The following is a 57,671-nucleotide window of genomic DNA, read 5'->3' as shown; positions in this document are numbered from 1 at the left end:
TCTTTTGCAGCAACGCCTCTATCTAATAGCTCGTTGATTGGCAAGGAAACATGGATCTGGTGACCTGCCCAGCCCAATGATCCCAAACCAAACAAACCTGCTAGGTGATGGTTAAGCATTGACTCGACGTTTTGGAACCACTCCAGCTTGGGTGCAGCCTTGTGGTAGTGAAACCACCCTGCAAACAGCATCAAGCCTGCCATTACTAGACCACCGATCGCGGTGCAGTAAAGCTGGAAGCTATTGGTGAAGCCAGAAGCTCGCCACAGATAAAACAGTCCAGAAGTAATCTGGATTCCGTGGAAGCCACCGCCAACATCAGCATTCAAAATTTCTTGACCCACGATTGGCCACACAACTTGAGCGCTAGGTTTAATAACGGTCGGGTTGGTCAACCAAGCTTCATAGTTTGAAAATTTTGCGCCATGAAAATACATGCCACTCAGCCAGATGAAAACAACGGCTAAATGACCAAAGTGAGCGCTAAAGATCTTACGGGATACGTCTTCTAAATCGGAAGTATGGCTATCAAAGTCGTGAGCGAGAGCGTGAAGATTCCAAATCCAGGTGGTGGTTTTGGGTCCTCTGGCAAGGGTGCGGTCAAAGTGTCCTGGTTGTGACCACTTCTCGAAAGAAGTAGGAACCGGATTTCTATCGACAACAACTCTTACTTTTGCTTCTCGCTGTGGGGTAATTGTCATTGAGACTCTCCTCTCTCTAGACAAGGCAACGAGGAATCCCCCCTTCATTAGGTTTGCTCTGATGGCTAAGTTGATTTATCTACTTAATTTCACCAAACATTGAGAACGTCAGCAACACAGATCTAATAAAGACAGGATTGAGGAAGTTCAGATGCATGGCTTTTGGGATAGAACAACTCGGCATCACTTCGAGAGATTCGAGGGAATCAGAGCGACTTTTGCTAGTTGAACTTTAGAGAAGTCCAAAAAGCAGAGTGGAAGCCTAAATCGGGGTTCTCATCGTGACATTATAGGATCGCTGAGCAGTCTGATTGGTAGAGGTTAACAATAATTAAAAACCGCTCAATCGCGGATACAGCCTAGGTTACGCATCCAGGAATAACCACGAAAGTCAAGCCCTGTCGTAACAATATCAAGCAGGCGAAACACTCTGAAACACTGTAAAACGCATTGCCGCAAGGGTTTAAGCGATTCTAAATTACAAAAATATTTGCAACATCAAGTTTGGTCTATACCTAGAGTAAGAACTTTATATCCAGCCTTGAGTCGTATGATGGGAAGGGCTTTGAGGAGAGTGTGAAAGTTTTAAGGTAGATAGTCAATCTGCTTAAACTCACTCTTTAGCGTTACTAAAGTTTGCTTAGATTTACAGAGCGCGCCAAACTTACAGGTTAGCGATCGTAAACTTCAACCATTAAAACTTTTTATTAAGCAACAAACAGCGATCGCTTTTCCTCCTCGTCCTGTGATACCAATCTGTAGTGGGTCGATTAATTGAATCGTAAGATATCTACAATTAGATAGTCTGTCTTAGATTCCGCTATAGTTCCCTAGGAAAAGCCGCAAGGAGTAGAGTGCTGGTGTTTGGAATTAACTGGGGCAGATTTGACTGGGTTGGTGCGAACTGGGGCAGAGTTGCTAACGCTTTAGCGGCTTTGCTGTTGGTGGTGCTGATTGCGCTAAATGCGATCGCCCCGCCTAGTGCATTAGCAGCCCGAACCAAAAAAGCTGCCCCTAACACAGCCAAAACAGCAAAAGCAGCAGGCAAACTTATGGAAGTTGCTCCTCCTGGCGCAATTCAAAATCTAAGACCTGCCTTAGATGGCTATCAACCGCAAGTTTTCATCCTGAGTCCTAAACCAAACCAAGTCCTAAGCGATGACAAAGTTTCGGTACAGTTTCAGGTCAAAGATTTGCCCATCTTCAAAAATGCTGCCTTAGGATTAGGCACTCATCTACATGTATTGCTCGATAACCAGACCTATCAAGCGGTTTACGATACGAGCAAGCCGCTTATCTTTGACAATCTTGCCCCCGGAACCCATACCATTCGAGCCTTTGCCTCTCGTCCTTGGCATGAAAGCTTTAAAAACGAGGGTGCTTTCGCTCAGACCACGTTTCACGTTTTCACCAAAACTCAAGACAATAGCCCAAGCTCTACCTTGCCCTTGCTAACTTACAGCCGACCGCAGGGCACCTATGGCGCAGAGCCGATTATGGTGGATTTTTATCTCACCAATGCGCCTTTACACTTGATTGCCCGCGAGACCCCCAAAGATGACATTACCGATTGGCGAATTCGCTGCACTGTCAACGGCGATAGCTTCATTTTGGATCAATGGCAGCCTATTTATCTCAAAGGGTTTAAACCCGGCAAAAATTGGGTGCAGCTAGAATTGTTAGATGAAAATGGCGATCCAGTGAAAAACACGTTTAACAATACGGCGCGGGTGATTACTTATGAACCCGGCGGCAAGGATACCTTATCTAAGCTAGTGCGAGGGGAGATTCTGGCGGCAGATGCCCAGGGAATTGTAGATCCAAACTACAAAACTCCTACACCCATGCGATCGCCCATGGCAGAACCCATTGCCCCGATCGCCAAACCAACGCCCACACCGATCAAAACTCCCGCACCTCAAACCAAAGCTGCAAAAGAGTTAGTCAAACCGTCTCCAACCACGCCGTTAGTCACGCCTTCCACAGTGCCCACGGTCAAGGCAACGCCCATACCTGAGCAGGAGCCAATCCTCAAAGACTCTACCCAATCGAAGTCAGGCAATCCTGCCCAATCGATCAGTCCTGCTGAACCCGGTAAAGCGGTTGCACCTCGTTTAATTGCGCCTGAGCCATCCGTAAAATTGACAGAAGAACCTACTTCCTCAAACGAGTCTGAGAAAGCGCGATCGCCGCTTTTACCGAAGGATGTTGCGGAGCAAAAAGATATGCGATCGCAGGTGGCTGAAAAAACTGCTCAATTGAAATCAGAATTTATGTTTCAGTTGAATCAATTGCGGCAACGATTGCGTCGGGATAGTTCTACACCAAACAGTCCTACACCAGCACAACCCCAAATCCCTTTATCTCCAGAGGTTCCTGTGATGGAAACACCCTCGATGAAAATGGAGCAGCAAGCAGAACCCCTGGAAGTTCCAGAATAATAAACCTGGATCAGGCTGCCCATATTGGTTCTTTTAGGATGGCGTTGATCTCCAAGCGTGATGCTTCCAATCAACTTGGATGTTGACTGAAGCGGTTTTGTAAGAACCCAACTAGCAAACGAACTTTAGTCGAGAGATGGCGATTAACGGGATAGATCACCGAAAGAGTGAGTTCAGGCGGGTGATAATCGGGCAAAACAACCTCTAACGTTCCTTGTTGAAGTTCGGCTTCAATCATAAAGCGAGGCAGGAGCGCAATTCCTAAGCCACGAACAGCAGCATCTCTGAGAACCTCTCCATTATTTGAGCAAAGCACTCCAGACACCGAAAGGGTATGTGCGCCATCCGCTCCATGCAGAGTCCATTGATTTTCAGCGGCAAGTTGACCGTAATGCAGACAGGAATGCTGATGCAGTTCATTGGGGTGAGCCGGAATTCCATGCTCTGCCAAGTAGCTTGATGCGGCACACAACACCCGTGGAGCCGGAGCGAGTGGATGCACAATTAAGCTGGCAACCGTTTGAGGGACTGCAATCCGAATAGTGAGATCAAAGCCTTCCTCAATGGGATCGATAAAGCGATCGCTGAGGGTCAGTTGCACCTGCAAATCAGGGTATTGCATCAGAAAGTCAGCTAAAGCCGGAGCCAAATGCAGCGTGCCGAAAGACATGGGCGCATTCACTCGCAGTCTGCCGCGTGGCTCCTCTTGCAATTGGGTCAGCGATCGCTCAGCTTCCTCAAGACTTGCCAAAATTTCCACACACCGCGCACAAAACGCCAGCCCCGTCTCCGTAGGAGTCACCACCCGTGTACTGCGATGCAAAAGCTGCACGCCTAAATCATTTTCCAGCGCAATCACCAGTTTATTGACTGCCGATCGCGACAGCCCCATTTCCCGCGCCGCCGCCGCAAACCCTGAGAAAGCAACGACTTGCGTGAAGGCACGAATTTGTTCAAACTTGTCCATAGTTCAACATTGTCATCTTTATAGATACAATATGTCAATTAAATAGCATATTGTCTTTTTAATAGATTCAATTCATAATAAAAGGGTTGATATTAGTTGTGCCATCCGTTAGGAGGTCTACAAAATGATTACAATTCGTCCGGCTCAAGCACGAGGTGCGGTGAACATTGGCTGGCTGGATAGTCGGCACACGTTTTCCTTTGGAGAGTATTACGACCCGAACCACATGGGTTTTGCAACCCTGCGAGTGATTAATGAAGATAAAGTTACCCCTGGAAAAGGGTTTCCTACCCACGGACATCGGGATATGGAAATTATTACCTATGTGCTAGAAGGCGCATTGGAACACAAAGACAGCATTGGTACGGGATCAATCATCCGACCTGGCGATGTGCAGCGGATGTCTGCTGGAACGGGCATTCGTCACAGTGAGTTTAATGCGTCCAACACCGAGCCAGTTCACCTTTTGCAAATTTGGATGTTACCAGAGCAAGCAGGGATTGAACCCAGCTATGAGCAAAAGACGTTTGCTGAATCTGAAAAGCGTGGCAAGCTCCGGCTGGTTGGCTCTCGCGATGGACGGGATGGCTCGATTACGATTCACCAAAATGTGAACCTGTATGCCACGGCGTTAGGAGAAGGCGAAACGGTCAGCCATACTTTGGCAGAGGGACGGGTTGCCTGGTTGCAAGTGGCACGGGGTACGGTGCAATTAAACGATCGCACCCTTGCAGCGGGTGATGGAGCAGCGATCGCCCAAGAATCGGTGCTCAGTCTCCAGGCGATCGCCCCGGCTGAAGTGTTGCTGTTTGATATGGCAGCGTAGGTTAATCACTTGACGAAGGCTTGCCTAAAACTCACGACGGGAAAACACTAGAGTGGCGATCGCCAATAGCAAAATGATGTAAAGCACCCCGTAGCCTGCATTAAGCAGCAGGGTATTCAACGGCGGCAATACTCCATAAACTGCCTGATTTTTCAAGTCGAGTCGCGATAAGTCGGGCAGGATTAGATATAAATTTCGGGTGACAGCCGTAATGGTGGCATCCTTACCCTGCGCGCCTAGGGTGACCAAATTAGCGCTAAAGCTGCCCATGAGAAAAACCATAAAGGTGAGTAGCGTGGCAAGCAGAGAGCCTGTGAATACCCCAAAGACAATCGCGATCGCGGTAATCAGAGACAACTGCAACCACAAGAACACAGAAGAAACCAAAAGACTCGCTAGGGGGTAAGCGACTTGGTTAAACGCAAGCAGCGCCATGAAAATAGCTGTCATTGCCGCTACCAGCACCGCTATCACTGCCGTTAAACCTAAATGCTTACCCACAATAAACTCGGTACGGCTAATTGGCTTTGCCATCAGCACTAACACGGTGCGCTTTTCAATCTCTTTGTTCACCAAGCCTGTGCCCACAAAAATAGCCACTACTAACCCCAGCAGGTGCATGGCTGCTAAACCCACATCTAAAATAATTTTGTTTTCTGTCGCGGCGGCAACTTCGGGCAGTAATCGAAAACAGGCAACTAAAAATAGAGCAAATAGCCCAATGAGATATAAAACGCGATCGCGAATGACTTCTCGAAACACATTCGATGCCATCACAAATAGTCTGCCAATGTTCATCTGAATTAACCCCTCACAACCCTTTCAGTTTTTCAATTTACTGTGCCATACCCGGCTGTCCTTTAATGGGTTTTGTTACTGAACCACAAGACACGGTTGCGGCATCACCCTGAGTATTTGGAGCAACACGCCCCCCAATTGCTGGTGTTTGCCAGGGTGCTGTGATATCGGCTGGCACCCCTTGAGAAATCTGACAGGTTTTTGCCAGGTGATACCCCAAGTTATCGGAAGACGGACCTTTCCATACTGCAAACAGTTGCACATTATACTCACCCGATAAAACCCGTCCTTCCACTTGCCAATAGGCATTCTCTGCTTTGGGCGGGAGTCGGTCAATAATTTGCTCATTCAAATCGTTGATGCGATCGTCAAAATTCAATAGCCATCGTTCAACCTGCGACCAAGATTGTCCTTGCAATGATTCTTTCAGGGATGCTTCAGCTTGCCTCAAAATATCAATGCCTTGAGAATCAGCATCCTCATTGGATTGTGTCTTAACGACGAAAGAACTGTTCGTTAAATTATCTGCCTGAAAGCTGGGATATTGTGCCAACCAGACCTGAGTTGAATAACAGAGCTGAATCCAGCAGCTTAGCAACAGGTTAAACAACACCATAATAATTAAATCTTGCCGAACGGGAGGATCGGGCACTTTATAAGCGGGACCTGATTTAATAAATTTTGGCAGTGCTGCGATAATGGCAGAAACAATAGGCCAACTGACCACCATAATGCCAGGTAAATTTTCTGGAGTTGCAAATAAGAAGAAGCAGATTAATGCACCCGTAATCCAAGGAGCAATAAAGATTTTTTCGATAGTGAGAAACTCTTTAATTTTCTTTTCTTCGTGCATTAACCAATGAATACCTGGAATGAGCAAAAGCCATCCGCAAAACGCGATAAATGATTGAATAGATGACCGGGTTGGGAGAGACATCGCCCAAGAGAAAACGCTTAGCCAGATTAGTGTTTTTGCAGAATCCCACTTTTTAGGAATAATCAGCTTGAAAATATCTTGAAAGATTTTACCAAGCTCTTCAAAAAGTGTTTTAATTGCCAGAAAATTAAAGGCAAACAATCCCAAAGGCGCAACGAGTAGTAGAGCGATCGCCAGTAGCACCAAGGGCACTAAGGCTGGTGGAATTAAGGAGATAAACGGTCTCAAAAAATCAAGCATTTTGATCTAAACGCTAGCGGGTTTTTTCAACCGAACGAATAATTAGCAAAAACAATATCGCACTGAAGCTATAAGCATTGGCAACTAGAACGGCATACGCTCGACTATTCGACTTGAACAGGATACTTTGCTGGCGTAAACGCGATGTGCGGGAGTCCTCTCTATTAATCAGAATGTCTTCCGCCTTAATTTTTCCTAATAAAAGGTCTAAAAGTTCTAAACTTTTAAGCTCTAAAAGAAAGACACTCATAAAAACAATTAATCCTGAAAGCGCTAGCAAAGGCGCAATACTGGGTGTCCAAGGATTGATAAAAAACCGTTCAAAAAAAAAGTAGCTAATAAGTTGCTCTTTCAATGGCTGTGGTAAAAGTGTTTGCAAATTGAAAAAGATTAACCAGCCGATAAAGGTAGAAAACAGATTGACCGATGCCGCATAGCGAACACTTGTTTTATAGTCAAACCCAAGCCGCCTAAAGTAAACGATCGCTTCTAGGGCGATCGCAATCAATAAAAACAACCCTTGAAACGCGATCGCCCGCAGCGGCAAAACTCCAAAATTCATACAACAGCCCCCACTTTGGAAAAGATTCCCCCTGCTCTGCATCCTATTCTATGCAGTTAGTGGAAGAGGGGAACTCTGAGTTTTATAGCCAACGGCAAAAATGGCAAGTGGCAGATAGAGTTGATCCGTCAGTTCCTAAAGAAAAAGCGCCGAAGCCGTTAGCGTATTCGGAAGATGCCCTATGGGTACTGAAATCTATTTTGAGCAGCATGGGGAATGAGAGTGGTTGACAAAATCGGAAAATTTCTATTTCTCAACCGATGCTCAACAGCTTTTAGGCATTGACCCAACCCAGGTATCCATATCCTTTCATTGCTTAGGCTGCTTGAATAAATGTCGTCTCAATTATTGCCGGGTTAATCATTCAAGTTTCGCTTCCTGTCATTTTAAGTTCATCTCTCAAACACGATACCGACATATGGCTTTGCGAGTATGAATCCACAGGTGAATGAACTGCGGTAGACATCAGCCACCATTTCAAAATCAAGAGATTGGTTGTGTTGGCTAAGGTTAATCCTTTTTAGAAAGGTGCCTTGGGTTTGATGTCTACCTTTTTATTTGGAAAAATTTGTTTGGGAGGCGTGCATGATAAAACGCCTAAACAAAGCGGTGAGTGAATTCGCAGGTTAAATCAATCCGTCCTTTACGCAGCATGGCAGGGTCGAGGCGATCGGTGGTGTTGCAGGTCATGAGAATCACAAGTTTTTGATCCGATTGCAGTCCAATTTCGTCGATTACGCTGCGGTAAAGCGTGCCGTCGAGCAAGCTCAGGATATGTTCGGTTTTGTTGCTATATTGCGCGACTTCCATAGAGCGATCTTGAGCAAGGTTATCAGCTTCGTTGATAATCAAGCAGATCCGTTCTAGGTAGGGAGGTGGGGCAAAATTTTGAACGGCATCGTGATCCAAAATAAAGGTAACGTAGCCAAGGGACACCAAAATTTCTTTGGCGATCGCCTGCGTCCACACCGTTTTGCCTGTGCCCGGTTCCCCACTCACCAGCACGGCCAATTGATCTTGATCCAAAATCGCTTGCTGCACTACATCTGTAAAGGCTTGAATATCTGGGGGAAAGCTGCGAATCGAAAACTGCGACTGAATCTGTCCTACGCGGCTTTGATATCCACTGAGCATGACTGCTAACCCATGGGTTACTTTGCGAACTAAGGGTTTGAGATCTCTTGCTAGCAGGGTCAGGCGGCGTTCTTTCCCCACATTGTCGATTTGTAGCCACATTTCCGGGTCTTCCCAGTAGCCAAAGGCAGTGTTGATGACATCTAACCGTTCCCAGTTTGTAAATTGCTCAATCGGAAAGTAAAAAAAGCGATCGAGGTAGTGTTGAGTGATGAGGGTAGGTCGTCCTAAAAACTTGAGAATCTTGAGGATAATAATTTCTCGCAGCCGGCTAAAAACATGATCGATCGCGATCGCATCCCGACTAATCATTGGTTTGATCGGCGTTTCCACGCTTAACACATCGGTAAAACGATGGTCGGGGTAAGGCGGATCAGGGGTGATGTAGTTCCAAAAGTCATCCAGGTGATACCGCGCCTCAGTGGAAAACAAATTCATCACATTTGCCCACCAAGCAAACTCATTGCGTCCGGCAATATTTGCCAAGTTGCTGTTGAGACTAAACCATTTGTGGGCAAGCTCAGGCGTGTCTCGTAGCACCAAATCTGCCAAAAATTTAGGATCGATCTGTCGATAGTAAGGTCGCCATCCTGCGCTTAAAAGTCCCTGCGCTTGCGGCTGTCTGGAGTTATAAGGATCAAATTGATCGAAATAGGTCATAGCGATGAGGGTCGAAGCATGGGGAAATGCAGCAGAAGAAATGACTGGAGGATTACACACGCAATCACTGTGGAGCAACGGTTACACAAATCCAAAATAGGCTGGCTGAGAATTGAAGCGATCGCAAAAACACAACCGTTCACCCATGATAACCAGTGAATCTGGAAATCGCTCGGTTTTATATTACATTTGTAGTACGATAGAGCGCTTGAACTGGCAAGCCAAACAAAAGCAAAGATTCGACTTTCGACTTTATCCTTTTTTTAACAGAGGTGCTGCTTGCAACAAGGTTTGGGTATAAAGATGCTGAGGGTTGGAGAAGATGTCATGGGTTTGCCCAATTTCAACGATTTTTCCAGCTTGCATCACGGCAATGCGATCGCAAAAATAGCGTGCCACCCAGAGATCGTGCGTAATAAAGAGATAGGTCAGGTCAAAGTCTTGCTTGAGTTCTTGCATCAAGTCCAACACTTGCGCCTGCACGGTAGCATCCAGCATACTCACGGGTTCATCGCAAATCACAAGTTGGGGACGAGTGATGAGGGCGCGGGCGATCGCCACGCGCTGCTGTTGCCCCCCGGAAAGCTCCGATGGATAGCAGGAGTAGTAGGCAGTTGCAGGAGTTAATTGCACCCGCTCTAGCATCTCTAGCACCGCTTTTTTGGCGGCGATCGGGGTGGCTAACTGATGAATCAATAGCGGGTCGGCAATGCTTTGTCCCACCGTCATCTTCGGATTGAGGCAAGCACGCGGATCTTGAAAGACCATTTGCATCTGTCGCCGCTGCTGCTGCATATTTGTACGATTCAAGTCAGGCAAATTGCGTCCTAAAAACTCAACTCGTCCAGAGCTAGGGCGCACAAGCTGCAAAATTGTCCGAGATAGGGTGCTTTTGCCACAGCCCGATTCGCCTACTAATCCTAAGGTTTCGCCGGGATAAATCTCCAGGGTAATGTCATCTACGGCTTTCAAGGTTTGCTCTTGACCAGACAATCGGGCAAACAAATTGGATTCTAGACTGTAGTGTTTCTTGAGATTTTGAAGACGAAGAAGTGGGGGAGAGGAGTGAAGGGGAGAATGGGAAACAGGGTTGATCGCTTGCACATGCAGGGCTGCTTGCAACAGCGATCGCGTGTAGTCATGTTGAGGATGGGTGAGGATGGATTGGGTGTCGCCTGTTTCAACAAATTTGCCCCTGTGCATGACGGCAATGCGATCGCAGTATTCCCCAACTAGGGCTAAATCGTGGGAAATCAGCAGCAGCGCCATATCTCGCTCACGGCACAGGCGCGTTAGCTCCTGCAATATTTGAGCCGATACCGTCACATCCAAGCTTGTAGTGGGTTCATCTGCCACAATTAGTTTGGGATTCAGCAGCAGTGCCAAGGCGATCGCTACTCGCTGCCGCATTCCGCCGCTGAATTCATGGGGATATTGCGCCCAGCGATTGGCAGGAATTTTCACTGCTTCGAGCACGGCGATCGCTCGATCTTTTGCCTGCGATCGCGATAAGTTTGGCTGGTGAGCTTGCAGGGTTTCTACACAGTGATCGCCAATCGTCATCAGCGCATCTAGCCGCGTCATTGGGTCTTGAAACACCAGCGCCACAGACTCACCTCGAAAGCGCCGTAATGCTGCGGGCGCAAGATCTAACACCGATTGTCCGGCAAACTGAATACTGCCTTGGGTCACGCTTCCCGCTGGCAGCAACCGCAGCAATGCGCGTCCTAAAGTGGATTTGCCGCAGCCCGATTCGCCCACCAACCCCAAGCGATCGCCTGCTCGCAACGCAAAGGAGACTTCATCGACTGACCAAATCGGCTGTTTTTTCCCATCGCCCAATTGCCCTTGCCGAGTGGGATAGGCAATGCTCAATTGGTCAACCTGAAGTAATGCGTCAGTCATATCGATAATTTAAATTTAGTGGGTGAGTGGGAGGTATGGCGTTGGTATTAGCCCTTGACATTGGGTGCTGCTATCAGCATACGAGCATTCAGTTTTTAAAACTGAGCCACTTTATTCGTTGCCTGATGTTCTCATCGCCCTTTTCTCGTTGACCCTTGCTCTTAATAGCGAATTCTGGGGTCGATATAGGCGTTGATGATGTCGGTGAGGATGCTGGACAGGGCGACGATCGCGGCGAAGAACACTACGATTCCTTGAACCGTGGGGTAATCTCGCTGGGCGATCGCACGATACAGCCGATTGGCTAGCCCAGGCCACGAGAACGTGACTTCTGTGAGAATTGCGCCGCCTAACAAGGCTGAAATGGTGAGTCCCAAAATGGTAATCACGGGAATCAGCGCATTTTTAAACGCGTGGGAGACTAAAATGCGAGATTCCGAAATGCCTCTCGCTCTGGCGGCTTCAATATAGTCAGCCTTGAGGGTTTGCTGCAAATTCACCCGCACAATCCGTTCAAAAATGCCGCTAATCAAAATCCCCAGGGTGAAACAGGGCAAAGCCAGATAATAGAGCGCCGTGAAAAACTGACTGAGATTCGCGTGAAGCAAGCTATCCAAAAGGTACAAGCCCGTAGGGCCATCGGGTGCGGCAATCGTTACCGGAAAGCGAGTGCCCAAGGGAAACCAGTTAAGCTGCACGGCAAAGATCAATTGCAGCAGCATTCCTAGCCAAAACATGGGAACAGAATAGGTGAGAATGCCAAACAGTCTGCCCCCCAAGTCTAGGGAGGTATTGGGGCGGGACGCGGTAATTATGCCAACGGAAACGCCCACCATAAGGGCGATCGCTAAGCTACACAGCGCTAATTCTACGGTTGCCGGGAAAAACTTTTGGATAATTTCCCACACAGATTGCCCTTGAGTGGTGAGGGAGTTGCCTAAATCTAGGCGCAGCAAAGATCCCATGTAACCCAAATATTGCATCCATAAAGGCTGTCCTAAACCTAGCTGCTGCCGCAGTTCATCTTTAGCGGTTTGGGGTGCCCGTGGTCCCAATAACGCGTCTACTGGATCGCCTGGGGTGGCTCTCATCAGCAAAAATACCAAAGTCGCAATCAGCCACAGCATCAATGGAGCCAGCAGCAAGCGAGTCAAAATGTAGTAGCGCAGGGAGCTAGAGCGAGACATAGATTAGAGTTTGGGTTGGGAAGCTAAGGGGATACTTTACCGCACTCCGTACTAACTAGATTTGAGCGTCAAGAACTTTTCCATAGCGGCAATCATTTGGGGAGGCCAGCGGCGGGTTTTGGTCAGCCATTCGATATTTTTGTAGCGCGAATCGACTCCCACAGCGGCGACCCATTCGCTTTCGGCTTCTCCCTGTCTGCCCTGTGCCCACAATGCGGCGGTTAAGGCAGCGCGCATATCGGCAAATTTGGGATATTTACGAACTAGGTTTCGCATGGTGCGAATGGCTTCATCGGTTTGCTCGGTTTGGTAGAGCGCCAGTGCATAGTTGGCACGGGCAAAAGCATAGTCTGGAGCTAAATCGCACGCTTGTTTAAAGTCAGCGATCGCGGTTTCCCACTGTCCTAATCCTGCTTCGGCATTGCCGCGATTGTTAAACGCCAGCGGATCTTTTGGGTCTAGTTCCAGCACATGATTATAGTCGGCGATCGCTTGCTCCCACTTGCCCAACCCTTCCAGCGCTGCCCCCCGATTTAGGTACGGATCGGGTGAATCGGGTGCCAGTTCAATCGATTTATTGTAGTCCGAGATCGCGCCTTCCAGCTTGTTTTGGCTCACTCGTGCATTGCCTCGATTGCTCCAAACGGCGGGATTTTGGGGAAAGCGATCCAGCATTTGCGTCCAGTAGGTTTCTGCCGTAGCAAAATCGCCCTGATTGGTGGCATCCAGCGCCTTTTGGTACAAAGCATCCAAATCTTGCAGCAAATCTAATGCAGAAGGCTCCACAATTTTGGAGGGTGCGGGAGATGTCAGAGAATCCTGGGGCGCAGCGATCGCAGAGGGGACTAACCCAACCGTCATCACAACAATCAGTAGGCTAAAAAAAGCGGCAAGAAGGCGAATCATAGGGTTTCAGGTTTCAGGTTTCGGGTTTCGGGTTTTGGGTTTCGGGTTTCAGGCAATGTTCTTTCTGACCCCTGATACCTGCCTCCTAGTTTAAAGGATTGAAAGCTGGGCATCGGGAGGAGTATAGCCAAGGTGTTTCCAGGCGGCGGCGGTGGCGATGCGTCCGCGAGGGGTGCGGTTGAGGTAACCAATTTGCAGTAGATAGGGTTCATAGACTTCTTCGATCGTTTGGGCATCTTCACCCGTGGCAGCGGCGATCGTTTCTAAGCCAACGGGACCACCGTTGAAGTTTTCAATCATCACGGTTAGCAGGCGGCGATCGGTCCAATCTAAGCCGAGGGGATCGATGTTGTAGCGTTCTAGGGCTTCAGCAGCGATCGCTTCGGTTAGGTCGCCCAACTCTTTTACCTGCACATAGTCCCGCACCCGTTTGAGTAAGCGATTGGCAATGCGAGGGGTGCCGCGCGATCGCCGAGCAATTTCGGTTGCGCCCTCATCAGTCACCGACATCTTCAAAATACCTGCTGTTCGCAGCACGATTTGCAGCAGTTCATCCAGTTCGTAAAAGCGCAGTCGTTGAATTAACCCAAAGCGATCGCGCAGGGGTGAAGTGAGTGCGCCAACGCGGGTAGTAGCCCCAACCAGGGTGAAGTGTTTTAGTGGAATGGAGCGTGTCCGGGCGCTAGACCCCTTGCCCAAAGTTACATCCAGCCGAAAATCTTCCATTGCCGCATAGAGAATTTCCTCCGTTACTTTGGGCAACCGATGAATTTCGTCAATAAACAGCACATCTCCTGGCTGCAAGCCCAAGAGCAATCCCGCAATATCTCGCGGACGCTCTAAGGCAGGAGCCGTCGTCATCTTGCAGCCCACGCCCATCTCTTCTGCCAAAATTAGGGAGAGCGTTGTTTTTCCTAAACCAGGCGGTCCGTACAACAGCAGATGATCCAGGGTTTCCTTGCGGGCTTTGGCAGCCTGGATGGCAATATCCAACACCTCCTTCAAATCTTTTTGCCCAATGTATTCCGACAAACGGCGAGGACGCAGACGTTCTTCCTGCTGACTACGCTCCTCTAGTTTCGCCTCCGGTTCCAAAAGCGGCTCTTTAGCAGTACTGGAATGCGCCGCTAAAGATGCCTTGGGCAATGAAGTGGTAGTAACCGATTTTCTAGCAAGCCATAATCCGGGTGATCATGTGTTGGCTCAAGGGCTTAAAGGTGACCCAACCTATGTGATTGTGCAAGAAGACAAATCGATCGCGAGCTTTGGTTTGAATGCCATTTGCACTCACTTGGGTTGCGTGGTTCCTTGGAACCCCAACGAAAACAAGTTTATGTGTCCCTGTCACGGGTCTCAATACAACAGTGAAGGAAAAGTAGTGCGTGGTCCAGCCCCCCTCTCTTTGGCACTCGTTCACGCTGCTGTTGACGAAGATAAGATTGCGTTCACCCCTTGGACTGAAACCGATTTTCGGACGGATGAAGATCCCTGGTGGGCATAAAACGGTGAGTGGGCTTAGATAGTCTGAGCCACAACTTTGAGCCGTAACCGTTGCTTTTTAACTACAACCCGCTAAACCTTTTGGTGAAGCCGCCATTCTGCCGATTCCCCTGCTAACGCTGATAAATATGAGAACTCGTTTTTTTACTAACACTCGTCTGCTTGGAACTAATTTGCTAAGACGATCTTCCTTGGTGGCGATCGCGGCGATTACCATCTTCTTAACAAGCAGTCTGGCTCTTCCTCAAACTGCCGCCGCCTACCCTGTGTATGCCCAACAAGGGTACGAAAATCCTCGTGAAGCGACCGGGCGCATTGTGTGTGCCAACTGCCACTTAGCCCAAAAGCCAACTGAAGTAGAGATTCCCCAATCGGTTAAACCTGACACGGTGTTTAAGGCGATCGTCAAAATTCCCTACGACACCACCGTTCAACAAGTCGTTGCAGGTGGAGAAAAAGGTCCGCTTAACGTCGGTGCCGTGCTGATGTTGCCGGAAGGGTTTACCCTGGCACCGGAAGATCGCATTCCTGAAGATCTTAAAGAAGAAGTGCAGGATGTTTACTTCCAGCCTTATAGCGACACTCGGCAAAATATGATTGTGGTGGGTCCTCTACCCGGTGAGCAATATCAGGAAATTGTGTTTCCTATCCTGTCACCCAATCCTAACCAAGATAAATCAATCCACTTTGGCAAGTATTCTGTGCATGTGGGCGGCAATCGCGGTCGTGGACAGATTTACCCTACAGGTGAAAAGAGCAACAATGCAGTTTACAACGCTTCTTTGGCTGGCAAAATTACTCAAGTTGCCAAGGCAGAAGATGGTGGCTATGCCGTGACGATTAAGGCTGCTGATGGCAAGTCTGCTGTAGATATGATTCCTGCGGGACCTGAATTGCTGATTGCTGAAGGGCAAGAGGTTGCTTCGGGCGATGCCTTGACTGGTAACCCCAACGTCGGCGGTTTTGGTCAAGTGGATGCCGAGATTGTTCTACAAGATCCAAATCGCATTCTTGGATTACTGGCATTCTTTGCGATTGTTACTGTCACTCAAATCATGCTGGTCTTGAAGAAGAAGCAAGTGGAACGAGTGCAAGAGGCTGAAATGGAATTCTGATTTTCCAGTCTCTTTGAATAGCTATAAAACAGGGGATCTGATATCAGATCCCCTGTTTTATAGTTTCCCTTTTAAATGAAAATGATGGCGCGATCGCTGGATACAATCAATCCGCGATCGCCCTTGTAGTTCAAGCTCTTAGAAGAGCATAGGCTTTACCCACTTTGGAACTTCAGCAGGCAGAGCCGTAAGCAAAAAAGGCCATAAAACCTGAAACCCGTTCAATCAGTGCAAAAAGTGGCGAGTTCCGGTGAGCATCATGACGATGCCCAGTTCATTGGCAGCGGCGATCGAATCTTGATCGCGCAGGCTGCCGCCCGGTTGGACGATCGCCTGAATCCCTGCCGCCGCCGCCGTGCGGACGGAATCATCAAATGGGAAAAACCCATCGCTGGCAAGTATGGCGGCTTGCGTCTTTTCGCCTGCTTGCTCTAAGGCAATTTTAACCGAGCCGACCCGGTTCATTTGTCCCGCGCCGACTCCCACTGTGGCGCGATCGCGCGTGACCACGATCGCGTTTGATTTTACATGTTTGCAAATCTTCCAGGCAAACAGCAGTTCTTCTAACTGGGCAGCAGTGGGCTGTTTTTCCGTTGCAACCGTCCAGGTTTCAGGATCAACTGTCTGGTTGTCACTGGATTGAGCCAAAAAACCACCTGCGATCGCTTTCACTACATAGTCTGCACCCTGCGCCAAATCGGGCAACACCAACACCCGCACCTTAGACTTCGCCGCCAAAATCTCCTGTGCCTCCGGTTCACAGCCAGGAGCCACTACACATTCCAAAAAGGTTTTGGTCAACAACAGCGCCGTCGCGCCATCAATCGGACGGTTCAATGCAACAATACCGCCAAACGCGGAAACCGAATCCGCATTAAATGCCTTTTCGTAAGCTTCCGCGATCGTATGCCCCAAAGCCGCCCCACAGGGATTTGTATGTTTCAAAATAGCGGCAGCAGGAAGACTTTGCGACTCTATAAACTCAGCAATCAATCGCCGTGCCGCTTCCAAATCAACTAGGTTGTTATAGCTCAGTTCTTTGCCTTGTAGTTTGGTCGCCGCTGCCCAACCGCTGGCGATCGCCCCAGTTTGATACCAGGCAGCCGATTGATGAGGATTTTCACCGTAGCGGAGGGACTGAAGCGCCTGTCCAGTAAGGGTGAAATTGGAGGAAAGATCGGGTGCTGGCAGTTGCTCACCAAGATCGACGGGGGTCTGGGCTGCAAGGTAAGTGGAAATTGCCTGGTCATAGTCGCCTGTATGCTGAAATGCCTGTAGCGCAGCCTTTTGACGAAACTCTAATGACACTTCACCCTTATTTTGGCGAATTTCTTGTAAATAGAGATCATATTGGCTGGGGTTACAAAGAACGGTCAGATGGGCGTAGTTTTTTGCCGAAGCTCTGAGCATTGCTGGACCGCCAATATCAATTTGCTCGATCGCCTCTGCCAATGACACATCAGGACGGGCGATCGTCGCGGCAAACGGATATAAATTCACCACCACCAGATCAATCGGTCGAATCCCTTGGGCTTCCAGGTCTGATAGATCGGCTGGCACATCCCGCCGCGCTAGAATGCCGCCATGAATGCGAGGATGCAAGGTTTTGACCCGTCCGCCCAAAATTTCAGGGGAACCCGTGTAATCCGACACTTTCGTCACGGGTAACCCTGCTGCTTGCAAAGTTTTTGCCGTGCCGCCACTGCTGATCAGATCAAACCTAAATTCTTCCACCAGAGAACGGGCAAACTCTACCAACCCCGTTTTATCTGATACGCTCAGCAGCGCTAGACGTGTCATGCTCAAAACTCCCACTCAATCTTTCCCTTGAGTGTAGCTGAGAGCGTGTCTGGGTTTAAAGACAGGTTTCGGGTTTCAGGTTTTAGGAGTTATTTCTGTTCCATTTGGCGTTTCATTTGGTCGCGGGCGGTCTGCAAAATAGTGAGGAGTTCTGCTTTCTGTTGATTATCGAGCCGCAGAAAGGTAGAAAATTGCTGGCGTAAGGTTTCAGCACGGGCGGCATCAGGGCGTTTCAGCTTGGTTGGATCAAGCCCACTTGAAATGATGGATTCTAGTTGGTCAAAGGCAAAGTCACTAATGGTTGAGAGGGCTTTTTGCTGCTGAGTGTTCAACCGAATAGTGTTTCCCAGATCACTCATTTCAGAGGATTTGCTCGCTTCAGGAGTGGGGACGGAAATCGGCTGAGCGATCGCGCCCACACTAGACAGACAGCAGAGTCCAGCAGCGATCGCGCTAGCAGAACCAGAGATAACCACAGAGGCTTTTAGTTTCATCGTTTGGAGATAATGAAGATTGGGACGACTGGAGCATAACGAATAGAGCTTGACTACATCTCAAAGGAGCAGATCAACCTAAGATGCATTGTACCCACTGTCTGGCATTGCGGAACCCTAGGGGGAATGATGTGAGTAGATGTGAGCGCTCGCTATCTCTTTCTCTGCAATAAGTCAGTAAGAAATTACGCAAGTCAAGTGGAATTTTCACAATAGGAAAAAACTGTTCAAGCACCTTGAATATCGGCACTGTAAGGACATTTGAGAAGTTCAGCCTCATTGAGTGCGCGGGGACTGTTTGACACAATTGTGAGTTCTTTTCGCCAAGTGCTGTCAGCGCTACCGGACAAGTCCACTGGCAAAAATACCCGCTACGGGATGGAAGATGCAGCCTTGAGCGCGTTTAGCGTGTTCTTCACCCAGACCCCGTCATTTCTGGCGTACCAGTGCATGATGGAAGCCAACAAAGGGTACAGCAATGCCCAAAGCCTGTTTAGGGTTCACAAGATCCCCAGCGACAACCAGATTCGGGATGTGCTCAACGCTGTAAAACCAGAGCAGGTGTTTGCTGTCTTCGACAAAATCTTGCAAGTGTTGGAACAGCAAGCTGTTGGGTGCTTTGCGAAGTGCCTCTAATTGCGGTTGGCATTGCGAAGAATCCAATAGCTGATTGCTAAAGCCAAAATTGCAGATGCCAAAGCAATCAGATCAATACCTGCTGTTTTCTCTAAATCCAAAATGATGATTTTACGAGATACCGCAATCAAGGAAGTTACGATCACTAATTCTGATTGAATGGTATGGCTTTTTAAATAAGCCGTGATATTTTCAAGAATTTCTAAAGCAATTAAGACGTTTAAAAACAAGCCAAAAACCTTGGTTAGGGTGGTGCTAAAACGTCCAAAGGGTGTCGTTGCGAATAAATCAGTGGCAAGAAAAACCATTAGGTCGAGAATTGCTGCAATCACAACCAAAACCATCGCAACCGACAAAATTTTAGCGACGACTCCTTCAAATTCCTCAATGGTTTCTACAAATGCTTCGTTTTGAAATCCATCTTTTAAGCGTTTCGTAAATCGTTGCAAAAATCGCATGATAATCTCTGTAGGCACATGAAGCGAGAATACTCAATTCATTGTCTGGGCGCAATTAATTGTTGTGATGGTAACAATTGGTATTCAACTATCCCTCACACTAGAGATCGTTAGCGTGTTTAAGCGTAATATTTTCAAATTCCGATCCTTCTGCAAATTAGACTCTGTAAAACTATGACTCTGGGAACCAGTTTAAGTAATCTACTACAGCCGATCGCCGATTGGTTTGGCAGTTTGGGCGTGCCTGAGCCGATTGTGCATTGGGGGCATCCTGCCATGATGGGCATTGTAGTGGTGGTTTTGGGTAGCTATGTTGCCTATGCGGGTTGGCAAGGGCGACTGACTGACGACAAAGACATTGCCCTAAAAAATCGCGCGGATCATCGCAAACTAGCGCCGCTAATGACCTTGTTTATTACGTTGGGCTACACGGGCGGTATTTTGTCTCTTGTGATGCAGGGAGAACCGATTATGGAAAGCCCTCATTTTTGGACAGGCTCCGCAGCCGTGTTACTACTCTGGAGCAACGGGCTAATTTCCCTCTCTGGTTTTGGCGGCGATAAACCAGCGCTGCGAATGACCCATGCTTATATTGGCACCTTGATTATGGTGCTGCTGGTTGTTCATGCTGCCTTTGGCTTGAAGCTCGGACTCTCAATTTGATTTTCTCAATTTAATTGTGTCGATGGGCACTCTAACGAGAACCTCAGGGATTGGCTTGAGGTTTTTTGTTGCGCTTAAGGTGCGTTTATGGGTTCTGTTCAGGCGATTGCGGGGTGTTTGGCATACATTTTAGGATTACTCGCGACGGCGCATCCTTGGGGCGGATGGGTGCTGTTGATCGGGTTCATTGGCGCAGGTTGGATGATTCGCCGAGTTTGGCGAGGGGCACCCAAATTTCAAGTGTGGCTGATGGCAGGGGCGATCGCCCTCGCGGCGACGTTCTATTTTCAAGCCCGGATTCCTTATCCGGCAGCCAATGACATCAGCCGACTTGCCACACCCGACTCGTCGCTCAATGTGCTGGTGGAAGGACGAGTCACCAGTCTACCGCGCCTCACCCGCAGCCAAAAATCGCAGTTTTGGTTAGAGGTAAAACGCATCGTCCCGATTGGCGACGGCAAACCCGTCAGCGGTAGGCTCTATGTCACCGTGCCGCCTGACCAGGCACTAGACCTGCATCCGGGGCAAATCGTTGGCGTAGATGGGGCGCTCTACTTGCCTAAACCTGCTGCAAATCCTGGCGGTTTTGACTTTAAGGATTATTTGCAGCAAGAGGGCAGCTTTGCGGGATTGCGCGGCAAACAGGTGAGTGTGTTAAAACCTGCGACAGGCTGGGGCTTGTGGCAAGTGCAGCAGCGAATTGCGCGATCGCAACTTTCAGGGGCTGGCAATCCTGAAGGCGCGTTGATTAGCTCAATGGTGTTGGGCAGTAAAGCGGTGGATCTGCCCTACGACGTGAAGGATGCCTTTGTGCGCGTCGGTCTTGCTCATGCGTTAGCGGCATCTGGGTTTCAAACCTCGCTGATTTTGGGTGTGGTGCTAGCGTTGACTCACCGATATTCTGAACGGGTACAGTTTGTGGCAGGAACGGTTTCCCTTGCCAGTTTTGTCGGGCTGGCAGGATTGCAGCCTGCGGTGTTACGGGCGGCGATCATGGGGTTCGGCAGTTTAATTGCGCTGGTGATGGGTCGGAAAGTGAAGCCAGTGGGTTCTATGCTGCTGACGGCAACGCTTTTGCTGGTGATCAATCCCCAATGGATTTGGAATTTGGGCTTTCAACTGAGTTTTCTCGCCACGCTGGGATTGTTGGTGACCGTGCCGCCCTTGACGAAAAAATTGGACTGGTTGCCTAGCGCGATCGCCCCTCTGATCGCCGTTCCCATTGCTGCCTATTTGTGGACGCTGCCGCTCCAGCTTGGGGCGTTTGGTGTACTCTCGCCTTACAGCATTCCGGTTAACATTCTCACATCCCCGTTTATTTCGCTGATTAGCTTAGGAGGCATGGTCAGTGCGCTGGCATCACTGGTTTGGTCACCCGCCGGAAGTGCGCTGGCGTGGCTGCTGAAATATCCCACTCAATGGTTAATCGCGATCGTCAATGGGTTTGCTCAACTTCCCGGCAACGGGTTCGCGGTAGGCACAATTTCGACGCTGACGGTGATTGGGCTGTATGCGCTGCTGGGATTGGCGACCGTGCATCCTTTTTGGCAGCGACGCTGGAGAATGGCACTGGCGCTGGGTGTATTTGTGACGCTAATTCCCCTAGGGATGGGAGCCAATCTGATGCAGGTGACGGTGCTGGCAACCGATCGCGATCCGGTGATGGTGATTCGCGATCGCGGTCGAATTGCAATTGTCAACAGCAATGATGAAAAAACGGTGCAATTTACAGTGCTGCCATTTCTGCAAAAAGCAGGCGTGAACCAAATTAACCTGGCGATCGCGCTCCGTGCCGCCGCTCCCATGAGTGGCTGGCAAACGCTAGTCGAAAAAATCCCGATCAAAACCTTGGTGGCATCCTCAACCCTGCCGCCCGGTCGCAACGCACCCTCCAAGCTATTGCCGTTCAATCAAGGGGTGCAGTTGGGCGCGATCCAGGTAAAAGTCCTTCAAGCAGAACCTAATCTAGTCGCTCAACTTACCCTTGGCGATCAAATCTGGCTTTGGCTGGGGAGTTTGAATATCAATGAACAGGAAGCCCTGCTTAAAACCAATGTCCCCGCTGCCCAAGTGATTCTTTGGTCAGGCGCGTCTCTCAGTCCGGCACTGATCGAAAAGGTGCGCCCCAAAGCCGCGATCGCTTTCGGTAAAAGCGTCTACCCAGAAACCATTGCCTACCTTAAACAGCAAAATATTCCCCTCTATCAAACCGATCAAGATGGCGGCGTTCAATGGACCCGCGATCGCGGCTTCCAAACCACCATCGACTCAAATGCACCGTCTTTATAACCATCGGTCAAGTTCAATATGACCTATAAAAGTGAACGGAAAAATGTAGGTGATGAGTCGGATTACATGATTGTCCAATTCAAGCATCTATCTGTTCAAATGACTCTTGCGTAAGTCCTGTTAGTTTTAATTGCAGCAGCCTACTGATTGGGTAAAGTGACTAAAAACATCAATCGTCATTTCCTGTAGCTATTCGGAGCAATTCTTCTGGCTGGCAAATCAAAAAATCAGGATTTTCTGCCGCCAATGCTTGACTAGAATTAAAGCCCCAAGTGACGGAGATGATTGGGATGCCTAGTTTTCGAGCGGCTTCAATGTCGCGGGTTTCATCACCCACATAAACAAGATCAGCTAGATTTAACTGCTGCCGCTTGACCACCCGCTGGATTACCTTGTCTTTACCAAAAAGTGTTAAGCCACATTCCACAAAGTCAAAGATATCTAATAAGTTTTGGGCGGTCAGAAATGCTACTACATTTTCACGGGAGTTAGACGTGACAATTCCTAAGCGATTGCCCTGCTGGTGCAGCGATCGCAGAACTACCTCCATTCCCGGAAAGATTTGCAAATGAGGGATTTCACGGTGTAACTCTTTTCGTAAACGGCGCACCAAAAAGGGAATCTTGAAGGGAGGCAGCTTAGATTGCTTAATGATCTCCTTAGAACTAAGGTTTTTGAGTTGGGTAACATCCCCTGCCTGAGTCACAGGGTAGCCAAATTCAGCAGCAAGCTTGTTGCTAATGCTCCAAACTGCTTCAAAAGAGTCTGCGATCGTTCCATCAAAGTCAAAAATGATTACTTTCACAGTAAAAAAAATGAATTGTTCAATCAAGTTGCAAAAATGTCATGAATATTTGATAAATCTTCCTTAAGAACAGTATCTTCCCTAAAACAGTTAGCTATGATACAGAAAGAAAGAAAAACGTTCATCTCTTCTGGTGATACAGATCACATGAATTCGGTTCAGACGAGACGGAAGTAGGGACTTTTCCCGAAGGAACGCGCCTCACTCACCCTACAGAATCATTCCTTGCGAGGCGAACCATGAAACTTACTTATCGCGGTGCCAGTTACGAATACAACCCTGCTTCCTTAGAAGTGAGGGAAACTGATATCTTGAGACACCATCAAAACGCTCACCAACGCTGCCAAACTTTGGCGGAGTCGAACTATTCTCTAATCTACCGTGGGGCTACCTACACAACCGCTCAAGTGGCTCAGTCGTTAGCTTCTGTAATAGTCTCTGGGACTCCTCAACTCTTGACTTATCGAGGTGTGCAGTATATCAGGAATGCTAATGGAATAGTAGAATTTGCCAGACCTGCAAAAGCATCGTTGGCTCCTAAATCCATTACTCCTGCCTTTGTAGAAGCAAGCGCAGTACATCACGAAAATCTTCGCCGTAATATGCAGCGCCGGCTTGAGATTGCCAACGAACAAGGAAACCAAAATCTGGTCAGTCAACTAGAGGCTGAATCTAGACAGCTTGCTCTTTAATATCTGGTTTTGTAGAGCATCGCTGATAGGGTTCTACATCATTGGAGGAGTGAACGATTAACTTGTGTTTTCCTTGCAACTATCCAAGGGTGGTGTAGCGAATCCACACCACCTTTTAATTTTTACCGCAGTGGGAAGACCCAAAGAAGGGAAGCAAACCCCACTAAATATGGTCGTCATTTGAGTTGCAGTTTTGAAAAGTTCAAGAAGCTCTATGAAGCAAGGGGCTTAAGCCCTTTGTTTGTGCGTCTATCAGTTTGGCTTTAGCTTTGTTAGTTGTGGGTCTATATCAATCTAGCCCTAGTTCGCGTTTAAGTAAGCTGATGGATTTGGAGACGATAAAGTTTTCACAGCAGATCAGTTGAGGACGACGAATCAGTTCCTCGCGCACGGAGGCGATCGCATCCTTCACCATGGCGCAACTTGCCTGATCGCTGATAATCGTTTGGGCACTGCGGGCGATCGCGGCTAACTTATAAGCATCACTGACTTGCCCCGTCATTACCAGCAAATCATCGCCGCGCAGGCTGTGAATAATTACATTGGCAACGCTGACCGTTTCCGCACTCAGGCTAACAACGCCCAGACAACTCCCTTTGGGTAAACTTCGGATTACCTTAATTTCAGATTCAAAGTCATAAATATCCACAGGGATGACACGCACCGATTTAGGAGCCGCGATTTCTTCGGCTTGAGAAATGAAGTAGCGACTGGTGACCACTGTACCAGAGCGAGTTTGATCTAACGTTTGCTCTAATTCCTCTAGCGGCACTAGCTGAATCGGAATGTTTAGCGCCCGTTCCAAATCCCGTACAATCACTTCGCCTGCTTCGATATCATGAGCAGGGGCAGTGACTAATACTTGGGCACTACAGCGAAGCCGCCAATCAATTTCGCCCAACAATAGTTCCCTCGCTTGGTTGAGAGAACAGCCCAATTTCAGTAAATCATCCAGGCTGCTCTGCACGACTTTGTAAGCTTCAGGATTTTGATCCAGCAAGGGGGATTTAACTTTTGCCCCACCATCTTGAGCAGGATCGCGCACGTAGATTCCAGAGCCAGCTTGAGCATCGACGACTCCGGCTTCTTCTAACTGGCGATAGACTTTGCTGATTGTGTTGCGATGTAAGCCGGTTTGCATTGCCAATTGGCGCGTGCTAGGCAGGCGATGCCCCGGTGGAAACTGGCGGGAAGCGATCGCAAACAAAATTTGGTTGTAAAGCTGATTCGATGCAGAAATATCACTATCCTGCTGGATTTGAAACTGTACCATTATTGAGTCTCCAGGTCACCTCAATGCTTGAAGAGGCTTACAGATCTTGGCTTGTATCCATAATTGTGCGTTTGTATTCAGGAAACTGGCACACACATCTTAAGCTTACTTTACAATTTATGCCGCGTCTGATTTGTTGCATCAGGTTCTAGCCAATAGGTTCTAGCCGATGGTTTAGCCTTAGCCTTAGCCTTATTACTGAAAAAGTTTTGCTTATCCGGAATAGTGACGATAAACTGCTTTTCTGATTGACAGCCTGCGATAAATTTCAGACGCTAGCGATAGCGAGTGAGCGATCTCAAGGGAACTAGATGGCAGACATTAAATCGGCTTGGGTGCACGTGCCCAATGGAGCGTTACAGATTGATACCTATCTTGCTGAACCCATTACCGAGGAAATTGTTCCCGGAGTGATTGTCATTCAAGAAATCTTTGGGGTAAATGCTCACATTCGAGATGTGACTGAACGGCTTGCACGACAGGGCTATCGGGCGATCGCACCCGCCATTTTTCAGCGCACTGCCCCCGGTTTTGAAGTGGGCTACAGCATGAATGAAACCATTTTGGGACGACAGCACAAAGATCTGACGACTGCTGATCAGCTATTAAGCGACATCCAGGCAGCGATCAACTACTTAAAAGCCATGCCCACCGTCAAACAAACAGGTTTTGGCGCGATCGGGTTTTGCTTTGGGGGGCATGTTGCCTATCTCGCTGCGACCCTGCCCGATATTCAAGCGACCGCATCCTTTTATGGCGCAGGCATTGCCACGATGACTCCCGGTGGCGGAGATCCTACGATCGCCCGTACTGCTGACATTAAAGGCACCCTCTATGCCTTCTTTGGCGATCGCGATCCCCTGATTCCCAATGAACAAACGGAGCAAATAGAAACCGCACTGCAAGTACACAATACTTCCCATCAGGTGTTTCGCTATCCAGCAGGACATGGTTTTTTCTGCGATCGCCGCTCAGACTACAATCCCCAAGCTGCCGCAGACTCCTGGAATCAAGTGCGGCAGTTGTTCAAGCACCTATGACTAACCGCCAATTCGCCCTCCCTGTCGATTCGGTCAAGGCATTAATCTAAAATAATAGGCGGATGTATGAGTCAACACGATAAAATCAACGTCTGACAATCAATTCCACCAACTCTGCTAGCGTCATTTTTGGTTCTAGCTTCCTCTTCAGTTCCCTTTAGCTACCTCCCCCTCTGTCACCGTTATGTTTGAAGCACTCTCTGAACGTTTAGAAGGAGCCTGGAAAAAGCTTCGCGGTCAAGACAAAATTTCTGAATCGAATATTCAAGAAGCGGTGCGGGAAGTTCGCCGTGCCTTGTTGGAAGCCGATGTTAACCTCCAAGTTGTCAAAGACTTTGTGGCAGAGGTGGAAACCAAAGCCCAAGGTGCAGAGGTGATTTCAGGCGTTCGCCCTGATCAGCAATTTATTGAAATTGTTTACAACGAACTGCTGCAAACCATGGGAGAAACGAATGCTCCTTTGGCTGAAGCCGACACTGCCCCCACAATCATTCTGATGGCGGGTTTGCAGGGAACTGGAAAAACCACGGCGGCGGCTAAGTTAGCCTTGCATCTCCGCAAAGTGAACCGGAGTACTCTGCTCGTGGCGACGGATGTTTATCGTCCCGCTGCGATCGATCAGTTGATCACCCTGGGTAAGCAGATCGATGTACCTGTGTTTGACCTGGGCAAAGATGCAAATCCGGTTGAAATTGCCCGACAAGGGGTTGAGAAGGCAAAAGCCGACGGCATCAACACCGTAATTATTGATACGGCAGGTCGGCTGCAAATCGATGCCGCCATGATGGCAGAGCTTGTTCAAATCAAAAACCTCGTGCAGCCCCACGAAGTTTTGCTGGTAGTGGATGCCATGACCGGGCAAGAAGCCGCTAACCTGACTCGCACCTTTCATGACCAAATTGGCATCACCGGAGCCATTCTCACCAAGATGGATGGCGATACGCGGGGTGGAGCAGCGCTCTCAGTCCGACAAATTTCTGGACAGCCGATTAAGTTTATTGGTACGGGCGAGAAGGTTGAGGCGTTGCAGCCTTTCTATCCCGATCGCATGGCATCTCGCATTTTGGGCATGGGCGACGTGCTGACCTTAGTGGAGAAAGCACGGGAAGAAGTCGATCTGGTTGAAGCGGAAAAAATGCAGGAGAAAATCCTCACTGCAAAATTCGACTTTACCGATTTTCTTAAACAAACCCGCTTGCTGAAAAATATGGGTTCTCTGGGCGGCATCATGAAAATGATTCCAGGGATGAACAAGCTCAGCAGTGACCAGCTTGAGAAAGGTGAAACTGAACTCAAGCGCGCCGAAGCCATGATTGGCTCCATGACCGTGATGGAACGCAAAGATCCCGATCTACTCTCCAGTTCTCCTAGTCGTCGCCGCCGCATTGCTCGTGGTTCTGGGCATACAGAAAAAGATGTGGGGGAACTGGTCAGCAAATTCCAGCAAATGCGAACCATGATGCAGCAGCTAGGACAGGGCAATTTCCCGGGCGGTATGGGTGGCTTGCCGGGAATGGGCGGAATGCCAGGGATGGGCGGCGGTCGTCCTCAGCCCGGTTGGAGAGGTGGCGGCGGTGGCGCTCCAGCGAAGAAAAAGAAGGAGAAAAAGAAGAAAGGCTTTGGCACCCTGTAGACCGATTTGGCGGGCGATCGCGCTATCTATAAAATGCTTTTTCAGGAGTTCGACACCGAAAATCTGGGTAAGGTTTTAGGGAATGTTCACGGCTCTCGTGGCGCGGATGAGCGATCGGCAATTCCTAGCATATGCATTAAGGTGCTGGCGGAGCTATTTCGGGCGATGAGTACGCGATGGAAACAAAAACTCTGAACTCCGTTCTCTCCTACACCGCCGTAGATAAAGGGTGTGGAGTATACTCATCGAGTAATCAGCGCAATGGTTTTAATCTATGAGCCTAACCACACCTACCGATTTACTCGATCGCCTGAACTGGCGATATGCCACCAAAAAGTTTGATCCCACTAAAACAATTCCCGCAGATATTTGGGCGGCTTTAGAAGAATCCCTAGTCCTGACTCCATCTTCCTATGGGCTGCAACCCTGGAAGTTTTTGATTATCACGAATCCAGATCTGAAAGCCCAACTCCAGCCCTTGTCTTGGAATCAGGCACAGGTGAGCGAATGCTCTCATTATGTAGTGTTCACGATTAAAAAGAATCTCACGGCTGAGCATGTCGATCACTTTGTAGCACGCACGGCGGAAGTGCGACAGGCTGAGCCAGAGTCATTAGCAGGCTATCGAAAAGTGATGGTCAGTGATGTGGTGTATGGTGCCCGCAGCCTTAGCGTCAATGAATGGGCAACCCGACAAGCCTACATTGCGTTAGGCAATTTTATGACCTGTGCAGCGTTGCTAGGCGTGGATACTTGCCCAATGGAAGGAATTGAACCTGCCAATTATGACAAGGTATTAGGACTGCCTGAAAAAGGGTATGCGACGGTTGTTGCGTGTGCAGCAGGCTATCGAGCCGAAGACGATAAATATGCGACTTTAGCAAAGGTAAGATTTGAGAAATCTGAGGTGATTGAAACGTTGTAGTGCGATTGCGGCAGTTTCGTCGCTTGAGCCAACCCTGGGATACGCTATATCTTTCCAGCAAATACTCGTTCGGCAGGTCCGGTCATATACAGGTGGTTGTCCGTTGCTGACCATTCAATCACGAGGCAGCCACCGGGAAGCTCAACGGTGGCACGGCGATCGCAGCGATCGGTTAGCACGGCTGCCACCAATGCTGCACACGCACCCGTTCCACAGGCTAAGGTGATTCCTGCACCCCGTTCCCAGACCCGCATTTTCAAATAATCCGATCGCACTACCTGAATAAATTCAGCATTAATTTTTTTGGGGAAGACAGGATGACATTCGATATGTGGACCCACTGTTTCTAACTCAATAGCGGCGACATCTGGAACAAAGGTGACACAGTGAGGATTGCCCATATTAACGCAGGTCACCTCCCAGGTTTTCCCGGCTGCTTCTAAGGACTGATTAACGACGGGTTGATCAGGCTGTCCTAATGTCGTTGGAATTTTTGCTGCCTGTAAGATCGGTTCGCCCATGTCTACGGTGACCAAACCATCGTCAGTCAATTTTGGCGTAATTAGACCGCCCAACGTATGAATGGTATAAGACCTTGGTTCGGTAACTCCTTCCAAATCTGCAATGAAACGGGCAAGGCAGCGAATGCCATTTCCGCACATTTCCGGCTCTGAGCCATCGGAGTTGAAAATCCGCATGGTGTAATCGGTGCCATTTTGACCCGGCAACGCAAAGATCACGCCATCTGCACCAATGCCAAAATGGCGATCGCACCACGTCGCGGCTTGGGTTGGCGTAAGGCATGGTTCATTGGATAGGCGATTATCAATCAGAATAAAATCGTTGCCTAATCCGTGGTATTTAGTGAACTCAATTTGCATAATGATTTTATAGATGTCTAAAGAGAGTGCAGTAGTCGAAGAAAAATAAGCTATAAGTCGTGAGGATAGAAAAGCTGTTAGGGTTGAAAATCCAGCATGATGCTGTGACTCTAGATCAGGCTGATGACTTAAAAATTCACCTTTCCTTCATAGGGCACCAGAAATGACTACAGAACTTGAGACAGGGCTTCCCAGTATTCGCCAAATTCAAAACATGATTCGAGAGGGCAACGAAGTCGAGCTAAAGCTGGTTACAGGCGACTTATTAGCCGGAAAAATTAGCTGGCAAGACAATCATTGTATCTCGCTAACGGATCAGTATGACCAGCCCACTATTGTCTGGCGGCAAGCGATCGTTTATCTCAAACCACGCCTGTAGAATGCAGGGTGCAAAATCTTAAGTGCTGAGTATGAAGCGGTTGACAATCGGCACGACTCACGGATAGCCATGCACCCGTAATATACATTTTTAATGGTAGTAAGGAATACAATATTAGAGGCGCTTCATTTCCAATGAATGCCTAAATGGGGTACTTTCTCTGACAAAATTCCTATGAATGTTCTTGCTGAGTGGCATCATCATTTCGTTGAAACCAATCGCATTCGTTTACATTGCGTTACTCAAGGAGAAGGGGAACTGGTTGTTCTGCTGCATGGGTTCCCAGAATTTTGGTATTCTTGGCGGCATCAAATTCCTGCCTTAGCACGCCACTTTAAAGTCGTCGTGCCTGATCTGCGCGGCTATAACGAATCTGATAAGCCTGCCACTGGCTATGATCTTGAAACCCTGACGGCAGATATTCGCGGTTTAATTGAAAGTCTTGGCTATACTCGTGCTCATGTCGTGGGGCATGATTGGGGTGGCGCGATCGCTTGGAACCTTGCTCAAAAGTTTCCGCAATACTTAAACCGACTCGCTATTTTGAGCGCTGCCCCCGCTCCAAAATTAGTCCAAGAACTGATTAGCAATGTGGATCAAGTTCGCCGCAGTTGGTATGTGTTTGCCTTTCAAATTCCCGGCATTCCAGAGTGGCTGATTCAGCAAAACCTATCAGAATTTGTTAAAAATATTTTGCGAGAGCAAGCGGTTCGCAAAGGAGCTTTCTCTAAAGAAGACGCTCAAATTTATCAATCGGCTCTGGCTAAACCAGGTGCGCTTTCTGCGGCAATTAACTACTATCGACAACTGCTGCTCCCTTGGAATTGGCTGCGCGACTGGACTCCCAAACCGGTCACTGTGCCAACATTGGTTTTGTGGGGGGAAGAAGATTCGTTGTTTAGCCCCAGTTTGACCAAAGGATTAGATCGGCTGATTAGCGCCCCTTTTAGGCTCACCTTGATTCCCCACTGCGGACACTGGATTCAACAGGAAGCGCCGCAAACGGTAAACCGGGAGTTGCTCACTTTTCTCCGGCAAAGTGGTCAAGAATTAAACGGTGAAGCTATTAGTTGAAAATAGGTTAGGCACGACGTTGACGACGGCGCAGATAACGGAACCCTGCTCCGGCTATCATCACACCCGCGATCGCCGTAGGTTCTGGTACAGCAGCACTCGCTTCTGTTTCAACCACTCTGCCAAACAGAAATGCTTGATTAGTCCCGCCTTCTTCAGAAATAAACTCATTCACCGCCGTTCCAGTGGGCGTTGGGCTAAATCCTAAAAGCTCTAACGTATAAACTTTCTGACTTACAGTGAAAGAGTTGCTGGAAGTTGTGGCAGCAAAGGAGATTCTGTCTGAACATCCATCTGCATTATTGGGTGAGTAGGGGCAAGGATTTAGGGCGTTATTCGTTTCATCAATTGCTAGATTGAATAAAAATGTTTGTGCAGGAACCGGCAGAGTTCCACCAAAATCTAAATTAAGCGTTAATCCAATCGAGGTCGGTACAAATCCATAGATGGGATTGTTAAAGTGGCGTAATGTACCTAGATTGAAAACCGTGCCAAACGATGCGGTTCCAGTTTTTCCAGCAAAACCTAACCCGCTTTGGTTCCCAATGCCGCTGGCAAACGCACCTCTGCCCCAACGAATTTGGTTTTCTGCCCCTACTGTCTGATAGGCAATTTCAGGATTCGCGATCGCGTCCCACGCACCAGAAGTATTAAAGCTAAACGCCTGAACGGGGGCTGTCACACTCAATACAAGCGCAGCGATAGAAGTTACCTGTCCAACCGTTTCTATGGCAAACCGCATTTTAAACACCTGTGAAAACCGGATACAAGACGCTGTGGATGTCGCTGCCGTCAGAACTCTTCCCAGAAAGCATCTCTAAGCGTCGGACATATGCATCGACTAAAAAGTTCAAACTGCTGAATTTACCAACAGTATATTCACTGCCGAGGTTCGTCAGCTTGAGTTCATCGTTTCTTTAACGTTGCAATTTCTCTAACAGGGTTCATTGGCGATTAGTATTACGACAACAACTGCTGCAAAAACTGGTGTAGGAGGGCGATCGCGATCGCAGGTTGTTCTAAAGACAGCAATACGCCCGCATTGGGCACCTTCACAAAAGCTTTAATATAGGTCGAATTGAGACTCGAAATCCGTTGACCCAAATCGGCGTTGATAAATTGAGCAGATTCGCCCCACAAAATCATCGTCGGCGTTGTCAGTTGAGGAACATACGTGGCTAGATCAAAATATAGATCGCCCCGGAGAAAGGCAAGAGCAGCCGATTGAGCGTTAGGTTGCTGAGCGGATGCTAGATAGGCAGCCACCATTTCCTGAGAAACTCGGCTGGGATCGGCAAACAAAAACCGTTCTAAAAAGCTACGCACTGCCAATTCATTCATTGCCCCTAGGCTATAAATTAGTTGATCCAACAGGGGCATCCCGATCGCCTGTAAAGGCAATCGTCGTCCCGCATCTTGCCCTAAATCGGCAAACCCCGACGGACATACTAAAAACAGCGCCTTAACCAAATCAGGGCGTTGTACCGCAAGACGCACCGCGATCGCTCCCGTTAAAGAGGATGCGACTACAATGGCAGGGCGATCGACGTTCAGGGCGCGATCGCGGCTACAAGTCTTCTCCAAAAACTCTGTGAGCGTGATCAGGTAATCTTCTACCCGATAATCTCGCACCGGATGGGCAGACTCGCCCCAGCCAATCAGATCCGGAACCATCACCCGATAAGTATCCAAAAATGCTGGATATACCTTTGACCATTCATAGGCAGAAGCACCGCCGCCAAAATTATGTAAAAAGATTAACGGTTGCACCTTGGACGATGGTGGCAACCAGGGATCGCCTACTGGAGCGTAATACACCATTCTGCCCAAGGATGTTTCAAGACTCTGCTGCCCCATGCCGGGCGGATGAAACTGAAGCATAATCAATCTGCCGATTTAAATAAACTGAACTAAATTCACCATACGCAGAATTTCACCGTAAAATCGATCAGAAAATTTAAAAGCTTTTACCTCGTCAGGGAGACTGATATGAAAACCTCTCAGCATAAGTACATTTCAATCCTTCCCCTAGCGATTTTGCTTGCCCTCGCAGCATTTCCCAGACTTCAGGGCAGTGTTTTGTTGCGACCTGTATTTGCCCAATCTGCTCCTTCAGCCCCTTTGCCGCCAGGCTCCGTGCCAGCAGACACCATCGTTCGGGTGGCAGGCTCAACCAGCATGGCGGCGATCACCCAAACGTTAAAGCAAGGGTTTGAGCAGCAATATCCAGGAGCCAAAGTGAACGGGGCGATCGCGCCAACAAATGATGCTTTGCAAGCATTGAAGGATGGCAAAATTGATGTTGCGGCTAGCGGTCGTCCACTAACCAAGGAAGAAAAAGCAGCGGGATTGGTAGCGGTGCCAGTGGCTCGACATAAGATTGCGCTGTTTGTGAAAGAAGAGAATCCGTTTAGAGGAACTCTGACGATTGAGCAGTTTGCCCAGATTTTTCGAGGCGAGATCACTAATTGGGCAGATGTGGATGGCACTGATGCCCCTGTGCGGCTGGTGGATCGCCCTGCAACGAGCGATACTCGACAGGCATTCTTGAACTATGACGTATTTCAATCGGCACCGTTTAAGGCAGGGGAATCCGCAATCACGGTTACAAAAGATCAAACCGCCGCCGTAATTGCAGAATTGGGAAATGATGGGGTGGGCTATGCGATCGCCGAACAAGTCTTGGATCGACCGGGCATTCGGATTGTTTCGCTGTATGACACATTCCCCGATAATCCCAAATACCCCTTTTCTCAACCGCTGTCATATGTCTATAAAGAACCGCCGAATCCAGCAGTGCAAGCCTTTTTAGGCTATGCAGCAACTCCAGAAACGGCGGCTCAAATTGAGAAGGCAAGAGTTCAAGCCGCTACGCTGCCGGAAACAGGCACAGGTGTTGCTGTTCCTGATAATTCCCAGACCACCCCGTCCGATTCCGCTAATCAACAGAATGGGCGCGATGGCAATGATTTTGGGTGGCTATGGTGGCTATTGCTACCCCTTTTAGGCATACCAATCCTGGCATGGTGGCTCAAAGATCGGATGGGCGCAGCGGCAGTAGCGCCGATTACCACAGCAGGTGAACCGCCCCAAAACAGCCGCATTATATTGACTCCCCGAAACTGTCAGGATGCTTATGTTTATTGGGAAGTGCCTGAAGCTGCCAAAAAAGCGCTCCAAAAACAGGGAGGAAACCAACTTCTGTTGCGGCTTTATGATGTGACTGGCATTGATATCAAACATCAGCCACCCCACAGTATGCGTCAGTTTGAGTGCCGTGAAGGAATGCAAGATACTCACCTACCGATCGCCTTAGATGATCGCGATTATTTGGTGGAACTGGGCTATGTCACCGATGATGATCGCTGGCTGTCTTTAGCCCATTCTGCCCCCGTGCGAGTGCCGCCATGCAGTCCTGGAGGACAAGGCTTAGGAATGGGCGCGATCGCAACCGCAGGCATACCGTTAGCAGGAGCTACAGCCGCGATCGCCCAAGGACGAGACAGGGAAGATCCTGCTGTTCGGCAGCCGGTTTATAGCAGTGCCGACTGCCGAATTATCCTAGCTCCCCGCAATTGTCGCGATGTTTATGCGTATTGGGAACTGGCTCAAACCACACAAATGAATCTACGGCGAGGGGGGCATGAGAAATTAGCCATTCGCCTGTGTGATGTGACGAATATCGACCCCGATCGCCAACCGCCCCATAGTATTCGGCAATTTGAATTTGATGCTCGTGCCCAAGATGTTCACTTGCCGATCGCAGTAGACAATCGAGACTACCTAGTGGAATTGGGCTATCCTATCGCTGGCAACCGCTGGGTTAAGCTAGGGCGTTCTGAACCCGTGCGTGTGCCCCAATGTAGCCCCACTGCCAAGACTCAACTGACAGGCAGCGATTTTTTTGAGGAAGCCGCTTTGCAGAATCGTGCGCCCATCCAACTCCCTCAAGATTTCAGCCAAATTATCTTGGCACCCCATGGAGGCTCCAACGCCTATGTTTCATGGACTTTAACAGATCTGCAAAGACAATCTGCTCTAAGTCAAGGGGGGCAAAAAATGGCGCTGCGTCTCTATGATGTGACGAATATCAACTTGGATTACCAACCGCCTTACGGCGTTTATGAGTATGAATGCAGTGAAGCTGACTGCGATCGCCATTTATCAATTCCAGCGGGCGATCGCGACTATTTAATTGAGATAGGCTATGTCACCAATGAAGGACGCTGGCTAAAACTAGCGCGTTCTGAGGCGGTTCACATTCCCACAACCTAAGCCTTGTTTGATAGCGACGGGCAAAGGACACGGGAATAGGTAAAGGGGTAAAGGAGTGCCTTAGCGGTTACTTCTTTACCCCTTTTACCCCTTAGATTAAAACTGACAGCCTACTACTGATGCGGCGCGTTGAGAAAGCGACCCGCAAATTTCACTACGTCACCCAGATCGGTGTCTCCATCGCGATCGCCATCTAGAAAAGCGCTTAGGAGAGGATTTCCACCCCGACTCCCTGGAGTGGGCGCACCCATATTGAAAAAATTCATCACAATGGGTAATACCGAAGGCAACATACTTTGAATCATGCTGGCGTTCATGCCAGTTTTTTGAGAAATTCCATTAATTAGCTGTTGTTGCATTTCAGCAGGAATCATAGACTGTAGCGCTGACATATCGAAATTGCCGCCAGATGCCTGTCCCATCATGCCGCCTAATGGGTTTGTGCCTGCAAATTGACTCATCATCCCAGCCAATTGAGATGTTCCACCTGCTGCGGTTGCTTGCTGCTGCAAGACTGGACGCAAAGCACTGCCAACTGCCGATATCAAAGATTGTGTAGCTGAGGGATCTAGCCCATTTTTGCCAGCAAATTGCTGAACTGCATTTGTCATAGAGCTTAACCCCTCAATGCTTGCCTGTTGATTCGGGTTGTTTACCGCACTAAGTACGTCGAAGAAAAGTCCCATAGTCTTATTCCTTTTAGTGTCAAATCATTTCAGCTTGATCAAAACTGAGTGAGAACCATCGGTAGCTATTGTGTCGGATGCCGGAAAAGCTGACAAGCGATCGCCGATACCCATGAATATCCCCTAAACAGGAATTTGTCTATTAACTTAATCTTCTTTCAACAAAATAATTGGACAAACTGGGCAAGAAAACCATAGAAAACCTTAGCGGCAATCACCAAGGTTGCTATAAACGCCGCCACTGGTATAGCAGCTTAAAGTTTGGACTGGTCTTCTTGAAGTGGAGCTTGCCCTACTAGAAGTGCTAGAAAATCTAGAAGAGCTAGAAGAGTCATAATGTTGAAGGTTCACCCTTTCCCTAAATTTACGACCCCATTCAGCACATTCTGCCTCTCTTTCAGGGCTGCTTCCTGTTTGAATCATTCTGCAAGAGCCAGGAATGCCAGCGACTTTCGATACGGGAAAGTTGTAGGCATTGAGTTCTTCAGGTTTACCGGCTAGAGCCGAAGTTGAATGCAAAGTAACTGCCGCAGCCGATGTAAACACAGCGACAAATCCCATCAAGGCGTGTAGAGGTTTCATAGGATTTAGGTAAGAGAAGGTTTGGGTGAGAAAAGATATGAGTCTAGACTGCCCACTTAATTCCCTTGCGCTTACGGCTATGTCTAAAGTTCCGCAATCCTACGAGCTATCGATGGAGATACTGATTTACACGGAGAACGGATTTATTGAGTTACAGGCTGCGATAAGTTAAGCAAGTTAAACTAGCAGCGGAAATTGCCTAGTAGATGCGGCGGAGCTAGCTTTGGGCGCCACTTTTGGGAAACTTGACTATCTCTATCCACCCCGGATCTAGACAGTTGCAAGAACGGAGGCAAACTGCTGTAGAACTTGTTTTAAGTATTGCCCAGTGTAGGAATTTGGGTTTTCTGCCACGGTTTCGGGAGTGCCAACTGCAATCAGTTCTCCACCGCGATCGCCGCCTTCGGGTCCTAAATCAATCAGCCAGTCAGAACATCGAATCACATCCAAGTTGTGTTCAATGACTAAAATAGAGTTGCCCTTATCTACCAAGCGCTGCATGACATCGAGCAATTTATGAACATCGTAGAACGATAAGCCTGTGGTGGGTTCGTCGATTAGGTAAAGGGTTTTGCCTGTTGCCCTGCGCGATAATTCCGTTGCCAGTTTTACCCGCTGCGCCTCCCCGCCCGATAAGGTAGGAGCGGTTTGTCCTAGCCGCATGTAGCCCAATCCCACATCTGCCAAAGTTTGCAGACGGTTAAAAGCTTGGGGAATGTTTTTAAAGAACTCCGCCGCCTCTTCCACGGTCATATTCAGCACATCTGCAATGGATTTCCCCTTAAATTTCACCTGCAACGTTTCGCGGTTATAGCGTGCCCCTTTGCAGACTTCACATTGCACGTACACATCCGGCAAAAAGTTCATTTCAATCACGTTTACGCCTTGCCCAGCGCAGGCTTCACAGCGACCGCCTTTGACATTAAACGAAAATTGCCCCGGCTTATAGCCCCGTGCTTTGGCTTCGATTGTTTCGGCAAACACATCTCGAATCACGTCAAACACACCAGTATAAGTGGCAGGGTTGGAGCGAGGAGTGCGACCGATGGGTGATTGGTCAATCACAATCACCTTATCCAAAGCGCTTAACCCATCAATTCCATCCATGTCTTTGGGAAACGGAATTTTACTGCCGAAGTGATGTTGCAGCGCGGGATGAAGCAATTCGTTGATCAAGGTTGATTTACCAGAACCGGATACGCCTGTGACGCTGACCAGTTCGCCTAGGGGGATTTCAACATCAATATTTTTGAGGTTGTTGCGGTGGGCATTGCGGATTTTGAGCGATCGCCCATTCCCAATACGACGTTCTGTGGGCGTATTAATCACCTCGCGCCCTGACAGATACGCTCCGGTTAACGATTCTGAGGCAGCCAATAAATTCTCAAAGCTCCCTTCGGCAATAATTCTGCCGCCATGTACGCCTGCTCCAGGTCCAATATCGACCAAGTGATCGGCAGCGCGAATAGTTTCTTCATCGTGTTCCACCACGATCAGCGTATTGCCCAGATCGCGCAGACGCACCAGCGTTTTTAAGAGGCGGGCATTATCTCGCTGGTGCAGCCCAATACTGGGTTCATCTAGCACATACAGCACCCCTGTTAACCCGGAACCTATTTGGGTAGCCAGCCGAATTCGTTGAGCTTCACCACCAGATAAGGTCATTGCAGCGCGATCGAGGGTGAGATAATCCAGCCCCACATCGAGTAAAAACTGAAGTCGAGCTTTGATTTCTCGCAGCACCAAATCGGCGATCTGTGCCTGCCGCGGAGTCAAGTTCATTTGATTAACGCGATTGAGGCACTCACGAATGGAAACGCCCGTTAAATCGGTGATGCGATATTGCCCAATCCGAACCGCGATCGCTTCCGGGCGCAGACGCTTGCCACCGCAAACTTCACAGGGTTGATCAACAAGATACTGCTCTAGTTTTTGCTTATAGGTATCAGAGTTAGCTTCTTGATACTGGCGCTCCAACATCGGCAAAGCACCCTCATATCGGCGGCTGTAGCCTTTGTTCTCCCGATATCGAGAGTCCACATCAATCCAGATGGGTTCTTTGGAACCATGGAGCAGCACATGCTGTTGCTCGTCTGTAAGATTCTTCCACGGCGTTTGAATATCAAAGCCAAAGGCTGCTGCAACGCTGCACAGCAAAGAAAGATAGTAAGTATTGTCTTTGTCTGACCAAGGGGCGATCGCGGCATAGACGGGCAGTTCTGGCTTGGGAATCACCAATTCTGCGGAAAATTTGCGATGCATTCCCAACCCGTGACAAGCAGGACAGGCACCATAGGGCGAGTTAAAAGAAAACAATCGCGGTGAAAGCTCTTCCATCACTGCACCATGTTCGGGGCAGGCGAAATTTTCAGAGAAGACTAGAGAGATAGGGGCTAGAGGTTCCAAGCTAGGAGGATCACCATAGTTACCCCCTTTTTCAGCCACCTTGAGGGATTGCCCCGCCGGAAACGCTACTACATTGCTGCCCTCATCTTTCTTCTCTTTTCCCTCTTCTTTGTTTCCTGCTCTCCCATCTGCCAACACATCAATAATGGCAATGCCTTCAGAGTGTTTCAGGCAAGTATTGAGAGAATCTACTAGACGTTCTTGGATTCCCTCTTTTTTGACTAGGCGATCGACCACGATTTCAATCGTGTGCGCCTGATTTTTATCCAGTTCAATTGAGTCTTCCAGTTCGCGAACTTCACCATTAATTCGGACGCGAACAAAGCCCTCTGAGCTAAGGCTAGACAGCAGTTTTCGGTGGGTGCCCTTTTTGCCGCGAACCACAGGAGCTAGAATTTGAAAGCGTGTGAGATCGGGCAAATCCATCACGCGATCGCTCATCTGATCAATACTTTGGGGTGCAATTGAGCGATCGCAATGGGGACAATGCGGCTCGCCAGCACGTCCATACAGCAAGCGCGTGTAGTCATAAATTTCGGTGACGGTGCCCACACTGGATCGTGGGTTATGAGACGTAGATTTTTGATCAATCGAAATGGCAGGACTCAGCCCCTCGATCGCATCCACATCAGGCTTATCCACCTGACCCAAAAACTGACGGGCATAGGCACTCAGCGATTCAACATAGCGACGCTGCCCCTCCGCAAAAATCGTGTCGAATGCAAGGGATGACTTGCCTGAACCCGAAACCCCAGTAAAGACAATCAGGCGATCGCGAGGCAACTCTAGATCAATGTTTTTTAGATTGTGCTGCCGTGCCCCCCGAATCCGAATCGTATTGAGGGGAGAGGGGAAAACAGGGCTATGACCGTTTTGAGAATGAACGGCTGGATCGTCTGAACTATTCCGGCGTTTAGGCATAGAAACCGAAGGACACATTCCTTAATGATTTATAGATTCTATCGTCTCTAATCGATACTGCACCTTTTTAGCTGGAATCAATCCTGCTTCAATACGGTTAGCTTGATCAAATTTGTCTGCTTAGATTAAGACATCGACTTACGCTAATCGTCCGAGCTTTAATACTTATGATAATTGTCGATTTAGTTGACTTTATTTAATAGTTGTGTAGATATTCAAAAGAAAAAATCTTGTCTTGTCGTCAGTCCAATGATAGAAACATAACTATAGGACATTTTTACTATTTTCTCATCAAAGAAAGATTGATTGCTACCTAAAGTTGATACTTTAGGTAGAGCATAGGGTTAACTGAAAAAAGCTAAGTTCGCAAGAAGTAATTAATAAAAACATGTCTAATTCAAGTGAGACAGTCAGTTTAACAGAATTATCCGATGAAGCCCTTTTAGAAATTTGCAGAGCCGCTGAGGTGATTGCTTGTGAGTGTCCTGGCTATTTGGCACGTTTGCTACGGCAAGTACGGACATTCCGCGTTTACACGACTAGTTGTATTGAGCAGTTTCCATCGGATACGGACACTCATCTTTGGCTAGCAGAGCAAGCAGCACGGGTTGAAGACATCCTTCTACAAACAATGATTGAGCTAATGCAGAGAGAGAACCTAATTGATAGTGAGCAAAAGGTTTCACTGGATAAATTATCCGAACGGGCGCGCGCCACAATGCTAAAACAGGTTGGCATGTCCTAACGCAGCCCCCACCTGCTGCAAAAATTCACTGCCCGAAAACTAACGGCCCAAAAACTAACGGCCCAAAAACAATGGCAATTATGAGTCAATTTTGCTTATCCTAAAGGGGTAGAGAATGGGGTTTCTTATTTGAAATTTGATTGACCTGTTAAATCTTTGATTAGGGGAAAACAAGCAATGGGGTTGGGAGATATCGTCCAAAAAGCGATGTATTTGGGAGTTGGGCTAGCCTCTCTAGCGGGAGAGAAAGCGACCGAAAAATTGGCTGAACTGCGATCGCAAGCCCAAAAGCTTGCTGATGAAATGGTGGCACGCGGCGAAATGAACACCGAAGAAGCCCGTCGCTTTGTTGATGAGATGGTCAATAAAGCGCAAAATCCTTCGGTGGAAAGTTCTATTCCTAACCCTTCAGCCGAGCCTCGTAAAATTGAGATTTTGGATGAGGATGAATCTGCCGCCCAAGATGATGTGGATGAAATGCGTCGTCGAGTAGAAGCGTTACAAGAAGAGCTAAAACATCTACGAAACAATTGACTATTCGACTTTACGAGGCTTTTTACAGGGTAGATTCTAGGGTATGATGGCTGCATCCATTTTTGCAGCGGTCTAGCTTGCATAGTTGAATACTGTCTAGCCCATGCATTTGAGGATGCGCCCTATTCCTCCGGTATTCTCTAACGTAATTGAAATAGGTCATTATGGAAAGTTGGTCGCAGGAATTCTCTGAAATGATGCAGACTTTGGTAGAAGGGGTTGAGCAGTTGGTCACTGACTTGACCCAGCAAATGGACAAGGCGATCGATTCTTTTATCGATACATCAGAAGAGATTGCCGAGCAGTTGCAAAACACATTTGAGCGTGAAATTGGGACACCCATTAACGATTTTTTTGACCCCATCATAGATGCCTATGAACTTGAAATTGAGCCTCACCTAGATGATTTTTTTGATCCTCTTTTAGAAGCGTATCTTGGGTTTGAGATTGCGGTTGAAGAAACGACTCAACCCTTTACCCACACGGTAGAACCGATGTTGAATGATCACGGCGCTTGTGTAGGCTGCCGCAACTATCATGGTCAGGCATACAACGGGGTGATGCTGGTTTGTGGAATGCATCCTTCGGGTTGGGAAGAGGAAAAATGCCCCGATTGGCAGTCAACTTGGAAAGAATAGGGAGCCTTGCTGAATCTAAAATGAAGCGTTTGGGAGCAGTCTCTTGTGAATTCCCTTCATCGTCGTTAAGGTTTACTTGTCTTCAGCACTGCTCTGAGTAGCTCTATGGTTCAAACCTATATTTCGGAACTTTTTTGAAAGATTAACTAAAAGAGCAACAATGGCAATCGTAATTGCAGGCGAACGTAGCGGAGTGGGTAAAACCACTGTTACGCTAGCGCTTTTGGCGGCGCTCTGTCGGCGCGATCCGGCGCGAGTCCAGTCGTTTAAAGTTGGACCCGACTATATCGATCCGATGTTTCATCAGTTTGTCACGGGGCGCGCCTGTCGCAATCTTGATCCAGTTCTCACTTCAGAAGCTTATGTAGTTGAGTGCTTCCAGCGCCACTGTCAATCTGCCGACTTTGCACTGGTAGAAGGGGTGATGGGATTATTTGATGGCGTAACGGGCAAAGATGATTGGGCAAGCACAGCACATATCGCACGATTATTAGGATTACCGATCGCGCTAGTGCTTAATTGCAGCAGCACTTCCCGTTCCATTGCCGCGATCGCCCATGGCTTTACTAGCTTTGATCCTCGGTTAACCTTTGCAGGAGTCATCTTAAATCGGGTCGGCAGCGATCGCCATCTTCAACTCCTCCAAGATGCGATCGCACCTCTCAACCTGCCCATTCTCGGAGTTCTGCGACGACAAGACGAAATCACCATTCCCGATCGCCACCTCGGACTCATCCCCACCGCCGAACTTCCTCAACTAAAAACCGTCATCGATCATCTTGCCCACCTCGGCGAAACCTGCTTCAACTGGGACATCCTCTCCCCTCGCCTTCAGGCTCCTTCTCCCTCTCCCCCTCCCCCTTTCCCCCTCTCCCCCTCATCCCGCCACCCCGACACCCCGACACCCCGCCTTGCCATTGCCCGCGATCGCGCCTTCAGCTTCTACTATGCCGACAACCTCGATCTGCTCCAAGCGGCTGGATTTGAACTGGTGGAATGGAGTCCGATTTGCGATCGCGTCCTCCCCGAAAACATCCACGGTTTCTACTTTGGCGGCGGTTTTCCAGAAGTATTTGCAGCGGCATTAAGCGACAATCAAACGATACGGCAAGCAGTGAAAACGGCGATCGTCGCCGGAATGCCCACTTATGCCGAGTGTGGGGGATTGATGTATTTGTGCGATCGCATCATTGATTTTGAATCGCAGGCATATTCTATGGTGGGAATCTTGCCAACAGACGCGCAAATGGGTAAGCGACTGACCTTGGGCTATCGACAGGCAACCGTACAGCGATCGACCGCCTTGATTGATGCCGGTGAAATCATTTGGGGACACGAATTCCATCGCTCCTACTTAACCGCCGAGCCAGAACAACCGATATTTGCAATGCAAAACTATGACGGCATGCTACATCAAACCGAAGGATGGCAACCGCTTCAAGTTCATGCATCCTATCTACATCTACATTTTGGCGGAAAGCCTAGGCTGATCCAGCGATTGTTGCACCAGTGTCAGCACTATCAAGCGGGGTTCAAGTAATCGACTCTAGTTCAACAATCCAATATCCACAAAGCGATCAACTCACTGAATCACTGTGTCTTGTTCCAGTGAGTTGATCGGATAACAATACACTTGATCAGTCGGTAGGATGGGCTTTCAACCAATAGCCCAATCTTAGAACTGGGTGCGTTTGATCAACTTTCAGCCCAACGAAGATGTCAAACCTCTATTCCTAAACTATGCTAATGTCTAAGATGATATCGGTTCTGATGGGGAGCAGCCATCAGACGCAAGGGGGAAAGTTCGGTGTGAATCCGGCACTGTCCCGCAACTGTAAAGGAAGCAATGAGTGATGAGCGTTAGATTTTGAGCCTGTTGATTTAACTCAAAACTGAGAACTCAAAACTCAAAACTTTCTCTAGTCAGAATGCCCGCCGATCGCGGTTAACGTTCACCCCTATCTGCGAGGTACAGATTGTGTCTAAAAGCTTTTTTCGGTTTCAATGGGCTGACAGCAAGTCGCATCACAGCAGCAAATAGCTTATGGCAACCCTAGCCGATTGCCTTTAACGGATGGCTGAAATTTGACGGCGTTTTAGCCATTGCAATTCTGATAGTGAACTCATAAATGAAAATCATGGTCTAACGGCTGATGTTCTCATGTCCATGTTCATGGGAGATCTAAGGAGAGCGATCGCCCTGTTTAGACCGATCGCGCATCAAACATCAAAGCTGTAGCAATCTAACTTGAAGTGATCGCACGTCCCTAAATAGGGATAGTCAATCAGCGATGCGGGTAATTCCTTGAGCTTATTCATAAGAGATTTATTTGAATGGAAATTACGGTTAAAAAGTCAGATTTTGTTTTAATTCCCTACGTAAAAAGCAATGATTTACTCGCAACTTATCAAATTCTTAATACAGTCGTCCCCTATTTTCTTTTATGGTTTTTAGCCGTTAAAGCCGCAGCTATTTCCGTTTTATTGCTGCCGCCCATTATGGTTTTGATCACACTTTTTTCAGTGCGATGTTTTTCTTTAATGCATGATTGCGGACACTATTCGCTTTTTCGTGCAAAACGGGCTAATCGGTTGGTCGGCTTTATCTTGGGTGTGATCAACGCAATCCCTCAATATCCTTGGTCAAGGGGACATGCCTATCATCATAAAACAAACGGCGATTGGGAGCGGTATCGTGGACCCTCTGCCTTGCTCTCAACTGAAGAATTCGCCAAACTGAGTCCATTGGCTCAGCGGCGGTATGAGTTCTTAAGACACCCATTGATGGTTTTTCCGGGTGGTTTTTTCTACCTGGCGATTAAGTCAAGACTGGCTCTAATCGTGGGAACTTATGATTTTCTCCGTCATGTATTGACTTGCTTGAAAAGCAACCCCGGCATGGGTTTCGCAAAAATTATCTCTTCTCACAAATCTAGAAGTTGGTATACAGCGGCTGAGTTTTGGGATTTGCTTTTCAATAACATTTGCGTAGTCAGCAGTTGGATTTTCTTCGGTTACCTACTGGGATTTGGGTTCTTTCTAAGCGTTTACTCAATCACGCTGACGGGCGCGGCGGCAATCTTTATCTGTGTCTTTTTTGTGCAGCACAACTTTGATGGCTCTTATGCCCACAAAACCGAAGACTGGGACTACTTACAGGGCGCGATCGCGGGCAGTAGCTATCTAGAGTTGCCAGCAGTGCTCAAATGGTTTGCCGCAGATATTGGATATCATAATATCCATCATCTTTCCGAAAGAATTCCTAACTACAATCTTGAGGCTTGCCATAATCAGAATAGACACTTACTCACTCAGGTAAAAAAGTTGCGAATAATCGATATTCCTGATTGTTTCAAATTTATCCTGTGGGATTCTGCCTCAAGTCGTTTAGTTTCGATCGCATCATTTCGTCAAACTGTCCAACCCATCGGAGATGCAGAACAAAGTATTCCAAACAAAATTGAGATAGCAAAAGCGATCGTCCAAAAGGTTGAGGTTTTATCTAAATGAACTTATTTGTTGCTGTACTTGGCCTTCTCCTCGCACTACTGATAGCAGGCATCGTGCTCTATCTCTTTACGGCTCGTCGCTATCAATCCTCTGACTCGGTTGCCAACTCTTACGATGAATGGACTGAAGATGGGATTCTGGAGTTCTATTGGGGTGATCATATTCACCTGGGTCACTACGGTTCGCCGCCGCAACGCAAGGATTTTCTAACGGCTAAATCTGACTTTGTACATGAAATGGTGAGCTGGGGCGGGTTAGCTCAGCTTCCCCCTGGCACTACTATTTTAGACGTGGGATGCGGGATTGGCGGCAGCAGCCGTATTTTAGCGCGAGACTATGGCTTTGCCGTCACCGCAATCACCATCAGCCCCCAGCAAGTGAAGCGAGCACAAGAACTGACACCAACCGAACTAGATGTGCAATTTCAAGTAGATGATGCGATGTCGCTGTCCTTCCCAGATGCCAGTTTTGATGTAGTCTGGTCGATCGAAGCAGGACCTCATATGCCCGACAAAGCCATTTTTGCCAGAGAGTTGATGCGAGTGGTTAAGCCGGGTGGCGTGCTGGTGGTCGCGGATTGGAATCAGCGAGATGACCGCCATAAGCCGCTGAATTTTTGGGAAAAACCCGTAATGCGGCAACTGTTGGATCAGTGGTCTCATCCTGCCTTTGCCAGCATTGAAGGATTTGCTGAACTGCTGGAGGCAACGGGATTTGTCGAGGGAGACGTAATCACCGCAGACTGGACAGAACAAACTCTGCCCTCCTGGATCGATTCTATCTGGCAGGGCATTGCTCGACCGAGTGGCCTGGTGCGATTTGGTTTAGGGGGGTTCGTTAAATCGCTGCGAGAAGTGCCAACTCTACTGCTGATGCGATTGGCATTTGGTGCAGGTCTTTGTCGGTTCGGGATGTTTCGCGCAGTTCGCAGCAAGGTGGAAACAATAGATGGGCTGCGGGAGAAAGCCTATGCGAATGCGAAACACATTTAAGTATTAAACGAGCATTTCTGGTGATTATGACGGCACGAATGGTGCAGAGCGCGATCTCCCACCTCGTGTTGGGCTTGATGTTTGGCTATGCCACGGGTGCGATTGTCAATATCTTGCTGCAACTCAGTTCTGACCAACAAGTACAGCAGTTTGTTATCTGGACATTTAGTAGTTTTGGCGGGGGTACTGGGGCGCAACTGCCCCTAATGGCGGGTAGAATTGCCTTGGGTAGCACGATCGCATTCACGACCACGATGATTCTACATATCATGTCACTGAATGAAGCTCAGGGGAGCAACCCTCCGGAGTCGATCGCGATGAATAGTTGATTTTAAATAATATGCATCGCGGGAATAGAGGGCAGACACAAGAGATTTCCTTTACAAATTTCATCCCCAGATTCAGGAATGCCCACAATTTTTCTCAGCAGTTTTTTCCTCAGTTTCTTTTAACCGCTTTAGAATCAAAAAGAATTGTTTTTTGCTGGCTGCATGACCTATTGCCTTGGAATTATTACTAACACGGGTTTGATTATGGCAGCCGACTCTCGCACTAATGCTGGAGTAGACTACGTTTCAACTCATCCAAAATTATTCGATTTTTCTCAAATTGGCGATCGCGTGATCGTGCTTTGCACCGCAGGAAACCTGTCAATGACCCAGGCAGTCCTCAACCTGCTGCGCCGAGATATTGATACCCAAGCCGAAGTGAATCTTCATACCTTGGATAGCCTCTATGAAATTGCCCGGTATATCGGCGGAAAAGTTCGGCAAATTCGCGAACAAGATCGTCAATGGCTCGAAAAAGATCGCATCGATTTCCAATGCAGCTTTTTGCTAGGAGGGCAAATCAAGGGCGAAGCCCCAGGGCTATTTTTGATCTATAGCCAAGGAAACTGCATTCAGGCTTCCAAAGATACGCCGTTCTTGCAAATTGGGGAAGCAAAGTATGGTAAACCCATTCTTGATCGCATCCTCAACTTTGAAATTTCGCTAGAAGCCGCTGCCAAATGCGCGCTACTTTCTATCGATTCCACTATGAAATCCAACATTTCAGTCGGACCGCCGATTAACCTAGTGATGTATGAAAAAGATTCCTTCAAAATCCGCTACGAGCTAAAACTAGAAGTAACGGCACCTTACCTGTCACAAATGCGTCGTTCATGGGAAATTTCCCTAAATGAAGCCTTTGGTCGGATGCCTGATGTTGATTGGGAACAATACCTTGAGTTTCCTACTGGGAAGGGCTAGTGGCTTTCCTATTAAGCTGACATACCTCTAAATTGCATAAAAAAGGGGCTTAAGCCCCTTGTCTACAGATTGCCTACAGGGCTTCTCAGTTTTTGCAGACCGTCACGGCCTACGCTTAGTTTGGCAGATGGAACAGCGATCGCACTCTCACGCCGATGATTGTTCCTAGCAGAGTGCAACTGATCCATACCCAGCCATGCAAACTGGTCGAAGCGATCGCGGCAGTCGTTTGCTGACAGTAGGGTGTATTTTCGGCTTGAGCAGGCTGCAACGGTATCGCAGAGACTACCAATCCTGCTGTCACACAGGTGATAACGGCACGGCAAAAAGCAAGGCGCGATCTCTGACTAAGCGCGATCGTCAAGGCTGGTAGACGTTTAGATGGAGTCTGCGTTGCACAATGCAGAGGCTTGAAATCATTAGACACCATGGCACAAATCAAGATAGGCAAAAATCTGTCCTACCAGACTAATGCAGGATTGCAAATTTGGAACAAAAAGTAATCGGACAGCAAAGCTGAATTGAATATGTTCTAGCGTAGCGGTACGCAGTGCGATTCGATTTCTAGAAAATAGAGTATTCCAAATAAAAAAGGGATAGCGAACTATTCCAGTTGTTGTTCTTACAGTCAGGAAAGAAAAGAAAATCAACCCAATGCTTTTAAGTAATCGCGATCTCGCCTTGTCGTTAGCCTGAGTTCACCCTAATGTTGGTTTCTTTGTAGCAATTAGCAAGAGCGCGATTGCACTATTTACTGAACAGATGGAGTTGTTAAATCAAGATTCGCAGCAAAATTTTAGAAGATTTCTGCTGGCTATGGGCAAGGGAGATCGTTCTACTTATCCTGCGGCGAAGGAGGCGATCGCTTTATTCTAGACAGTACCGCTGCTATTCATCCAAGCGATGTTCTAGACATTAGGGCATGCTTTATTTCTTCATTAGTAACTTTATATCCAGTTTTTTTCGTTAGAACTACCCGAATTTTACTAATCACTTCCTCGTTTAATAAAGCGTCTGTTATGTTTTCAGGACTTAGCGCCCAGATCTTTTGCCATGCTTTTTCGAGTAGATGCTTTTTAGACATTCCATGTTTAGAAATTAGATAAAAATACTCTGCTTCTTTTTCATCTAATCCATCTAATAAATCAACAGTAAAAATTAAATCGTGTGAAAGTTTCTCACCTGTCGAAATTCTGTACAGCCTCCAAACCGCACCGTTTGTAAGAATAACCCACTTAATTCCAGCATAAGCACCGTATGCCGTTGCTTGATAAATATGATTCTCTTTCAAAGAACTACGAATAGCTTTAGCTTCTAAAATAAGAAAATCTTCACTACTTACTGAAAGAACATAATCAGCTTTTCTACCATTGATTTTTTGCTCTGTTTTTATATCATCTATTTGATAACCTAATACCTTTGTAAGAACTAAGTCAATTAAAAGGCGTGTATCGCTCTCATTGTCTCCTTTGTTGTAAGAATTTTCCAACAGCGGAATAATCTCTTTTGTCGAAATTCTGATGTTTTTAATTTTTTCTTGAATAACTTCCTTTCTAGACTTTCGCTTTACAGTTTGTTCTAAATTTGAAGATGAAGACTCAGCTTCTCTATCGATTGCTTCTGCATCTTCCTCTTCTGCGAGTAAATCCTGTATATCACCTGGTTCCTGAAGTTCTTCAATCTTAAAAACAGTGTCACAACGCTTGCACCGAACTAGCCTACCTAAAGATTCAGGGTTTATTTGGTAGTCTTGTAGACATTCCAGATTAGTACAGATTGTTTTCATATTTTTTGATTAGATGAAGCGTTGACCTTAGAGTTTCTAGATTATTTTGAGACTCACACAATCAATGGAAAAATTTTTGTGAAATTGAATGTGCATTGAGTATTGTTTTAAACAAACACTCTGGGGACAGTTCACTATACCCAGAGTGTTTTTATGTTGATAGGTAACTGGATTAACCCAAGGCTTCCAGGTAATCAACGGACGCGGTTGCGGCGTTTGGGTTGGCGCAGTTTTTGCAGCGCTTTTGCTTCAATCTGGCGAACTCGTTCACGAGATAACTCTAGTGCCCGACCAATTTCAGCTAAGGAGTAGGGTTGCCCATCGCCCAAGCCAAAGCGCATTTGGATGACATCCCGTTCACGGGTGGTCAGGTCTGCTAGTAGCTGCTGGAGATCACGGCGAAGCGCCTCCCGCATTAGGGTATCTTCGGGCGTGATTTCATCGGTTTCCAGCAGATCGCCCAGTTCCGTATCTTTTTCCTTGCCGACCTTGGTTTCCAAAGAAATGGAGCGAGGCACCCGCAGCAACACTTCCCGCACTTGGGCTGCAGTCATATCCAGTTCAAGGGCGATGTCTTCAATGCTGGCTGTCCGTCCTTTCTCTTGAGAAATTTTGCGCTGCGCTTTTTTGATTTTGTTCAGCTTTTCGGTAATGTGGACAGGCAGGCGAATCGTGCGGCTTTGGGTGGCGATCGCGCGGGTAATGCCTTGACGAATCCACCAGTAGGCGTATGTGCTAAAGCGATATCCTTTGGTAGGGTCAAATTTTTCGACAGCGCGTTCTAACCCCAAAGTACCTTCTTGAATCAGGTCTAGCAGTTCCAAGCCACGATTCTGATATTTTTTAGCAACGGAGACGACTAAGCGCAAGTTTGCCTTAATCATATGTTCTTTAGCACGACTGCCTTCAGCCTGGATGCGCTCTAGCTCATCAACTGGCAGGTTTGAGATCGCTGCCCAATGACGTTTTCCGGCTGCTAAACTCGGCTTTAGTTCTGTAATATCGATGCCGCTTTCGGTTGCCCAGCGTTCTAAGGAAGGTCGATGTCCGAGTTGAGAAGCAAGGCGATCGTGGGTTTCTACCAATTTGACGTACTGCTGAATCGCTCCCGTTTCTTGGTTTACTGCTGCTGCTGCACGCAACTCTAGTAAAGCCATGTAGCGCTGAACTCGCTGGGCTTCTGAGACTTCTTCGTCTCGCCCTAATAAGCGAACCCGCCCAATCTCTTGGAGATATAAACGAACAAGGTCTGTTGTACGGTGAGAGGCGGCTCGATAAAAACTGTCAGATTCAACAGTATCGATGTCCAAGTCTATCAGGGCTTCAACAGGATGATCTTCAGCGTTAGGGCTACTCGGCTGAAAACGTCGCGAATAGACTTGTTGTTCGTCATAGTCTGCTTCAGCGTAGAAAGTTGTTGCTGGCATAGTCTCGTCTCGGTTGCTCCAGATAAGAATTAGCTTCAGTCAGATATAAAAGTAGTGTTCCCTTCAGGGGGGACTGATGAACACGGCTTAGGGTTCCGTAATGATCCCTTTTTGAAGCTGTCAACATAAACAGTCAGAATTATGCGATCGCTCAGTCTTATAACCAGTCGTAGATTGCTGCACCCAATACTTACAAAGGCAGAACTTGTCTAATGTCAAAGAAGGTTAACTTTTCTAACAGTTTCCGCGTTTCGGTTAGGATGGAGAGCCATCACCCAAAAGGTCGTGACCTGAATTAAGGCATACGCTAACCTACATTACCCTCTTGCTTCTTTCCTGACTTTGAAAGCGTAATCCGGCATCTTTACCAAGGCTTTGAATCCTGGTTTGTTTGATTAGGAAACCGTGAAGGACGAGGAAAAAGACTTGTATTTAGACGGGGAAGGAGTTTTAAGAGTTGAATTTTGAGTTTTTATGCGCCATTAGCCCCTCGCTATTCCCTGTTTTTAGCAATTTTCGGGTTTGCGATCGCGCAGCATTAAAGCCTCAAGTGCGGCTTGGGGGGTGATGTTTCCTTGCAGCAATTGATCAACCTGGTGAGAAATGGGCAAAGCAATCTGCTGCTGGCTAGCAAGACGCATGAGAACTTGGGTGGTGTTGATGCCCTCAGCGGTGCCTTGCAAAGATGCCAACACATCGGATAGGGATTTCCCCTGAGCCAAGCCGTAACCTACTTGATAGTTGCGGCTGAGGGCGCTATTGCAGGTAGCAAGCAGGTCGCCTAATCCCGATAGACCGTAAAAAGTTTCGGATTTAGCGCCCCAATCGGTGCCGATGCGAATGATTTCTGTGAGTCCACGAGTGACGAGGGCGGCTTTGGCGTTGGTGCCCAGTTGCAAGCCGTCGCAGGCTCCTACCGCGATCGCGATCACATTTTTCAAAATGCCGCCCAGTTCCACGCCCAGCACATCCCCATTGGTGTAAACCCGAAAGCTAGTAGAGGAAATAGCCTGCTGTATTTGTTCTGCCGCCGTTTTGTTGGCACTGGCAACTACCGTCGCAGCGGGTAAACCTGTTTGAATTTCTGCTGAAAGATTCGGTCCTGATAGCACGACTACCGGGTGAGCAGGCAAGGCGTTCTGCCAGATTTGCGAGGGTAGGGCAGGCAGTTCTGCTTCACTGCCGGAATCGGGGTCAAGCCCTTTGGTGGCAGAAACAAGGATGACATTGGGCGAAATTTGCAGCGATCGCACCTGCTCTGCCACTTGCCGCACCCCTTTCATCGATACAGCAGAAACTATTACCTGTGCATCCGCCAAAACGGATTCTAAAGATGGCTCGCTTTGCCGTGACCACAGCCGCACGGTATGCCCTTGTTGCACTGCTAAAGTTGCTAGGGTGGTGCCCCACGCTCCAGCACCGAGAATGGCGATCGTTAAGGGCGGCTGGGGAAAAATGGGGTCATTCATCGCTCAAAACTTATCGCTCAAAACTTTACTGCGTGGGTGGCGTTCCATCAGAGCACGTACCTGTTCGGCGTGGTAGGAACTGCGGGTGAGGGGAGAGGACACCACTTGCAGAAAGCCGATGGATTCACCGTATTCGCGCCATGCATCGAATTGCTCAGGAGTGATAAAAGCCTGCACTCCTAAATGCTTTTGGCTGGGCTGGAGATATTGCCCAATGGTGAGAATGTCACAATCCGCTTGCCGTAGATCCTGCATCACTTGTTTGACTTCATCGTCAGTTTCGCCCAAGCCTGCCATGATGCCGCTTTTGGTATATATCCAGGGTGCCAGTTCACGGGTGCGGCGCAGTAATTCCAGCGATCGCCCATAGTCTCCCTGGGGGCGAACCCGACGATAGAGGCGCGCGATCGTTTCGGTGTTGTGATTTAGCACGTCTGGATTCGCGTTAAGGATAATTTCTAGGGCATTCCAGTTAGCGCACAGGTCGGGAATTAACACTTCGATGGTCGTGCCAGCAGATGCAGCGCGGATGGCGTGAATGCAGCGATCGAACTGAGAAGCGCCCCCGTCAGGCAAGTCATCCCGATTGACCGAAGTCACCACTACATGATTTAAGCGCATTCGTCGCACTGCTTCCCCTAGGCGATCGGGTTCTGTTCCGTCGAGCGGCTGCGGTTTCTTTTCAAAATCAATATCGCAGTAGGGGCAAGCGCGAGTGCAAGCAGGTCCCATAATCAAAAAGGTGGCAGTGCCATGACTAAAGCATTCGCCAATATTGGGACAAGAGGCTTCTTCGCAGACTGTATTTAATTCTAGATCCCGCAGAATATCTTTAACTGTGCCGACCCGTTCCCACTGAGGTGCTTTGACTCGTAACCATTCTGGCTTAACAACCACGTTTAGATCCTGCTGTTGTGTATGGGTTTAGTGTATCAAGCAGACGGGCTAGGAGTCAGGTGTCAGGTGTCAGGTGTTAGGTATTAGGGTAAGGGGCTGCTGCCAAAGCGTAGGGTGAAGTGAACCAGAATTTAATGGAGACTGAATATTCAGAAATGAGCCTCCACTGCATCATGCCATTCTGAACCTAAAATTGGCATCGCTCAACTCTGGAATTTTCTTGAGGACTGTTGAAAGCAACACAACAGAAGCCCAAACATAAAGAGAGACAGCAATAAGCCCCCTTACCACTGTCTCTCTAATTTCTCACATTCGGTTGATGCCACACAACCTATATTTCAAAAGTAGCTTTGCTGTTTCTAAAGTAGGTAAAGCTAGGGTGAAGTCTTTGTGAGGAGTGTGTAAGTTTTAGCAGTCACTCATTTCTCCTTGACCTGTTTGTAGCCACTTTCCTCTGTCTGTGCAAAAAGTCTATTGGAGTGTAGAAAGTGCTGAGATCGCCGCTTGCAATAAGATCGCCGCTTGCAATAGGAGTTGCGATCGCTCGCCCTCGCACCCAATTATTATGTTTTCGCGGTTTTTTTAGATTTCTCTTTTTGCTTAGTGCGTTTTGCTTCCGCTTTTGCCGCTTTTGCCGCTTCGATCGCTTCTAGTTTTGCCTGTTCTTTTTCCGCTGCCACCTTATCCAGGTAGTAGTGATAATCGCCCCGGAATAGGCGCAGTTGCCCTTCGTGAATGTCCACGATTTTGTTGGCGACTTGAGAGATGAAGTAGCGATCGTGGGAGATGAGGATAGCCGTGCCGTCATAGTTTTGTAGGGCGGTTTCCAGCATTTCTTTTGCGGGAATATCCAGGTGATTGGTCGGCTCATCCAAAATCAACAGGTTGACGGGTTGCAGCAGCATTTTCGCCAGGGCTAATCGGGCTTTTTCGCCGCCGCTGAGGGCTTCTACCTTTTTAAACACAGTCGAGCCTGTGAATAAAAAGCTACCCAGCAACGTCCGCACTTCTTCATTGGTCCAGTCAGGCACATCATCGTGAATCGTTTCAATTACGGTTTTGTTCAAATCTAGGGCTTCTGCCTGATTTTGTTCAAAGTAACCCGGAATGACGCTGTGCTGACCAAATTCAATCGTGCCGTCGGTGGGCTTTTCCATACCCATGAGCAGATGCAGCAGGGTCGATTTTCCGGCACCGTTGGGTCCGAGGATGGCAATGCGATCGCCCCGCTCGATCAGCAAATCGGCTCCCAAAAATAAGATCTTGTCGCCGTAGCTGTGAGTCATATCTTTGATGATGACCACTTCGCGACCGCTGCGGGGAGCGGGTGGAAAACGGAATTTCAACGTCCGAACTCCAGCATCGGGCGCTTCGATCCGTTCGATTTTGTCTAGTTGTTTCTCGCGGCTTTTTGCCTGGGTGCTGCGGGTGGCACTGGCACGGAATCGATCAACAAATGCCTGCTGTTTTTCCAGTTCTTTTTGTTGACCTTCATATGCGGCAAGCTGCGACAGTTTGGCTTCTTCCTTTTGCAGCAGGTAGGCAGAATAGTTACCTAAGTAAGTCGTAGAAACACCACGCTCAGTTTCCACAATTTGGGTGCAGAGGCGATCGAGAAACTCGCGGTCATGGGAGACAATCACCATGGGCGTATTGATGCCGCGCAGGTAGGTTTCTAGCCATTCAATCGTTTCTAAATCCAGATGGTTGGTCGGTTCATCCAACAGCAGCAGATCGGGCTGTTGCAGCAAAATTTTGCCCAAGCCCATCCGCATCTGCCAGCCACCACTAAAAGCACTCACCAAGCGATCGCCATCTTCTGCCTCAAAACCCACCTCTGGCATCAGCTTCTCGATCCGCGCCTCCAGACCATAGCCATCCAGACCTTCAAACTGACGCTGAAACCGATCCATTTCGTGGATGAGCTTGTCTAACTGTTCTGGGTTAGCAGTTTCCATTTGCCGATGCACTTCCGTCAAGGCTTCATGCACGTCATTCGCTTCTTTGAAAGCCCGCCACAATTCTTCCCGGACGGTGCGGCTAGGGTCTACATCAAATTCTTGGCTGAGGTAAGCAATCCGCAGGCTATTCGGACGAATCACCTCGCCGCTGGTCGGTTCAATTTCGCCTGCAATAATTTTTAGTTGGGTAGATTTGCCAGCCCCATTGACACCGACAAGCCCAATGCGATCGCCGCCTTTCACTTCCCAATTAACGTCTTTCAGGACTTCACCCGTGGGGTAAATCTTACAAATATGTTCCAGGCGTAGCATTAAGAGTCTCCGGCGTGAGAATGAAGGATTAAGGCACTGGGATGACTTTAACAAAAATTAAGAATCATTGGCGAAAAGAATGACGTGATAGAACAGATGAAATCAGCCAATTTTTTAGGCGAAGCCCATGACTGCCACTACCCCGATCGCCCAAAAACTCACCTTTGAAGAATATCTGGCGTATGACGACGGCACCGATACGCGCTACGAACTGGTCAACGGAGAATTGATTTCCATGGGCATTGGATCAGGGCTACACGGAGAAATCATGTATTTACTAGAGCGTCTGTTCAATCAAGAGATTGAGCGCTTAGGTCTAAGTTGGGTAGCTCGTCAGGCTGCGATTGGCGTGCGATCACCTCGCGGTGGGCGGTGGGATACCTCACGCATTCCCGATGTGGTCGTAATTGGGGCTGAGCAGTGGCAGGATCTCCGCAGCCGAGAAGCCGTGATTGAAGTGAATCAACCCGCGCCGCTGCTAGTGGTGGAAGTTGTCAGCGAATCAACCAAAACCACCGACTACCGCGCTAAACGAGTGGAATACAACGTTCGAGAGATCCCGGAATATTGGGTCGTTGATCCGCTGGCTGCCAAGGTGACCATATTCACCCTGATCGACGATTTGTATGAAGGGCAAGAATTTGTGGGAGATGCGATCGCTCAATCCACCACCTTTCCATCACTTCAACTCACCGTCACCCAAATCCTCACCCCATAACTCAGGCACCCCCTATCGAATAAATAAACCCACGTCGCCATCATCTGAAGACATCCAGAAACTCTCCATCAATCCACCTCCGTCGGCAGACTATACAGAAAATTTCCGCCGCTCCATCCGATTTGGGGTGATATGCGGAAACTTTCTCTCTAAAATAATATTGTTATGCTGTAAGTCCTCGGTGGGGTGGCAGTTTGAAGCTTGCCTGTCTGGTGCGTAAAGTTAAGTCGTCTGGAAGTTTTTGTGCTTATTTGGGTACTGGAGTTGATTAGTTGTGATCAGTGGAGTAGCGTTGTATAAAACTTCTAGTGGCTGGGGATTTATAAGTGAAGCAGCATTAGAAAGATTTATCTGGGCAAATCTCAAGCAACTATTTGGCGTTATTCCCCTTAAGCAGCAATATATTTCTAATAGTGAAATATGTGACATTCTTGCTGTAGATGACGATAAAGGACTTGTCATCTTAGAGTTGAAGAACGTAGAAGATCGATACTTAATCCAGCAGCTAACTCGCTACTATGCGAATCTTCTAGAAGAAAAACCATTTTCTCAAGAAGTTGACTATTCTCGCTCAGCTCGACTTATTGCAATCGCGCCAAGTTATCATCGGCATAACTTAATTGATAAAGAGTACAGCCAGCTTAACTTTGAGCTTCTTCAGTTCTCTGTTGTCAAGGATGAAGAAGGTTTTCATTTCCTTCTCCAAGAACTGGGACAAGACTTTGATCTTAAGAAGCATTTAATTCCATATCAACCAATTGAAACTTCAGCGTTTGAGGGTATTCCAGAACCTCCAGAACTATTAATTAAATGGTTGGGTGGCTGCACAAGAGAAGAACAGGAAGGCTTTCTAAAAGTGAGAAGTAAAGTTCTCGCTTGCAATCGCCGGATAAAAGAAATTATTGACAAGAGAACCATACAGTATGGATCTGGAAAGACAAGGTTATGTGCAGAGATAGTTTTTCAGCAAAAGTCACAAAAGCCTGTCTTATTTCTGTGGTTGCCAACCCCAAATACGTATTTGTGGCGTGATTCCAAGAAGCCTATGATTGGTCGTCTTCGCGTTTGGACTAATGGACAGACAATTTCTCACGTAGGTCATATACCAGATGGTTTTGGCAGAATGAAAACAAGGTTGGAATGGGAGCAGATACCACCCGAAAAACGTCCTCACATGATGGAGAGCTTATCAAGTAAGTCGCGTACTCCAGTTAAAATAGAGGGATACCTAAGATGTCGAGACAATCCAGAAAAGCCAGATTTCTGGGATGTGTTATCGGCCTTGGCTATAGAGAAATGGTTAGAGAAAGGATAGTAGCGGACAGCATAATAACCCGGTTGGCTCGGACTGGCGTGAGATCTTTGGTATGGATGCAAAGGTTATAGCAGCCGCTCAACCGGAACGTTAGATCGTTAATTCATTGGGCATATTGAGGCTGCGATCGCTTTGGTTGCATTGGTTCCAAGGTTTTCAACAATGAACATCCACAACACGATCGCGGAATTTTTTCTTAGCAACTTATTTTTTGTCTCTGTGATACCTGCCAGATTTAAACCCATCGTCATAAGATAGCCATATTGCCTTCTAAGCTAGACTGGCAGTGGAATTATTGGGAATAGCCGGGAGTCTGATATGCCTCT

Annotated in this window: 51 protein-coding genes, 2 pseudogenes and 2 riboswitches (2 of these 55 only partly in view); of the genes and pseudogenes, 27 read left to right on the top strand and 26 right to left on the bottom strand. The window is 48.1% G+C overall.

What is annotated here, in order from left to right:
- Positions 1–701: the 5' end (the start) of a photosystem I core protein PsaA gene (psaA, locus tag AC1S5B_RS24605; RefSeq protein ID WP_482038297.1), read on the bottom strand. The gene continues 1,558 nt to the left of window position 1, outside the view; the window shows 701 of its 2,259 coding nt (coding positions 1–701); its start codon is at positions 699–701; the stop codon falls past the left edge of the window.
- Positions 702–1,561: 860 nt separating this feature from the next.
- Between psaA and AC1S5B_RS24600 the strand changes: the two genes are divergently transcribed.
- Positions 1,562–3,142, top strand: a complete 1,581-nt coding sequence (locus AC1S5B_RS24600; protein WP_482038296.1) for a hypothetical protein — start codon at positions 1,562–1,564, stop codon at positions 3,140–3,142.
- Between the two features lie 70 nt (positions 3,143–3,212).
- Here the strand turns inward: AC1S5B_RS24600 and AC1S5B_RS24595 are convergent, their stop codons facing one another.
- The gene (locus AC1S5B_RS24595; protein WP_482038295.1) at positions 3,213–4,109 is read right to left on the bottom strand and encodes a LysR family transcriptional regulator; all 897 of its coding nucleotides are present in this window, start codon (positions 4,107–4,109) and stop codon (positions 3,213–3,215) included.
- Positions 4,110–4,233: 124 nt separating this feature from the next.
- On the opposite strand from AC1S5B_RS24595, the gene AC1S5B_RS24590 reads away from it, so the two are divergent.
- A complete protein-coding gene (locus AC1S5B_RS24590) occupies positions 4,234–4,935 on the top strand; it encodes a pirin family protein (RefSeq protein WP_482038294.1) in 702 nt (233 codons plus the stop codon).
- A 24-nt stretch (positions 4,936–4,959) separates the two neighbouring features.
- Here the strand turns inward: AC1S5B_RS24590 and AC1S5B_RS24585 are convergent, their stop codons facing one another.
- From AC1S5B_RS24585 to fraC, 3 genes are read right to left on the bottom strand one after another with little or no spacing between them, the layout of a single operon-like run.
- Complete coding sequence (locus AC1S5B_RS24585; protein WP_482038293.1) at positions 4,960–5,733, bottom strand: ABC transporter permease; 774 nt, start codon at positions 5,731–5,733, stop codon at positions 4,960–4,962.
- Between the two features lie 37 nt (positions 5,734–5,770).
- Positions 5,771–6,910: a DUF5357 family protein gene (locus tag AC1S5B_RS24580; protein ID WP_482038292.1), complete on the bottom strand. Its 1,140-nt coding sequence runs from the start codon at positions 6,908–6,910 to the stop codon at positions 5,771–5,773.
- A 13-nt stretch (positions 6,911–6,923) separates the two neighbouring features.
- Complete coding sequence (gene fraC, locus AC1S5B_RS24575; protein ID WP_482038291.1) at positions 6,924–7,472, bottom strand: filament integrity protein FraC; 549 nt, start codon at positions 7,470–7,472, stop codon at positions 6,924–6,926.
- 50 nt (positions 7,473–7,522) lie between these two features.
- On the opposite strand from fraC, the gene AC1S5B_RS24570 reads away from it, so the two are divergent.
- Positions 7,523–7,702, top strand: coding sequence for a hypothetical protein (locus AC1S5B_RS24570; protein ID WP_482038290.1), 180 nt, complete (start codon positions 7,523–7,525; stop codon positions 7,700–7,702).
- A gap of 367 nt (positions 7,703–8,069) precedes the next feature.
- Here AC1S5B_RS24570 and AC1S5B_RS24565 read toward each other — a convergent pair whose 3' ends face one another.
- The 5 genes from AC1S5B_RS24565 to ruvB form a co-directional block, all read right to left on the bottom strand.
- Positions 8,070–9,266: an AAA family ATPase gene (locus tag AC1S5B_RS24565; protein ID WP_482038289.1), complete on the bottom strand. Its 1,197-nt coding sequence runs from the start codon at positions 9,264–9,266 to the stop codon at positions 8,070–8,072.
- Positions 9,267–9,518: 252 nt separating this feature from the next.
- On the bottom strand, positions 9,519–11,171 hold the full coding sequence (locus AC1S5B_RS24560) for a dipeptide ABC transporter ATP-binding protein (protein WP_482038288.1): 1,653 nt from the start codon (positions 11,169–11,171) through the stop codon (positions 9,519–9,521).
- Between the two features lie 161 nt (positions 11,172–11,332).
- Positions 11,333–12,358 (bottom strand): ABC transporter permease, encoded by a 1,026-nt coding sequence (locus tag AC1S5B_RS24555; RefSeq protein WP_482038287.1) that lies wholly within the window; start codon positions 12,356–12,358, stop codon positions 11,333–11,335.
- 51 nt (positions 12,359–12,409) lie between these two features.
- Positions 12,410–13,264: a tetratricopeptide repeat protein gene (locus AC1S5B_RS24550; protein WP_482038286.1), complete on the bottom strand. Its 855-nt coding sequence runs from the start codon at positions 13,262–13,264 to the stop codon at positions 12,410–12,412.
- A 90-nt stretch (positions 13,265–13,354) separates the two neighbouring features.
- Entirely contained in the window at positions 13,355–14,410 is a 1,056-nt protein-coding gene (ruvB, locus tag AC1S5B_RS24545; protein WP_482038285.1) for a Holliday junction branch migration DNA helicase RuvB, read from the bottom strand.
- A 4-nt stretch (positions 14,411–14,414) separates the two neighbouring features.
- Between ruvB and petC the strand changes: the two genes are divergently transcribed.
- On the top strand, positions 14,415–14,765 hold the full coding sequence (gene petC, locus AC1S5B_RS24540) for a cytochrome b6-f complex iron-sulfur subunit (protein ID WP_482038284.1): 351 nt from the start codon (positions 14,415–14,417) through the stop codon (positions 14,763–14,765).
- Between the two features lie 172 nt (positions 14,766–14,937).
- Positions 14,938–15,879, top strand: coding sequence for a cytochrome f (gene petA, locus AC1S5B_RS24535; RefSeq protein WP_482038283.1), 942 nt, complete (start codon positions 14,938–14,940; stop codon positions 15,877–15,879).
- 225 nt (positions 15,880–16,104) lie between these two features.
- On the opposite strand, the gene purH is transcribed toward petA, so the two are convergent.
- Together purH and AC1S5B_RS24525 are read right to left on the bottom strand one after the other, a co-directional pair.
- Positions 16,105–17,679 carry a bifunctional phosphoribosylaminoimidazolecarboxamide formyltransferase/IMP cyclohydrolase gene (gene purH, locus AC1S5B_RS24530; protein WP_482038282.1) on the bottom strand — a complete coding sequence of 525 codons (1,575 nt, stop codon included), beginning with the start codon at positions 17,677–17,679 and terminating at the stop codon, positions 16,105–16,107.
- A gap of 89 nt (positions 17,680–17,768) precedes the next feature.
- Positions 17,769–18,173, bottom strand: a complete 405-nt coding sequence (locus tag AC1S5B_RS24525; RefSeq protein WP_482038281.1) for a hypothetical protein — start codon at positions 18,171–18,173, stop codon at positions 17,769–17,771.
- A 306-nt stretch (positions 18,174–18,479) separates the two neighbouring features.
- Between AC1S5B_RS24525 and AC1S5B_RS24520 the strand changes: the two are divergent.
- Positions 18,480–18,779 (top strand): annotated as a pseudogene (locus tag AC1S5B_RS24520) (ISNCY-like element ISAtsp9 family transposase); the annotation flags it as partial.
- 26 nt (positions 18,780–18,805) lie between these two features.
- Here AC1S5B_RS24520 and AC1S5B_RS24515 read toward each other — a convergent pair.
- Positions 18,806–19,267 (bottom strand): phosphate-starvation-inducible PsiE family protein, encoded by a 462-nt coding sequence (locus AC1S5B_RS24515; RefSeq protein WP_482038280.1) that lies wholly within the window; start codon positions 19,265–19,267, stop codon positions 18,806–18,808.
- 174 nt (positions 19,268–19,441) lie between these two features.
- Between AC1S5B_RS24515 and AC1S5B_RS24510 the strand changes: the two genes are divergently transcribed.
- Positions 19,442–19,930, top strand: coding sequence for a DUF4079 domain-containing protein (locus AC1S5B_RS24510; RefSeq protein WP_482038279.1), 489 nt, complete (start codon positions 19,442–19,444; stop codon positions 19,928–19,930).
- Between the two features lie 87 nt (positions 19,931–20,017).
- Entirely contained in the window at positions 20,018–22,219 is a 2,202-nt protein-coding gene (locus AC1S5B_RS24505; RefSeq protein ID WP_482038278.1) for a ComEC/Rec2 family competence protein, read from the top strand.
- A 169-nt stretch (positions 22,220–22,388) separates the two neighbouring features.
- On the opposite strand, the gene AC1S5B_RS24500 is transcribed toward AC1S5B_RS24505, so the two are convergent.
- On the bottom strand, positions 22,389–23,024 hold the full coding sequence (locus tag AC1S5B_RS24500) for an HAD-IA family hydrolase (RefSeq protein WP_482038277.1): 636 nt from the start codon (positions 23,022–23,024) through the stop codon (positions 22,389–22,391).
- 116 nt (positions 23,025–23,140) lie between these two features.
- A riboswitch (Glutamine riboswitch) is annotated at positions 23,141–23,225 on the top strand.
- Between the two features lie 38 nt (positions 23,226–23,263).
- On the opposite strand from AC1S5B_RS24500, the gene pirA reads away from it, so the two are divergent.
- The gene (gene pirA, locus AC1S5B_RS24495; protein WP_482038276.1) at positions 23,264–23,716 is read left to right on the top strand and encodes an arginine synthesis PII-interacting regulator PirA; all 453 of its coding nucleotides are present in this window, start codon (positions 23,264–23,266) and stop codon (positions 23,714–23,716) included.
- A 289-nt stretch (positions 23,717–24,005) separates the two neighbouring features.
- On the opposite strand, the gene AC1S5B_RS24490 is transcribed toward pirA, so the two are convergent.
- Positions 24,006–24,989, bottom strand: coding sequence for a GntR family transcriptional regulator (locus AC1S5B_RS24490; protein ID WP_482038275.1), 984 nt, complete (start codon positions 24,987–24,989; stop codon positions 24,006–24,008).
- 311 nt (positions 24,990–25,300) lie between these two features.
- On the opposite strand from AC1S5B_RS24490, the gene AC1S5B_RS24485 reads away from it, so the two are divergent.
- The 4 genes from AC1S5B_RS24485 (at position 25,301) to AC1S5B_RS24470 (ending at position 28,587) form a co-directional block, all read left to right on the top strand.
- On the top strand, positions 25,301–26,029 hold the full coding sequence (locus AC1S5B_RS24485) for a dienelactone hydrolase family protein (RefSeq protein WP_482038274.1): 729 nt from the start codon (positions 25,301–25,303) through the stop codon (positions 26,027–26,029).
- 184 nt (positions 26,030–26,213) lie between these two features.
- A complete protein-coding gene (gene ffh / locus AC1S5B_RS24480; protein ID WP_482038273.1) occupies positions 26,214–27,662 on the top strand; it encodes a signal recognition particle protein in 1,449 nt (482 codons plus the stop codon).
- A 33-nt stretch (positions 27,663–27,695) separates the two neighbouring features.
- The gene (locus tag AC1S5B_RS24475) at positions 27,696–27,857 is read left to right on the top strand and encodes a hypothetical protein (protein ID WP_482038272.1); all 162 of its coding nucleotides are present in this window, start codon (positions 27,696–27,698) and stop codon (positions 27,855–27,857) included.
- A 79-nt stretch (positions 27,858–27,936) separates the two neighbouring features.
- Positions 27,937–28,587: an NAD(P)H-dependent oxidoreductase gene (locus tag AC1S5B_RS24470; RefSeq protein WP_482038271.1), complete on the top strand. Its 651-nt coding sequence runs from the start codon at positions 27,937–27,939 to the stop codon at positions 28,585–28,587.
- A gap of 44 nt (positions 28,588–28,631) precedes the next feature.
- Here AC1S5B_RS24470 and dapF read toward each other — a convergent pair whose 3' ends face one another.
- Positions 28,632–29,468 carry a diaminopimelate epimerase gene (gene dapF / locus AC1S5B_RS24465; protein WP_482038270.1) on the bottom strand — a complete coding sequence of 279 codons (837 nt, stop codon included), beginning with the start codon at positions 29,466–29,468 and terminating at the stop codon, positions 28,632–28,634.
- Between the two features lie 163 nt (positions 29,469–29,631).
- On the opposite strand from dapF, the gene AC1S5B_RS24460 reads away from it, so the two are divergent.
- Together AC1S5B_RS24460 and AC1S5B_RS24455 are read left to right on the top strand one after the other, a co-directional pair.
- Positions 29,632–29,847, top strand: a complete 216-nt coding sequence (locus AC1S5B_RS24460; protein WP_482038269.1) for an Hfq-related RNA-binding protein — start codon at positions 29,632–29,634, stop codon at positions 29,845–29,847.
- 174 nt (positions 29,848–30,021) lie between these two features.
- Positions 30,022–30,921, top strand: coding sequence for an alpha/beta fold hydrolase (locus AC1S5B_RS24455; protein ID WP_482038268.1), 900 nt, complete (start codon positions 30,022–30,024; stop codon positions 30,919–30,921).
- A 7-nt stretch (positions 30,922–30,928) separates the two neighbouring features.
- On the opposite strand, the gene AC1S5B_RS24450 is transcribed toward AC1S5B_RS24455, so the two are convergent.
- Both AC1S5B_RS24450 and AC1S5B_RS24445 read right to left on the bottom strand, forming a co-directional pair.
- Entirely contained in the window at positions 30,929–31,663 is a 735-nt protein-coding gene (locus AC1S5B_RS24450; RefSeq protein WP_482038267.1) for a THxN family PEP-CTERM protein, read from the bottom strand.
- A 218-nt stretch (positions 31,664–31,881) separates the two neighbouring features.
- Entirely contained in the window at positions 31,882–32,802 is a 921-nt protein-coding gene (locus AC1S5B_RS24445; protein ID WP_482038266.1) for an alpha/beta fold hydrolase, read from the bottom strand.
- Between the two features lie 108 nt (positions 32,803–32,910).
- Between AC1S5B_RS24445 and AC1S5B_RS24440 the strand changes: the two genes are divergently transcribed.
- Positions 32,911–35,196: a DUF4912 domain-containing protein gene (locus tag AC1S5B_RS24440; RefSeq protein WP_482038265.1), complete on the top strand. Its 2,286-nt coding sequence runs from the start codon at positions 32,911–32,913 to the stop codon at positions 35,194–35,196.
- A 113-nt stretch (positions 35,197–35,309) separates the two neighbouring features.
- Here the strand turns inward: AC1S5B_RS24440 and AC1S5B_RS24435 are convergent, their stop codons facing one another.
- On the bottom strand, positions 35,310–35,882 hold the full coding sequence (locus AC1S5B_RS24435) for a DUF937 domain-containing protein (protein WP_482038264.1): 573 nt from the start codon (positions 35,880–35,882) through the stop codon (positions 35,310–35,312).
- Between the two features lie 852 nt (positions 35,883–36,734).
- A complete protein-coding gene (gene uvrA, locus AC1S5B_RS24430; protein WP_482038263.1) occupies positions 36,735–39,791 on the bottom strand; it encodes an excinuclease ABC subunit UvrA in 3,057 nt (1,018 codons plus the stop codon).
- A 388-nt stretch (positions 39,792–40,179) separates the two neighbouring features.
- On the opposite strand from uvrA, the gene AC1S5B_RS24425 reads away from it, so the two are divergent.
- The 8 genes from AC1S5B_RS24425 (at position 40,180) to AC1S5B_RS24390 (ending at position 47,460) form a co-directional block, all read left to right on the top strand.
- Positions 40,180–40,536, top strand: coding sequence for a hypothetical protein (locus tag AC1S5B_RS24425; RefSeq protein WP_482038262.1), 357 nt, complete (start codon positions 40,180–40,182; stop codon positions 40,534–40,536).
- 177 nt (positions 40,537–40,713) lie between these two features.
- Complete coding sequence (locus tag AC1S5B_RS24420; RefSeq protein ID WP_482038261.1) at positions 40,714–41,070, top strand: phasin family protein; 357 nt, start codon at positions 40,714–40,716, stop codon at positions 41,068–41,070.
- 164 nt (positions 41,071–41,234) lie between these two features.
- Complete coding sequence (locus AC1S5B_RS24415; RefSeq protein WP_482038260.1) at positions 41,235–41,708, top strand: hypothetical protein; 474 nt, start codon at positions 41,235–41,237, stop codon at positions 41,706–41,708.
- A 160-nt stretch (positions 41,709–41,868) separates the two neighbouring features.
- Positions 41,869–43,248, top strand: coding sequence for a cobyrinic acid a,c-diamide synthase CobB (locus AC1S5B_RS24410; RefSeq protein WP_482038259.1), 1,380 nt, complete (start codon positions 41,869–41,871; stop codon positions 43,246–43,248).
- Between the two features lie 205 nt (positions 43,249–43,453).
- Positions 43,454–43,662: riboswitch (cobalamin riboswitch) on the top strand.
- Between the two features lie 380 nt (positions 43,663–44,042).
- A complete protein-coding gene (locus AC1S5B_RS24405) occupies positions 44,043–45,218 on the top strand; it encodes a fatty acid desaturase (RefSeq protein WP_482038258.1) in 1,176 nt (391 codons plus the stop codon).
- Positions 45,219–45,271: 53 nt separating this feature from the next.
- Positions 45,272–46,210 carry a methyltransferase domain-containing protein gene (locus tag AC1S5B_RS24400; protein WP_482038257.1) on the top strand — a complete coding sequence of 313 codons (939 nt, stop codon included), beginning with the start codon at positions 45,272–45,274 and terminating at the stop codon, positions 46,208–46,210.
- A 26-nt stretch (positions 46,211–46,236) separates the two neighbouring features.
- The gene (locus tag AC1S5B_RS24395) at positions 46,237–46,539 is read left to right on the top strand and encodes an iron chelate uptake ABC transporter family permease subunit (protein ID WP_482038256.1); all 303 of its coding nucleotides are present in this window, start codon (positions 46,237–46,239) and stop codon (positions 46,537–46,539) included.
- A 162-nt stretch (positions 46,540–46,701) separates the two neighbouring features.
- Positions 46,702–47,460 carry a proteasome-type protease gene (locus AC1S5B_RS24390; protein WP_482038255.1) on the top strand — a complete coding sequence of 253 codons (759 nt, stop codon included), beginning with the start codon at positions 46,702–46,704 and terminating at the stop codon, positions 47,458–47,460.
- Between the two features lie 115 nt (positions 47,461–47,575).
- On the opposite strand, the gene AC1S5B_RS24385 is transcribed toward AC1S5B_RS24390, so the two are convergent.
- From AC1S5B_RS24385 to AC1S5B_RS24360, 6 genes and pseudogenes are all read right to left on the bottom strand, one after another.
- Complete coding sequence (locus tag AC1S5B_RS24385; protein WP_482038254.1) at positions 47,576–47,911, bottom strand: hypothetical protein; 336 nt, start codon at positions 47,909–47,911, stop codon at positions 47,576–47,578.
- Between the two features lie 441 nt (positions 47,912–48,352).
- On the bottom strand, positions 48,353–49,246 hold the full coding sequence (locus tag AC1S5B_RS24380) for a type I restriction enzyme HsdR N-terminal domain-containing protein (protein WP_482038253.1): 894 nt from the start codon (positions 49,244–49,246) through the stop codon (positions 48,353–48,355).
- A 194-nt stretch (positions 49,247–49,440) separates the two neighbouring features.
- Positions 49,441–50,673 carry an RNA polymerase sigma factor SigC gene (gene sigC / locus AC1S5B_RS24375; protein WP_482038252.1) on the bottom strand — a complete coding sequence of 411 codons (1,233 nt, stop codon included), beginning with the start codon at positions 50,671–50,673 and terminating at the stop codon, positions 49,441–49,443.
- A gap of 506 nt (positions 50,674–51,179) precedes the next feature.
- Complete coding sequence (locus tag AC1S5B_RS24370) at positions 51,180–52,142, bottom strand: NAD(P)H-dependent glycerol-3-phosphate dehydrogenase (RefSeq protein ID WP_482038251.1); 963 nt, start codon at positions 52,140–52,142, stop codon at positions 51,180–51,182.
- A gap of 3 nt (positions 52,143–52,145) precedes the next feature.
- A pseudogene (gene lipA, locus AC1S5B_RS24365) lies at positions 52,146–53,045 on the bottom strand (lipoyl synthase); the annotation flags it as partial.
- A gap of 557 nt (positions 53,046–53,602) precedes the next feature.
- Positions 53,603–55,312, bottom strand: coding sequence for an ABC-F family ATP-binding cassette domain-containing protein (locus tag AC1S5B_RS24360; RefSeq protein WP_482038250.1), 1,710 nt, complete (start codon positions 55,310–55,312; stop codon positions 53,603–53,605).
- Positions 55,313–55,439: 127 nt separating this feature from the next.
- Between AC1S5B_RS24360 and AC1S5B_RS24355 the strand changes: the two genes are divergently transcribed.
- The 3 genes from AC1S5B_RS24355 to AC1S5B_RS24345 all read left to right on the top strand — a co-directional run.
- A complete protein-coding gene (locus AC1S5B_RS24355) occupies positions 55,440–56,030 on the top strand; it encodes a Uma2 family endonuclease (RefSeq protein WP_482038249.1) in 591 nt (196 codons plus the stop codon).
- A 292-nt stretch (positions 56,031–56,322) separates the two neighbouring features.
- On the top strand, positions 56,323–57,345 hold the full coding sequence (locus AC1S5B_RS24350) for a PDDEXK family nuclease (RefSeq protein ID WP_482038248.1): 1,023 nt from the start codon (positions 56,323–56,325) through the stop codon (positions 57,343–57,345).
- Positions 57,346–57,663: 318 nt separating this feature from the next.
- Positions 57,664–57,671, top strand: partial view of a hypothetical protein gene (locus tag AC1S5B_RS24345; protein WP_482038247.1) — the 5' end (the start) only. Its footprint extends 217 nt past the window's final position; the window shows 8 of its 225 coding nt (coding positions 1–8); its start codon is at positions 57,664–57,666; its stop codon lies off the right edge, out of view.

Source organism: Leptolyngbya sp. CALU 1928 (assembly GCF_056784215.1).
This window is presented reverse-complemented; position numbering and strand designations above follow the sequence as displayed.

Excerpts from the sequence above, each read along its gene's own strand:
- AC1S5B_RS24450 (WP_482038267.1), bottom strand. The coding sequence starts at position 31,663 with ATGCGGTTTGCCATAGAAACGGTTGGACAGGTAACTTCTATCGCTGCG.
- AC1S5B_RS24425 (WP_482038262.1), top strand. The coding sequence starts at position 40,180 with ATGTCTAATTCAAGTGAGACAGTCAGTTTAACAGAATTATCCGATGAA.
- AC1S5B_RS24455 (WP_482038268.1), top strand. The coding sequence starts at position 30,022 with ATGAATGTTCTTGCTGAGTGGCATCATCATTTCGTTGAAACCAATCGC.
- AC1S5B_RS24485 (WP_482038274.1), top strand. The coding sequence starts at position 25,301 with ATGGCAGACATTAAATCGGCTTGGGTGCACGTGCCCAATGGAGCGTTA.
- AC1S5B_RS24475 (WP_482038272.1), top strand. The coding sequence starts at position 27,696 with ATGCTTTTTCAGGAGTTCGACACCGAAAATCTGGGTAAGGTTTTAGGG.
- AC1S5B_RS24390 (WP_482038255.1), top strand. The coding sequence starts at position 46,702 with ATGACCTATTGCCTTGGAATTATTACTAACACGGGTTTGATTATGGCA.
- AC1S5B_RS24435 (WP_482038264.1), bottom strand. The coding sequence starts at position 35,882 with ATGGGACTTTTCTTCGACGTACTTAGTGCGGTAAACAACCCGAATCAA.
- AC1S5B_RS24470 (WP_482038271.1), top strand. The coding sequence starts at position 27,937 with ATGAGCCTAACCACACCTACCGATTTACTCGATCGCCTGAACTGGCGA.
- purH (WP_482038282.1), bottom strand. The coding sequence starts at position 17,679 with ATGACACGTCTAGCGCTGCTGAGCGTATCAGATAAAACGGGGTTGGTA.
- uvrA (WP_482038263.1), bottom strand. The coding sequence starts at position 39,791 with ATGCCTAAACGCCGGAATAGTTCAGACGATCCAGCCGTTCATTCTCAA.
- AC1S5B_RS24565 (WP_482038289.1), bottom strand. The coding sequence starts at position 9,266 with ATGACCTATTTCGATCAATTTGATCCTTATAACTCCAGACAGCCGCAA.
- AC1S5B_RS24370 (WP_482038251.1), bottom strand. The coding sequence starts at position 52,142 with ATGAATGACCCCATTTTTCCCCAGCCGCCCTTAACGATCGCCATTCTC.
- AC1S5B_RS24440 (WP_482038265.1), top strand. The coding sequence starts at position 32,911 with ATGAAAACCTCTCAGCATAAGTACATTTCAATCCTTCCCCTAGCGATT.
- AC1S5B_RS24555 (WP_482038287.1), bottom strand. The coding sequence starts at position 12,358 with ATGTCTCGCTCTAGCTCCCTGCGCTACTACATTTTGACTCGCTTGCTG.
- AC1S5B_RS24510 (WP_482038279.1), top strand. The coding sequence starts at position 19,442 with ATGACTCTGGGAACCAGTTTAAGTAATCTACTACAGCCGATCGCCGAT.
- AC1S5B_RS24380 (WP_482038253.1), bottom strand. The coding sequence starts at position 49,246 with ATGAAAACAATCTGTACTAATCTGGAATGTCTACAAGACTACCAAATA.
- AC1S5B_RS24570 (WP_482038290.1), top strand. The coding sequence starts at position 7,523 with ATGCAGTTAGTGGAAGAGGGGAACTCTGAGTTTTATAGCCAACGGCAA.
- AC1S5B_RS24515 (WP_482038280.1), bottom strand. The coding sequence starts at position 19,267 with ATGCGATTTTTGCAACGATTTACGAAACGCTTAAAAGATGGATTTCAA.
- AC1S5B_RS24560 (WP_482038288.1), bottom strand. The coding sequence starts at position 11,171 with ATGACTGACGCATTACTTCAGGTTGACCAATTGAGCATTGCCTATCCC.
- AC1S5B_RS24415 (WP_482038260.1), top strand. The coding sequence starts at position 41,235 with ATGGAAAGTTGGTCGCAGGAATTCTCTGAAATGATGCAGACTTTGGTA.
- fraC (WP_482038291.1), bottom strand. The coding sequence starts at position 7,472 with ATGAATTTTGGAGTTTTGCCGCTGCGGGCGATCGCGTTTCAAGGGTTG.
- AC1S5B_RS24420 (WP_482038261.1), top strand. The coding sequence starts at position 40,714 with ATGGGGTTGGGAGATATCGTCCAAAAAGCGATGTATTTGGGAGTTGGG.
- AC1S5B_RS24590 (WP_482038294.1), top strand. The coding sequence starts at position 4,234 with ATGATTACAATTCGTCCGGCTCAAGCACGAGGTGCGGTGAACATTGGC.
- dapF (WP_482038270.1), bottom strand. The coding sequence starts at position 29,468 with ATGCAAATTGAGTTCACTAAATACCACGGATTAGGCAACGATTTTATT.
- AC1S5B_RS24355 (WP_482038249.1), top strand. The coding sequence starts at position 55,440 with ATGACTGCCACTACCCCGATCGCCCAAAAACTCACCTTTGAAGAATAT.
- AC1S5B_RS24585 (WP_482038293.1), bottom strand. The coding sequence starts at position 5,733 with ATGAACATTGGCAGACTATTTGTGATGGCATCGAATGTGTTTCGAGAA.
- AC1S5B_RS24580 (WP_482038292.1), bottom strand. The coding sequence starts at position 6,910 with ATGCTTGATTTTTTGAGACCGTTTATCTCCTTAATTCCACCAGCCTTA.
- AC1S5B_RS24490 (WP_482038275.1), bottom strand. The coding sequence starts at position 24,989 with ATGGTACAGTTTCAAATCCAGCAGGATAGTGATATTTCTGCATCGAAT.
- ffh (WP_482038273.1), top strand. The coding sequence starts at position 26,214 with ATGTTTGAAGCACTCTCTGAACGTTTAGAAGGAGCCTGGAAAAAGCTT.
- pirA (WP_482038276.1), top strand. The coding sequence starts at position 23,264 with ATGAAACTTACTTATCGCGGTGCCAGTTACGAATACAACCCTGCTTCC.
- AC1S5B_RS24505 (WP_482038278.1), top strand. The coding sequence starts at position 20,018 with ATGGGTTCTGTTCAGGCGATTGCGGGGTGTTTGGCATACATTTTAGGA.
- AC1S5B_RS24595 (WP_482038295.1), bottom strand. The coding sequence starts at position 4,109 with ATGGACAAGTTTGAACAAATTCGTGCCTTCACGCAAGTCGTTGCTTTC.
- AC1S5B_RS24360 (WP_482038250.1), bottom strand. The coding sequence starts at position 55,312 with ATGCTACGCCTGGAACATATTTGTAAGATTTACCCCACGGGTGAAGTC.
- AC1S5B_RS24395 (WP_482038256.1), top strand. The coding sequence starts at position 46,237 with ATGACGGCACGAATGGTGCAGAGCGCGATCTCCCACCTCGTGTTGGGC.
- AC1S5B_RS24405 (WP_482038258.1), top strand. The coding sequence starts at position 44,043 with ATGGAAATTACGGTTAAAAAGTCAGATTTTGTTTTAATTCCCTACGTA.
- sigC (WP_482038252.1), bottom strand. The coding sequence starts at position 50,673 with ATGCCAGCAACAACTTTCTACGCTGAAGCAGACTATGACGAACAACAA.
- AC1S5B_RS24445 (WP_482038266.1), bottom strand. The coding sequence starts at position 32,802 with ATGCTTCAGTTTCATCCGCCCGGCATGGGGCAGCAGAGTCTTGAAACA.
- AC1S5B_RS24525 (WP_482038281.1), bottom strand. The coding sequence starts at position 18,173 with ATGAAACTAAAAGCCTCTGTGGTTATCTCTGGTTCTGCTAGCGCGATC.
- AC1S5B_RS24460 (WP_482038269.1), top strand. The coding sequence starts at position 29,632 with ATGACTACAGAACTTGAGACAGGGCTTCCCAGTATTCGCCAAATTCAA.
- AC1S5B_RS24410 (WP_482038259.1), top strand. The coding sequence starts at position 41,869 with ATGGCAATCGTAATTGCAGGCGAACGTAGCGGAGTGGGTAAAACCACT.
- AC1S5B_RS24550 (WP_482038286.1), bottom strand. The coding sequence starts at position 13,264 with ATGATTCGCCTTCTTGCCGCTTTTTTTAGCCTACTGATTGTTGTGATG.